Annotated in this window: 47 protein-coding genes, 1 pseudogene and 2 riboswitches; of the genes and pseudogenes, 34 read left to right on the top strand and 14 right to left on the bottom strand. The window is 70.5% G+C overall.

The features are described 5' to 3' along the window. Positions 1–364: 364 nt before the first annotated feature. The 4 genes from K8V84_RS12065 to K8V84_RS12050 form a co-directional block, all read right to left on the bottom strand. Complete coding sequence (locus tag K8V84_RS12065; protein ID WP_304074202.1) at positions 365–832, bottom strand: nitroreductase/quinone reductase family protein; 468 nt, start codon at positions 830–832, stop codon at positions 365–367. Positions 833–973: 141 nt separating this feature from the next. Beyond that, the gene (locus K8V84_RS12060; RefSeq protein WP_304074201.1) at positions 974–2,164 is read right to left on the bottom strand and encodes an acyl-CoA dehydrogenase family protein; all 1,191 of its coding nucleotides are present in this window, start codon (positions 2,162–2,164) and stop codon (positions 974–976) included. A gap of 27 nt (positions 2,165–2,191) precedes the next feature. Then, positions 2,192–3,460: a CoA transferase gene (locus K8V84_RS12055; protein ID WP_304074211.1), complete on the bottom strand. Its 1,269-nt coding sequence runs from the start codon at positions 3,458–3,460 to the stop codon at positions 2,192–2,194. Between the two features lie 78 nt (positions 3,461–3,538). Next, positions 3,539–3,922 (bottom strand): DUF3870 domain-containing protein, encoded by a 384-nt coding sequence (locus tag K8V84_RS12050; RefSeq protein WP_304074200.1) that lies wholly within the window; start codon positions 3,920–3,922, stop codon positions 3,539–3,541. 216 nt (positions 3,923–4,138) lie between these two features. Next, positions 4,139–4,253: riboswitch (SAM riboswitch) on the top strand. Positions 4,254–4,317: 64 nt separating this feature from the next. Between K8V84_RS12050 and K8V84_RS12045 the strand changes: the two genes are divergently transcribed. From K8V84_RS12045 to K8V84_RS12030, 4 genes are all read left to right on the top strand, one after another. Beyond that, entirely contained in the window at positions 4,318–5,709 is a 1,392-nt protein-coding gene (locus tag K8V84_RS12045) for an aminotransferase class V-fold PLP-dependent enzyme (RefSeq protein ID WP_304074198.1), read from the top strand. Positions 5,710–5,843: 134 nt separating this feature from the next. Beyond that, positions 5,844–6,644 carry an SAM-dependent methyltransferase gene (locus tag K8V84_RS12040; protein WP_304074196.1) on the top strand — a complete coding sequence of 267 codons (801 nt, stop codon included), beginning with the start codon at positions 5,844–5,846 and terminating at the stop codon, positions 6,642–6,644. Positions 6,645–6,945: 301 nt separating this feature from the next. Next, complete coding sequence (locus K8V84_RS12035) at positions 6,946–7,662, top strand: SAM-dependent methyltransferase (RefSeq protein ID WP_304074195.1); 717 nt, start codon at positions 6,946–6,948, stop codon at positions 7,660–7,662. Continuing rightward, positions 7,653–8,195 carry a DinB family protein gene (locus K8V84_RS12030; protein WP_304074194.1) on the top strand — a complete coding sequence of 181 codons (543 nt, stop codon included), beginning with the start codon at positions 7,653–7,655 and terminating at the stop codon, positions 8,193–8,195. The genes K8V84_RS12035 and K8V84_RS12030 overlap by 10 nt, the downstream gene beginning before the upstream one ends. A gap of 48 nt (positions 8,196–8,243) precedes the next feature. Here the strand turns inward: K8V84_RS12030 and K8V84_RS12025 are convergent, their stop codons facing one another. Both K8V84_RS12025 and K8V84_RS12020 read right to left on the bottom strand, forming a co-directional pair. Beyond that, complete coding sequence (locus K8V84_RS12025; protein WP_304074192.1) at positions 8,244–10,454, bottom strand: primosomal protein N'; 2,211 nt, start codon at positions 10,452–10,454, stop codon at positions 8,244–8,246. 169 nt (positions 10,455–10,623) lie between these two features. Then, positions 10,624–11,848, bottom strand: a pseudogene (locus K8V84_RS12020) (RNA-guided endonuclease InsQ/TnpB family protein). A gap of 99 nt (positions 11,849–11,947) precedes the next feature. On the opposite strand from K8V84_RS12020, the gene fmt reads away from it, so the two are divergent. The 10 genes from fmt to K8V84_RS11970 all read left to right on the top strand — a co-directional run bounded on the left by fmt (position 11,948) and on the right by K8V84_RS11970 (position 22,061). Further along, the gene (fmt, locus tag K8V84_RS12015; RefSeq protein WP_304074190.1) at positions 11,948–12,883 is read left to right on the top strand and encodes a methionyl-tRNA formyltransferase; all 936 of its coding nucleotides are present in this window, start codon (positions 11,948–11,950) and stop codon (positions 12,881–12,883) included. A gap of 76 nt (positions 12,884–12,959) precedes the next feature. Next, complete coding sequence (locus tag K8V84_RS12010; protein ID WP_304074188.1) at positions 12,960–14,423, top strand: RsmB/NOP family class I SAM-dependent RNA methyltransferase; 1,464 nt, start codon at positions 12,960–12,962, stop codon at positions 14,421–14,423. A gap of 158 nt (positions 14,424–14,581) precedes the next feature. Continuing rightward, positions 14,582–15,250 carry a ribulose-phosphate 3-epimerase gene (gene rpe / locus K8V84_RS12005; RefSeq protein ID WP_304074186.1) on the top strand — a complete coding sequence of 223 codons (669 nt, stop codon included), beginning with the start codon at positions 14,582–14,584 and terminating at the stop codon, positions 15,248–15,250. Positions 15,251–15,530: 280 nt separating this feature from the next. Next, a complete protein-coding gene (locus K8V84_RS12000; RefSeq protein WP_304074209.1) occupies positions 15,531–16,532 on the top strand; it encodes a phosphatase PAP2 family protein in 1,002 nt (333 codons plus the stop codon). A 67-nt stretch (positions 16,533–16,599) separates the two neighbouring features. Next, positions 16,600–16,730, top strand: a riboswitch (FMN riboswitch). A gap of 116 nt (positions 16,731–16,846) precedes the next feature. Further along, on the top strand, positions 16,847–17,485 hold the full coding sequence (locus K8V84_RS11995) for a riboflavin synthase (protein WP_304074185.1): 639 nt from the start codon (positions 16,847–16,849) through the stop codon (positions 17,483–17,485). A 66-nt stretch (positions 17,486–17,551) separates the two neighbouring features. Continuing rightward, on the top strand, positions 17,552–18,856 hold the full coding sequence (locus K8V84_RS11990) for a bifunctional 3,4-dihydroxy-2-butanone-4-phosphate synthase/GTP cyclohydrolase II (RefSeq protein WP_304074183.1): 1,305 nt from the start codon (positions 17,552–17,554) through the stop codon (positions 18,854–18,856). 75 nt (positions 18,857–18,931) lie between these two features. Continuing rightward, on the top strand, positions 18,932–19,405 hold the full coding sequence (gene ribH / locus K8V84_RS11985) for a 6,7-dimethyl-8-ribityllumazine synthase (RefSeq protein ID WP_304074181.1): 474 nt from the start codon (positions 18,932–18,934) through the stop codon (positions 19,403–19,405). A gap of 94 nt (positions 19,406–19,499) precedes the next feature. Beyond that, positions 19,500–19,973: a PH domain-containing protein gene (locus K8V84_RS11980; RefSeq protein ID WP_304074179.1), complete on the top strand. Its 474-nt coding sequence runs from the start codon at positions 19,500–19,502 to the stop codon at positions 19,971–19,973. A 175-nt stretch (positions 19,974–20,148) separates the two neighbouring features. Then, positions 20,149–21,315: an XdhC family protein gene (locus tag K8V84_RS11975; protein ID WP_304074177.1), complete on the top strand. Its 1,167-nt coding sequence runs from the start codon at positions 20,149–20,151 to the stop codon at positions 21,313–21,315. A gap of 125 nt (positions 21,316–21,440) precedes the next feature. Then, a complete protein-coding gene (locus K8V84_RS11970; protein WP_304074176.1) occupies positions 21,441–22,061 on the top strand; it encodes a nucleotidyltransferase family protein in 621 nt (206 codons plus the stop codon). A gap of 42 nt (positions 22,062–22,103) precedes the next feature. On the opposite strand, the gene K8V84_RS11965 is transcribed toward K8V84_RS11970, so the two are convergent. From K8V84_RS11965 to K8V84_RS11950, 4 genes are all read right to left on the bottom strand, one after another. Then, positions 22,104–23,027: an aldose 1-epimerase family protein gene (locus K8V84_RS11965; protein WP_304074174.1), complete on the bottom strand. Its 924-nt coding sequence runs from the start codon at positions 23,025–23,027 to the stop codon at positions 22,104–22,106. Positions 23,028–23,110: 83 nt separating this feature from the next. Beyond that, entirely contained in the window at positions 23,111–25,825 is a 2,715-nt protein-coding gene (locus K8V84_RS11960) for a protein kinase (protein ID WP_304074172.1), read from the bottom strand. A gap of 218 nt (positions 25,826–26,043) precedes the next feature. Further along, a complete protein-coding gene (locus K8V84_RS11955) occupies positions 26,044–26,352 on the bottom strand; it encodes a DUF2470 domain-containing protein (RefSeq protein ID WP_304074171.1) in 309 nt (102 codons plus the stop codon). A gap of 244 nt (positions 26,353–26,596) precedes the next feature. Next, complete coding sequence (locus K8V84_RS11950; protein ID WP_304074169.1) at positions 26,597–27,139, bottom strand: YceI family protein; 543 nt, start codon at positions 27,137–27,139, stop codon at positions 26,597–26,599. Positions 27,140–27,297: 158 nt separating this feature from the next. Here K8V84_RS11950 and K8V84_RS11945 point away from each other — a divergent pair, with 158 nt between their 5' ends. The 11 genes from K8V84_RS11945 to K8V84_RS11895 all read left to right on the top strand — a co-directional run bounded on the left by K8V84_RS11945 (position 27,298) and on the right by K8V84_RS11895 (position 36,797). After that, positions 27,298–27,774, top strand: coding sequence for a MarR family winged helix-turn-helix transcriptional regulator (locus K8V84_RS11945; RefSeq protein WP_304074167.1), 477 nt, complete (start codon positions 27,298–27,300; stop codon positions 27,772–27,774). Positions 27,775–28,000: 226 nt separating this feature from the next. Continuing rightward, the gene (locus K8V84_RS11940) at positions 28,001–28,708 is read left to right on the top strand and encodes an SseB family protein (protein ID WP_304074165.1); all 708 of its coding nucleotides are present in this window, start codon (positions 28,001–28,003) and stop codon (positions 28,706–28,708) included. A gap of 100 nt (positions 28,709–28,808) precedes the next feature. Next, the gene (locus tag K8V84_RS11935; protein WP_304074163.1) at positions 28,809–29,738 is read left to right on the top strand and encodes an A24 family peptidase; all 930 of its coding nucleotides are present in this window, start codon (positions 28,809–28,811) and stop codon (positions 29,736–29,738) included. A 51-nt stretch (positions 29,739–29,789) separates the two neighbouring features. Further along, positions 29,790–30,971, top strand: coding sequence for a chorismate synthase (gene aroC / locus K8V84_RS11930; protein ID WP_304074161.1), 1,182 nt, complete (start codon positions 29,790–29,792; stop codon positions 30,969–30,971). A gap of 177 nt (positions 30,972–31,148) precedes the next feature. Then, positions 31,149–31,649: a shikimate kinase gene (locus K8V84_RS11925; RefSeq protein ID WP_304074207.1), complete on the top strand. Its 501-nt coding sequence runs from the start codon at positions 31,149–31,151 to the stop codon at positions 31,647–31,649. After that, positions 31,646–32,746 (top strand): 3-dehydroquinate synthase, encoded by a 1,101-nt coding sequence (gene aroB, locus K8V84_RS11920; protein WP_304074159.1) that lies wholly within the window; start codon positions 31,646–31,648, stop codon positions 32,744–32,746. Before K8V84_RS11925 ends, aroB begins: the two co-directional genes overlap by 4 nt. A gap of 138 nt (positions 32,747–32,884) precedes the next feature. Next, complete coding sequence (efp, locus tag K8V84_RS11915) at positions 32,885–33,448, top strand: elongation factor P (RefSeq protein ID WP_304074158.1); 564 nt, start codon at positions 32,885–32,887, stop codon at positions 33,446–33,448. Then, complete coding sequence (nusB, locus tag K8V84_RS11910; RefSeq protein ID WP_304074156.1) at positions 33,448–33,861, top strand: transcription antitermination factor NusB; 414 nt, start codon at positions 33,448–33,450, stop codon at positions 33,859–33,861. Before efp ends, nusB begins: the two co-directional genes overlap by 1 nt. A gap of 68 nt (positions 33,862–33,929) precedes the next feature. Continuing rightward, complete coding sequence (locus K8V84_RS11905; protein ID WP_304074154.1) at positions 33,930–34,727, top strand: methyltransferase domain-containing protein; 798 nt, start codon at positions 33,930–33,932, stop codon at positions 34,725–34,727. A 119-nt stretch (positions 34,728–34,846) separates the two neighbouring features. After that, positions 34,847–36,133, top strand: a complete 1,287-nt coding sequence (locus K8V84_RS11900) for a DNA polymerase IV (protein WP_304074152.1) — start codon at positions 34,847–34,849, stop codon at positions 36,131–36,133. A 244-nt stretch (positions 36,134–36,377) separates the two neighbouring features. After that, positions 36,378–36,797 carry a DUF3040 domain-containing protein gene (locus K8V84_RS11895; protein ID WP_304074150.1) on the top strand — a complete coding sequence of 140 codons (420 nt, stop codon included), beginning with the start codon at positions 36,378–36,380 and terminating at the stop codon, positions 36,795–36,797. Between the two features lie 151 nt (positions 36,798–36,948). On the opposite strand, the gene K8V84_RS11890 is transcribed toward K8V84_RS11895, so the two are convergent. Genes K8V84_RS11890 through K8V84_RS11880 form a run of 3 tightly spaced genes read right to left on the bottom strand, consistent with a single transcriptional unit; the run spans position 36,949 to position 41,567 of the window. After that, positions 36,949–39,285: a transglutaminaseTgpA domain-containing protein gene (locus K8V84_RS11890; protein WP_304074205.1), complete on the bottom strand. Its 2,337-nt coding sequence runs from the start codon at positions 39,283–39,285 to the stop codon at positions 36,949–36,951. A gap of 8 nt (positions 39,286–39,293) precedes the next feature. Beyond that, a complete protein-coding gene (locus K8V84_RS11885) occupies positions 39,294–40,535 on the bottom strand; it encodes a DUF58 domain-containing protein (protein WP_304074148.1) in 1,242 nt (413 codons plus the stop codon). Positions 40,536–40,574: 39 nt separating this feature from the next. After that, positions 40,575–41,567 (bottom strand): MoxR family ATPase, encoded by a 993-nt coding sequence (locus tag K8V84_RS11880; RefSeq protein WP_304074147.1) that lies wholly within the window; start codon positions 41,565–41,567, stop codon positions 40,575–40,577. A gap of 476 nt (positions 41,568–42,043) precedes the next feature. Here K8V84_RS11880 and mraZ point away from each other — a divergent pair, with 476 nt between their 5' ends. The 4 genes from mraZ (at position 42,044) to K8V84_RS11860 (ending at position 46,203) form a co-directional block, all read left to right on the top strand. Further along, positions 42,044–42,475, top strand: coding sequence for a division/cell wall cluster transcriptional repressor MraZ (gene mraZ, locus K8V84_RS11875; protein WP_304074146.1), 432 nt, complete (start codon positions 42,044–42,046; stop codon positions 42,473–42,475). Between the two features lie 276 nt (positions 42,476–42,751). Then, the gene (gene rsmH, locus K8V84_RS11870) at positions 42,752–43,780 is read left to right on the top strand and encodes a 16S rRNA (cytosine(1402)-N(4))-methyltransferase RsmH (RefSeq protein WP_304074204.1); all 1,029 of its coding nucleotides are present in this window, start codon (positions 42,752–42,754) and stop codon (positions 43,778–43,780) included. Positions 43,781–43,789: 9 nt separating this feature from the next. Further along, positions 43,790–44,233, top strand: coding sequence for a hypothetical protein (locus tag K8V84_RS11865; RefSeq protein ID WP_304074144.1), 444 nt, complete (start codon positions 43,790–43,792; stop codon positions 44,231–44,233). Further along, a complete protein-coding gene (locus tag K8V84_RS11860) occupies positions 44,230–46,203 on the top strand; it encodes a penicillin-binding protein 2 (protein WP_304074143.1) in 1,974 nt (657 codons plus the stop codon). Before K8V84_RS11865 ends, K8V84_RS11860 begins: the two co-directional genes overlap by 4 nt. A gap of 66 nt (positions 46,204–46,269) precedes the next feature. Here the strand turns inward: K8V84_RS11860 and mmuM are convergent, their stop codons facing one another. Continuing rightward, positions 46,270–47,169 carry a homocysteine S-methyltransferase gene (gene mmuM / locus K8V84_RS11855; RefSeq protein WP_304074141.1) on the bottom strand — a complete coding sequence of 300 codons (900 nt, stop codon included), beginning with the start codon at positions 47,167–47,169 and terminating at the stop codon, positions 46,270–46,272. 141 nt (positions 47,170–47,310) lie between these two features. Between mmuM and K8V84_RS11850 the strand changes: the two genes are divergently transcribed. The 5 genes from K8V84_RS11850 to K8V84_RS11830 all read left to right on the top strand — a co-directional run. Next, the gene (locus K8V84_RS11850; protein ID WP_304074140.1) at positions 47,311–48,975 is read left to right on the top strand and encodes a UDP-N-acetylmuramoyl-L-alanyl-D-glutamate--2,6-diaminopimelate ligase; all 1,665 of its coding nucleotides are present in this window, start codon (positions 47,311–47,313) and stop codon (positions 48,973–48,975) included. A 388-nt stretch (positions 48,976–49,363) separates the two neighbouring features. Then, the gene (gene murF, locus K8V84_RS11845) at positions 49,364–50,806 is read left to right on the top strand and encodes a UDP-N-acetylmuramoyl-tripeptide--D-alanyl-D-alanine ligase (protein WP_304074139.1); all 1,443 of its coding nucleotides are present in this window, start codon (positions 49,364–49,366) and stop codon (positions 50,804–50,806) included. Further along, positions 50,803–51,876, top strand: a complete 1,074-nt coding sequence (gene mraY, locus K8V84_RS11840; protein WP_304074137.1) for a phospho-N-acetylmuramoyl-pentapeptide-transferase — start codon at positions 50,803–50,805, stop codon at positions 51,874–51,876. The genes murF and mraY overlap by 4 nt, the downstream gene beginning before the upstream one ends. Before the next feature lie 4 nt (positions 51,877–51,880). Beyond that, positions 51,881–53,347 (top strand): UDP-N-acetylmuramoyl-L-alanine--D-glutamate ligase, encoded by a 1,467-nt coding sequence (gene murD, locus K8V84_RS11835; RefSeq protein WP_304074136.1) that lies wholly within the window; start codon positions 51,881–51,883, stop codon positions 53,345–53,347. A 177-nt stretch (positions 53,348–53,524) separates the two neighbouring features. Beyond that, positions 53,525–54,637, top strand: a 1,113-nt coding sequence (locus K8V84_RS11830; RefSeq protein ID WP_304074134.1) for a putative peptidoglycan glycosyltransferase FtsW, incomplete at its 3' end; no start/stop codon positions are given.

Genomic DNA, 54,637 nt, shown 5'->3' with positions numbered 1-54,637 from the left:
GCCGTTAGGCACCTCGACCACTCTTCCCCCTTCCCCGATAGCCGCCCAACCGCCGCCCGCACCGCACGGGTCAAGGCCACCCACCCCAGCGACACAGCAACACACCATCGCCTTGACGCGTGCGGTGCGGGCGGCAACGATCACGCGGCGGGGAAGGAGGAAGAACCCACCCCCACCCCGCCCAACCACCAGCAGGTTCTCTAACCCAGGCGCCCCACCCACAGACCCAATACTTTCGGCGCTGCGTGGAACACGAAGTCCGGGAAACACCGCGGCCCCGGACCCCTCGACGGGGTGACCGGGGCCGATCGTGCTCGGGTCGTTCATGCTCGGATTATTCGTGCCTGGGTCGTTCGTGTCCGGGTCAGATCCGGATGGTCGTGGACCGTACGACGCGGAAGACCGGGTGACGGTCCGCCTCGGCCACGAACGCCTCGACCGGGGCTTCCGGAGGCGCCTCGAAGTACGGGCCCACGATCGCCGAACGCGGGTGCTCCAGGTACTCCTTGAGCGCCGCTCCGGCCTCCTCGGAGTCCACCTCGAGCACGCTCACCAGTTCGATCCAGCCGCCTTGGCGCAGGGTCGCGAACCCGTCCTTGCGGATGTTGTGCACCCAGTTCACCTCGCCGTACGGGGAGACCAGGTACCGGCCGCGCTCACTGTCCAGCACACTCACCGGGGTGGTGCGCAAGAACCCGGACTTGCGGCCCCGGGTGGTGAGCAGGTGCATCTCCGGCGGGCAGACCCCGTACTTGACGAAGTTGCTGACGACCGCGTCCGAGACGCGGCGCAGCTTGGTCGCCTCGAACCGCTTCGTCGGTTCGTTCACCATCTTGGGCAACTCCCTCACTCGGCTGCTCCCCATTGTGGTGGCTGGGAGCACTCGTTGGCACCCGGGATTACGGCGAGATCCGGCACACGCCCCTCACCTGCGACGCGATGCCGCACCGGATTTCCCGGGCCGTCTCGGCCGCTAGCGGAACGCGGAGATTCCCGTGACGGACTGGCCGATGCTCAGCGCGTGGATGTCCTCGGTGCCCTCGTAGGTGGCCACGGTCTCCAGGTTCACCATGTGCCGCATCACCGGGTACTCCAGCGTGATGCCGTTGGCGCCGTGCAGTCCGCGCGCGGTCGCCGCCACCCGCTGGGCCGCGGCCACGTTCGCGAACTTGCCGAAGCTGACGTGGTTGTGGTGGCACTCGCCCTGGTCCTTGAGGCGACCGATGCGCAGGGCGGTCATGCCGGCGTGGTTGACGTCCACGACCATGTCGGCGAGCTTGCGCTGGGTGAGTTGGAAGCCGCCGATGGGCTTGCCGAACTGCTCACGGGTGAGCGAGTAGTCGCGGGCCGCCGCGTAGCAGGCGCGGGCGGCGCCGGCCGCGCCCCACACGATGCCGTAGCGGGCCTCGTTGAGACAGGAGAGCGGGGATCCCAGTCCCTTGGACCCGGGCAGGATCGCGTCGGCGGGCAGACGTACGTCCTCCAGGACCAGTTCCGAGGTGATGGACGCGCGCAGCGACAGCTTCTTGTGGATGACGTTGGTGCCGAACCCGGAGGCGTCGGTGGGCACGACGAACCCGCGGACACCCTCGTCGGTGGCGGCCCACACCACGGCGACGTCGGCCACCGAACCGTTGGTGATCCACATCTTGGTGCCGTTGAGCACCCAGTCGGAGCCGTCCCGGCGGGCGCGGGTGCGCATCGAGCCCGGGTCGGAACCGGAGTCGGGCTCGGTCAGACCGAAGCAACCGATGGCCTCGCCCGCGGCCATGCGCGGCAGCCACTCGTTCTTGTGCTCCTCGGACCCGAACTTGTGGATCGCGGCCATGGCGAGGGAGCCCTGCACGGACACGAAGCTGCGCAGCCCGGAGTCCACGGCCTCCAGCTCGCGGCAGGCCAGACCGTAGGCGACGGCACTGGAACCACCGCAGCCATAGCCCTCCAGGTGCATGCCGAGTACCCCGAGGTCGCCGAAGGCCTTGGCCAGGCCGCGGGGGTCGGGCAGGGTGCCGGCCTCGAACCAGTCGGCGACGTTGGGCAGCAGTTCCGCGGCGGCGAACTCCCGCACGGCGTCGCGGATGTCGCGTTCGGTGTCGGACAGTTCGGCGTCCACCGCCAGGAAATCGAGCGGGTCGGGGGCGGCGGCCTTGCGGGAGTCGCTCATGGTGGGTGTCCCTTCGTGGTGCGTGGTTTACGAAGTCCGTGGGTTCTCGGGGTGTGGAGTCGAGGCCGGTGGTCGGTCGACGTCGGTCTGTTGAACGGCGCCGCGCTCGAGCAATCCCTCGATCCGGTCGGAGGTCAGCCCCAACTCGGTGAGGATCTCTCGCGAGTGCTGGCCGAGCAGAGGGGGAGCGGACATGGGGACGGGGGTGTCCGCCATCCGGAAGCCCGCCCGGACCTGCTCGAGGAGCCCGGCGGTGGGGTGTTGAACGGCGCGCAGAACGTCGTCGCCCGAGGCGTCGGCGGTACGCAGCGCGTCCAGGACACCGCGCACTCGACCCACCGGGACCCCGGCGTCGACCAGGACGTCCATCCAGTGGTCGGCGGGGCGGGAGGTCAGTGTCGCGGTGAGTTCGCCGACCAGTTCCTCGCGGTGCGCCACCCGTTCGGGGTTGGTGGCGTAGCGGGGGTCCTCGGCCAGGTCGGGGCGGTCGATGGCCGCGCACAATCGCCGGTACAGGGCGTCGTTGCCCGCGGCCACGACGATCTCCGCGTCGGCGGTGGGGAAGACCTGGTAGGGGACGATGGTGGTGTGCGCGTTGCCCACCCGGGCCGGTTCCGTCCCCGTGATCAGGGCCTGTTGGGTGAGGTTGACCAGGCTCGACAGGGTGGAGTTGACCAGCGACACGCTGATGTCCTCACCGCGGCCGGTGGCCCTGGCCCGCATGAGCGCGCCGAGGATGCCCACGGCGGCGTTGAGGCCGGTGAGCACGTCGGTCAGCGCCACACCCACCTTGCTGGCCGGTCCGTCCGCCGGGCCGGTGGTCGCCATCAGCCCGCTCTCGGCCTGCACGACGATGTCGAATCCGGGTCGGTCCTGCGGCCGGTGTTCGGGACCGAACCCGCTCACCGAGCAGTACACGACCGCCGGGTTGCGTTTGCCGATCTCCTCGTAGCCCAGCCCCAACCGGTCGATCACCCCGGGTCTGAAGTTCTGGATCACCACGTCGGAGCCGGCGCACAGTTCCTGGACCGCGGCGAGCCCGTCGGGGTCCTTGAGATCCACGGCCAGGCTGCGCTTGTTCCGGTTCACCGACAGGAAGTAGGCGGCCTCTCCGGGGGAGTGCGCGGCGCGGTGTTCCTCGGTGGGCTCCGCGTAGGGCGGTCCCCAGGAACGGGTGTCGTCGCCCCGCCCGGGCTGTTCGACCTTGATCACCTCGGCGCCCATGTCCGCCAACAGCATGGTGGCGTAGGGGCCGGCCAGGACCCGGGACAGGTCGGCGATCCGCACGCCGGCCAGGGGGAGCGGGGCACCCCCCGTCCGGGGCCCCTCGGGGGCTCGCGCCTCTGTGGATTCGTGACTGGAAGGGTTCAAGGGTCACTCCTCGCCGTCGGGGGCACCGGGCAGCTGGTCGCCGTCGCGCATTTGGTAGTAGGTCTCCAGGCAGCGGCGCAGCGCGGTGGTGAGCGCGGCGCCCGACTGGCCCGCGTAGCGCGTCTGCACCCGCCGGACGATCTCCGCGATGTCCTCGGTCACCGAGGCGCCCTCCACCAGGGCACGGAAGAAGTCCTTGGCCAGGTCGGTGAGCAGGGTGGTGTCCGCGGAGACGATCCGGTCGTCGGCGGTGTCCACGGCGAGCACGACACCGAGTCGCTGGTACTGGGAATGGCTCGCCACCGAATCGGGAAGACGGGCGTAGCCGGAGATGAGGACAACCCGGGGGTTGCGGAAGAGCTGCTGAACGCGGTCGTCGCCGGGCAACGGACACACCTCTCGTCTGCGGGCACGCGAAAACTCCTACCGACTGGAGTCTCGCGTCTGAAGGGCGACCGGGGGAAACCGGCCACCCGCGACGTGAGGGCAGTTCGAGACCAGTATGTCGTCACCGTCGCGCCGACTGTCAAGCGGGGTCGTGTCCCAGACCACACTGGTCCCATGGGTGCGTCGCGCACGACCCGTGTGTTACATTTCGGCACAGGTCACGAGTACCAGCGTCAAGCCCCGGCTCGCTGGTCGGCAACCCTCCTTCCGCGGTGGGGTGCCCCGGGTGAGGACCAGGTCCCGACACGACCGTGTCGGACAAGCGCGGACCCAGGAAGGCGCGGCCGTCGAGCGGCCTACCCCGTGGGTCCCACGACCCATCGAAGAGGTGCCGCATGACCACCGTCGTTCCGTTCGACTCCACCCGCCGTCCCCGTCCCCGCCAGGCGGTTCGGGACGCGCGTGCGCGCCGGGCGTCGCGCCCCGCCGACACCGTCCCGGACTGCTCGATCGTCACCCCCGACGGCGGGGTCCCGCTGGTCACCGGAGAGTACGTCGACTACGCCAACTTCGACTACGCGGCCAGCGCGCCCTGCCTGACCGCGGTCGCCGACGCCCTCTCCGCCGCCCTGCCGTACTACGCCAGCGTGCATCGGGGGGCGGGCCACCACTCCCGGATCAGTACCGAGGCCTACGAACAGGCCCGTCGCGGTGTCGCCGGTTTCCTGGGCGCACGCCCCGAGACCGACGCCGTGGTGTTCGTGCGCGGCACGACCGACGCGCTCAACCTGCTGGCCCGCTGCGTACCCGACGGTTGCACCGTGGTGGTGTTCGAGTCCGAGCACCACGCGAGCCTGTTGCCTTGGGAGCACCCGGCCGCCCGTGCCGCGAAGGTGGTGCGCCTGCCGCTGCCGGCCACCCCCGACGCCGCCGTCGAGGCCGCCCGCACCGCCCTGCGCCGGGCCCCCGAGGGCCCGAAGCTGCTGTGCGTGACCGCGGCCTCCAACGTCACGGGTGAGATCTGGCCGGTCGAGGACCTGGTCGAGGCCGCCCACGCGGAGGACGCCCGTGTGGTGGTCGACGCCGCCCAGTACGTGCCGCACCTGCCGTTCAGTCTCACCGACACCGGCGCCGACTACGTGGCGCTGTCCGGCCACAAGCTGTACGCGCCCTTCGGTTCGGGTGTGCTGGCCGGCCGCGCCGACTGGCTGGGAGAGGCCGCGCCCTACCTTTCCGGTGGTGGCGCGACACGGAAGGTCACCGACCACGACGTGCTCTGGAACGACCTGCCGGCCCGGCACGAGGCGGGCAGCCCCAACGTCCTGGGCGCCGTGGCGTTGGCCGCGGCCTGCGCCACCTTCACCGAGGACACCCTGTACCTGCAGCACATCCGTGAGTCCGCCCTCCTGGAGCGCCTGCGCGCCGGGTTCTGCGAGATCGACGGCGTGCACGAGCTGACCCTGTGGGGGCCCGAACAGGCGCGGGTGGGCATCGTGTCGTTCGTGGTGGACGGGCTGCCCGCGGACCTGCTGGCGGCCGCCCTGTCCGCGGAGTACGGCATCGGGGTGCGCGACGGCCTGTTCTGCGCGCACCCGCTCACCGCCCACCTGCTGCCCCGGGGGCACACGCAGGCGGTCCGCGCCAGCCTGGGCGTGGGCACCACAGAGGAGCACGTCGACCGGTTGGTCGGCGCGGTGGCGGACCTGGTGGCCCATGGGCCGCGTTGGGAGTACGTCGACCTCGACGGCCGGTCGGTGCCCGCTTCGGACCCGCGCGACGCGCTCTGAGCGGCGCATGCCCGGAACGGCACCGTCGTCTATGATCAGTGCCGAAAAACCGGTGGGAACGGGATGTTCGTCGCACGGCCGTCGAACTTCCGTTCCCTGCCGTGAACCCCCTGCGCATCGAGGTGGATGACCGCATGACCGACGATTCGACCGCCCAGGCCCCCGGGTCGAAGATCGATACGACCCGGACCCACTCGGCCCGGATCTGGAACTACTGGATGGGTGGAAAGGACAACTATCCGGTCGACCGTCTGGCGGGAGACGCGGTGGCCGAATCCTTCCCGGAGATTCGGGACCTGGCCCGCACCAGCCGGGAGTTCCTCGTCCGCGCGGTGACCCACCTGACCCGGGACGCGGGCATCCGCCAGTACCTCGACATCGGTACCGGGATGCCCACCGCCAACAACACGCACGAGGTCGCCCAGTCGATCGCACCGGAGACCCGGGTGGTCTACGTCGACAACGACCCCCTCGTACTGACGCACGCCCGCGCCCTTTTGGTCGGCACCCCGGAGGGCGTCACCGACTACGTCGACGCCGACCTGCGCGACCCCGACGCGATCCTGGCCAAGGCCGCCGACACGTTGGACTTCGACAAGCCCATCGGGCTCATGCTGATGGGGATCCTGGGCCACGTCCCCGACGAGGACGTCCAGCCGATCGTGCGCAGACTGCTGGACGCCCTGCCCTCGGGCAGTTACCTGGTCAGCTACGACGGCACCGACACCAGCGAGGCCTACAACCAGGCCATCGAGGAGGGCAACAAGCACGGCGACGTGCCGTACCTGCTGCGCAGCCCCGAGGCCATCGCCGAGCGCTTCGAGGGCCTGGAGCTGCTGGAGCCCGGTGTGGTGCCCTGCCCGCTGTGGCGTCCTCCGATCGAGGGAGCCCGTCGCGGTCTGGACCAGTACGGCGGGGTGGCGCGCAAGCCCTGACGCCCGGTCTCGGGCCCGTGCCCGAAGCCCCGAAGCCGTACCGCGGGCCGCCCCGGAACCTCCGGGGCGGCCCGCGGTGTTCGTGGATGAGCGTTCGGGACCTTGGGCTCACAAAAACTTGCGACGCAGGTCGTGACAAACGGTGTAATAGGGCCCATTTCACGTAGGGGTGTGCGGGGCATCACGTTCACAAGCGGTACTATCTGGCCCTGACGGCAGGGTGCGCCGGCGCGGACCCGATCGGTCCACCGACAACGGACGCCCTGCCTCCCACGAGCGAACCGGCTGGGGGAGCGTGAACGTGACGGACGTCCGAGGACCTGAGGCAGGTCCCCTCACGGCCGTGTTCCGACGGAGGGAATCCTTTCGAAAGCCCGGGCGAGGACCACGCGTCGTCGACCTCGGCGACAGGGATCGTGTCCGTGCCCCCCATGATCCGGCCGTGGCCGAACACGTCCGCCTGCACCAGGCCTTCCTCGGTCGGGTCGTCGACTACCTGGTCGCCGACGCGGGCGTACGCCAGTTCGTCGACTGGGGCTGTCCCGTTCCCGGAACCGCGGAACGCGTGCGCCGCGCCGACCCCGAGGCCACCGTCGTGCACATCGCCCCCGAGGGAGCCGCGGGGATCCTGGCCTCCCCGGACGGCTCGGCCGTGCTGTCCGGCGACGGAGCGTGTTCCGAAACGCTCCTGCGCCGTCTCCACACCAGCGGGCTCGTCGATCTCGACGAGCCCGTCGCCGTATTGATGACCCGCCCCTTCGGAGAGGACTCCCCGCCCACCGGCCTGGACACCCTGCACCGACTCATGCGCGGCGGCGGCTACCTCGCCCTCACCTCCACGGCGCCCCGAGCCGACGTCGAACCCGCCTTCGACCCCTTCCTCCTCCTCGAACCCGGCGTGGCCGACCTCACCTGGTGGCCCTACCCTGACGAGGACGTCGCCGCCCAGGGCAGCGGAGTTCTGGCAGGATTGGGCCGCGCGCCGAGAAGAGGAGGGGGAACGACCCGATGGCGGTGAACTGGAGTGGCGAGATCCTCGCCCAGATGCAGTTCTACTGGGACTTCTCGCTGTGGCCACGCCTGGAGGGGCTCACCGACGAGGAGTTCTACTGGGAGCCGGCGCCGGACTGTTGGACGGTACGTCGGCGCGAGGACGGCCGATACGCGCCCGACGGCGCCTACCCCGAACCCGTCCCGCCGCCGGTCACCACGATCGCCTGGCGGCTCGGCCACATCATCGTGGACGTGCTGGAGACCCGGATCAACTGGCACTTCGGCGACCGCACCGCGATCCGTGACGCCATCGACTGGCCCTCCACCGCCGCCGAGGCGCGCCAGCGCCTGCGCACCGCATACCTCACCTGGTCCGAACACGTGGGCCGGCTCGACGACGACGCCCTGGCCGCACCCGTGGGCGGGGCCGAGGTCGCCCAGTGGTCGGAGTTCCCGATGGTGGTGCTGGTCCTGCACCTGAACCGGGAGTTCATCCACCACGGAGCCGAAGTGGCGCTCCTTCGGGACCTGTACCGTGCCGGCGAGGGCCTTGGCTAGCGCTTCGGCGCGCCCGAACCGAACCCCGGTGGCTCACGTGAGGGAACACTAGATCACGCGGAGGGGGTCCACGCGGACCTGGGCCAGATGCTCGTCTCGGCGGGCGCTGCGGGCCACCGCCGCCGCCTTCAACGCACGTGCCAGCTCACCGATCCCGTTGCGCGGTACTCGCAGCAGCGCGCGTTCGGTCACGTGGGTGCCGTCATCGGCCGTCTCCGACCCGACCGGCACCGGCCCCAACAGCTCGGCTCCCGCGGGCAGGACGATCTGGTCCAGCAGTTCGCGTACATGCTCGGGTCCGCCGGTGATGGAGGCCATCGACACCGCGGGCGGAAAACCCAGCTCGCGGCGGTCGGCCAGCTCTCGTTCGGCGAACCCCGCCGGGTCCCAGCGCACCAGTGACTGCACCAACGGCAGTGAGACGTCCGCGGAGACCACCACGGTGCCGCCGGGGCGCACCAGCGCGGCGGCGTTCAACCACCGACGCAGCGTCTCCTCCGAAGCCCGCAGATCGGCCCGGTTGAGCAGCGCCCACCCGTCCAGCAGCACCGCCGCCGCGTAACCGCCGCCCTTGGCCACGGGTTCGGCCCCCGGGGTGGCCACCACCAGGGCCGGCTTGCCCGAAACCTCGGGCAGCACGTCCTCGCGTCCGGAGGTGCGCACGGTCAGCGCGGGGAAGGCCCGCCCCAGCTCCTCGGCGGTACGTCGGGCACCCACCACCACCGCGCGCATCCGGGTCACGCCGCACTCGGGGCAGGCCCACTGGCCGGCCACCCGGCCGCACCAGCCGCACGAGGGCAGGGCGTGCGATCCGCGCACCGCGAGCGGGCCACGGCAGCCGTCACAGCGCGCGGGTTCACGACAGCCGGCGCACGCCAGGCTGTTGAGATAGCCCCGGCGCGGTACCTGGAAGAGCACCGGACCCACCCGGGCGGCCTCCCGGGCCGAACGCAGTGCCACGCTCGGCATGCGAGCCGAACGCGCCGCCTGGTCCCGGGCCAGCTCACGGTCGTCCCCGGCCGCTCGAATCAGTGGGGCGCGCCGGCGCAGCGTCGCGCGGTCGGCGATCAACGGGTGCGCCCACCCCGACTCCAGCAGCAGTTGGGCGTCGGTGGTGCGGGTGTGCCCGCCGATGAGCGCGCCGGCCCCCGCCTTGTGGGCGCGCATCGCCAGGACCGTGCGCGAGTGCGGATAGGGCGCGTGCGGGTCCACGTGCACGTCGTCGCCGTCGTCCCACAGCACCACCAGGCCCAGATCGCGCACGGGGGCGAAGACGGCGGCGCGGGTCCCCACCACCACCCGGACCTCACCGCGCAGGAGCGCCAGCCACCGTCGGTATCGCTCGGCCGGGCCCAGGTCGGCGGTGAGGGCCACGTGCCGTCCCTCGCCCAGCCGGCGGGCGAGCGCCTCGTCCACCCGGGCCACGTCACGGCCGTCCGGGAGGACGATCACGCTGCCGCGTTCGGCGGCCAGGGCGGCTTCGGCCGCCACCGCGATCGCGTCGGTCCAGTCGGTGCCGGGCAGGGCGTTCCAGATGGCACGTGCGGGAAGTCCCTCGCGCAGCGCGCGCACGTACGCCGGACCCTCCGTGTAGGCGTCCCAGGGGCCGGGGTCGACCTCCAGGACGGCGGTCTCCACGGTCTCCTGCACGGCGGAGGCGTCGCCGGGGATCGCCGCGTCGGGCCCGATCCCGGACGGCGGGGGCCCCTCCGCGGTCTCCGGTGTCCCCGCTTCGGCCTCCCCGACCCCCTCCAGGTCTTCGGCCCTCTCCCGGGCGCGCCGATCGGCCTCCTTCTCCACCCGTGCGTGTCGGGGCGGTACCGCCAACCGCAGCACGTCGCTCAGGGTGCCCGCGTACCGATCGGCCACGGCTCGGGACAGCGCGAGGACCTCCGCGGTGAGCACCGGTTCGGGGGAGACCACCGTCTCCAGGTAGGCCAACCGCCCGGCGAACTCCGAACTCTCCACCCGCTCCGCCAGGAACCCGGCGAGCAATCGGCCGTTGAAGCGCACCTTCACCCGGCAGCCGGGCACGGCCGACTCGTCCATGTCGGCCGGCACGCGGTAGTCGAAGTAGCGGTCCAGGTGCGGCAACGGAGTGTCCACGACGACACGCGCGATCGGAAGCCGGTCGGCGGGCCTGCGCTTGGCCGGCCGACGACTCTTGGCGGAGGCGGCCTTGGCCTTCGCCGTTTCCTTCGGCTCCCCCGCAGGCAGGTCGAAGAGGGCCGCTTCGGGCTGGTCGGGCTGCGCTGTCATCTCCTTTGGTCTATCAGATGACCACGACGGGCCAGGGGCGCGAGAAGCCCGACACAGGCGCGTTCTCGGTGGGGAGTGCGGTAGAACAGTGACGTGTGGTCGCAGTCGAGGAGGAATGGTCGAACTTGACTTCCTCCCCCTCCTGGCAGGAGGGGGATTCCGGAACCACCTAACGGTGGTTCGGGGCTCGCGCCCCGTCACGGGTCACCCCGTGGCCTTCCTGCTTCACCACCGACAGCCCCGTTCGGGAGGACTCCCGTTGAGGTCTTACACCGGCTCCACAGGCAGAAACGGCCAGCCCGGCCGCCTTGAGGTTGATCGCCGCGTTCACGTCGCGGTCATGGGTGATACCGCACGCGCATGTCCAGGTGCGGATGCTCAACGGCATTTTCTCCTGGACGCTTCCGCACGCCGAGCACAGCTTGGAGGAGGGGAAGAACCGGTCCACTGTGACCGGCTCACGCCCGTACCATTCAGCCTTGTATTCCAGCATGGCCCGCATCTGAGTCCACGCCGCGTCCGAGATGGCGCGGGCGAGCTTGCGGTTCTTGACCATGTTGCGCACGGTCAGGTCCTCGATCACGACCACTTGGTTTTCGCGGACGAGACGAGTGGTGAGCTTATGGAGGAAGTCGCGACGCCGGTCGGTGATGCGGGCGTGCACCCGAGCCACCTTCCGCCGGGCCTTCTCCCGGTTGTTGCCGCCCTTGGTCTTGCGGGACGGCTCCCGCTGAGCCTTTGCGAGCCTGCTGCGATCGCGCCGCTCATGTCTGGGGTTGGCAACCTTCTCACCCGTGGAGAGGGTGAGAAGGGAGGTGATGCCCGCATCCACACCGACCGCGTCATTCGGTGCCGGGTCGGAGCCGACCACGTCCTCACACGAAAGCGATACGAACCAGCGACCCGCCGCGTCACGCATCACGGTCACCGTAGACGGCGTCGACCCCTCTGGCAGGGGACGCGACCACACGATGTCCAACGGATCGGCCATCTTCGCCAGCGTCAGGTAGCCGTTGCGGTAACGGAATGCGCTGTGGGTGTACTCCGCGGTGGCTCGGGACGTCTTGCGCGACTTGAAACGCGGATACTTGGCGCGGCCCGCGAAGAAGTTCGAGAACGCGCCTTGGAGATGCCGCAACGTCTGCTGAAGAGGAACAGAGGGAACCTCGGACAGGAAGTCGAGATCGTCGGTCTTCTTCCACCCTGTGAGCATCTTCGAGGTCGCGTTGTAGTCGACCCGTTCCTGGCGCTGATACCACGCCTCGGTGCGGGTGGTGAGAGCCTTGTTATAGACGAGGCGAACACACCCGCAACGTGCGCGACAGCTCGGCCGTCTGCGCGTCTGTGGGGTAGAAGCGGTATTTGAACGCCCGCTTCACGGTCTTCCTCACCATGGCTAACATTCCATCGGCTTGCTTGTAAATATGTGTACGGAAAGGAGAGGGCGTTCCCTCCCCGCCCTGAAGGACGGGGTCTTCACGCCCAACAACCTGATGAAGCTGGTCTTTGCCGGTACACCCGAGGTGGCGGTGCCCTCTCTGCGGGCCCTGATCGACTCCGAACACGAGGTCGCCGCCGTCGTCACCCGGCCCGACGCCCGCTCCGGGCGTGGCCGCAAGGTGTCGGCCGGCCCCGTCGCCGAGCTCGCCGAGAGCGAAGGCATCGAGGTCCTCAAGCCCGCCAAGGCCGGTGACCCCGACTTCCTGGCCCGCCTGGGCGAGATCGCCCCCGACTGCTGCCCGGTGGTCGCCTACGGTGCCCTGCTGCCCCAGTCCGCCCTGGACATCCCCGTGCACGGCTGGGTGAACCTGCACTTCTCCCTGCTACCCGCCTGGCGCGGCGCGGCCCCCGTCCAGCACGCCGTCCTGCACGGTGACGACGTCACCGGAGCCTCCACGTTCCGCATCGTCAAGGAACTCGACGCCGGGCCGGTCTTCGGCACCGTCGCCGAGACCGTGCGCCCCACCGACACCAGTGGCGATCTCCTCGACCGCCTGGCCGAGTCCGGTGCCGGTCTGCTGGCGCGCACCGTCGACGGCATCGCCTCCGGGGAACTCGTCCCCGTCGAGCAGCCCGAGGCCGACGTCTCCTACGCCGGCAAGCTCACCCCCCTGGACGCCGAACTCGACTTCACCTGGACCGCCCTGCGTCTGGACCGGGTCGCCCGCGCCTGCACCCCGGCCCCCGGCGCCTGGACCACCTTCCGCGGCACCCGTCTGAAGGTGGGACCGGTCCGGCCCGTCACCGACGCCGACCGCCCCGACCTGGACCCCGGCCACCTGTACGTGGACAAGAAGCGGGTCCTGGCGGGTACCAGCACCCACCCGGTCGAACTCGGCGAGGTCCAGCCCCAGGGCAAGAAGGCCATGGCCGCGGTGGACTGGGCTCGTGGCGTGCGTCCCACCGAAGACGACCGGATGGGCCGCTGACCTGTCGTAGTCTCGATGCCGGCGGGCGTGGGCGCTCGCCGCCACACGTCCCCGGCTTGTTGAGGCAGAGCACACGTTGAGCGAGCAGTCCCGTTCCCAGAACCGTCGTCCGAGCCGGGGCGGCGCACCCCGCCAGGGCGGTCAGCGGTCCGGGCCGCCCCAGCCGCGTGACCCCGCCCGCAGGGTGGCCTACGACGTGCTGCGCGCGGTCGAACAGCGCGACGCCTACGCGAACCTGTTGTTGCCGGCCCTGCTGAACGAGCGTGGCGTCCACGGCCGCGACGCCGCGCTGGCCACCGAACTCACCTACGGGACCCTGCGCCACCAGGGCACCTACGACGCGATCCTGCAGACCTGCGTGGACCGCACCCTGGCCTCGGTGGACACCGAGGTGTTGCCGCTGCTGCGGATGGGTTCCCACCAGCTGTTGTCCACCAACATCCCGCCGCACGCGGCGGTGGGGGAGTCGGTGGCGCTGGCCCGCAAGGTGGTCGGCCATCACCGCTCCCGTTTCGTCAACGCGATCCTGCGCAAGGTGAGCGCCCGCGACCTGGACGCCTGGCTCCCGATCGTGGCCCCCGAACGCGATCGTGACCCGAGCGGCTATCTGTCGGTGGTGCACAGCCACCCGCGCTGGGTGGTCAAGGAACTGGCCCGGGCCCTGGGGGAGCGGGCCAAGGACGCCGGTCTGCCCCGCACCGAGGAGCTGCTCGAGGCGCACAACGAACGCCCCAAGGTGACCCTGGTCGCCAAGCCGGGCCGGTCCAAGGTCTCCGACCTGCAGGAGTCCGGCGCGGAGCCGGGCCGTTACTCGCCCTTCGCGGCCTACCTGCCCGAGGGCGACCCGGGCGCCATCCGGGAGGTGCGCCAGAACCGGGCCGCCGTCCAGGACGAGGCCAGCCAGTTGGTGGCGTTGGCCCTGACCCGGGTCGACGTCCACGGGGACGACGCCCGTTGGCTGGACGTGTGCGCCGGCCCCGGTGGCAAGGCGGGCCTGCTCGCCTCCCTGGCGGGGCAGCGCGACGCCCGCCTGGTCGCCTCCGAGGTACAGCCCACCCGGGCCGGGCTGGTGGCCGGCGCCGTGCGTCGGGCCCCGCGCGACGCCGGTCGTGCGATCGCCGCAGACGGCACCCGACCCGCCTGGCGACCGGGCGTCTTCGACCGAGTGCTGGTGGACGTACCCTGCACCGGCCTGGGCGCCCTGCGGCGCCGACCCGAGTCGCGTTGGCGTCGAGGTCCCGAGAACGTCACCGAGCTGGCCCCGCTCCAGCGTGGGCTGCTCACCAACGCCGTGACGGCCGTGCGCCCGGGCGGGGTGGTGGCGTACGTGACGTGCTCCCCGCACCTGGACGAGACCGACGGCATCGTCCAAGGCGTGCTCGCCGAGCGGGACGACCTGGAGCTGTTGCGCGCCCCCGACCACCTCGACGAGGTCCCCGACCTGGCCGCCGGGCCGGGGGGAAGGTACGCGCAGTTCTGGCCGCACGTCCACGGTACCGACGCCATGTTCCTGGCCCTGCTGCGCCGCAAGACGCAGTAGCGCCGTCGTTTCGCCCGGTGTCCTCAGCGCCGGGCGAAACGGACATATATGGATCTACTGTGTAAAGGTGAGGGTTCGCTCGCCCGGAGTGAACCCGACCGACCAGGGTCGACCCGGGGCCGGGGCCGACCACCGCACAAGGCCTATACACTGCTGACGTGGCAATTCAGATCTCTCCCAGCATCCTGAACGCGGACTTCGCGCATCTGGCCGACGAGGCCGCCGCCGTGTCGACCGCGGACTGGCTGCACGTCGACGTCATGGACGGACACTTCGTCCCCAACCTGACGCTGGGTCTGCCCATCGTGGAATCCCTGATCAAGGCGACCCCCACCCCGCTGGACTGCCACCTGATGATCGAGGACCCCGACCGCTGGGCGCCCGCCTACGCCGAGGCCGGGGCCGGCAGCGTCACCATCCACGCCAAGGCCGCCGGCGCACCGGTGCGCACGCTGCGGGAGATCCGCAAGCAGGGCGCCCGCGCCGGTCTGGCCCTCAACCCCGCCGAGCCGGTGGAGCCCTACGCCGACCTCATCGGCGAGATGGATATGCTGTTGTTGATGACCGTCGAACCCGGGTTCGGCGGACAGAAGTTCCTTGACCTGGTTCTGCCCAAGATCCGCCGAGCTCGTGAGATCCTGGACAGCAGGGAGGCCTCCGTTTGGCTGCAGGTCGACGGAGGGGTCTCCGACGAGACCATCGAACGCGCCGCCGAGGCCGGAGCCGACGTCTTCGTCGCCGGATCGGCCGTCTACGGGGCACAGGATCCCGCGAGCGCAGTCGAGTCCCTACGTGCCCAGGCCCGCAAGGCGAGCGGTCGGGACTAGAACCGAAAAGACCATCTCCGAAGGGGCGCGGCCGCCCGCACCCACCACCCCGGTGCGGCCGCGCCCCGCCTCATTCCCATCCGGGGATCCCGCCCCGAGGACCCGGTCTGGCCATGGAGCCCCGAAGGCGCCTATGCTTCCGGCGGTAGTCGTAGAACTTTCGCTTGGTCGCGACTCCGTCTTCCCCTGCACCACCGCGCGTGACCGGGGGAGCGGCGCGGCGTGAGCGCGTTGCCAGGCGCGGACCCGTGGAGTACGCGTGCAAGCCCAACACCTGGCAATGGACACCCTCTGGGAGGCGGAGAGCGCCGCCATCCGCTGGTTGCAGGGAGCCGGTGATCCTCTCTCGTATCCACTCGCCCTGATCACCCACCTGGGCTCCCAGGGCGTCATCGTCGTACTGATGGCCACCGTCTTTTGGTGCGTGGACGCCCGTCTGGGCGCCCGACTGCTCGTCGCGGTCATCGCCTCGGGCGCCGTCAACGGCCTGTTCAAGTCGGTCTCCTACACACCCCGCCCCTACTGGTTCGATGCCCGGATCACCGGCTACAGCCACCATGGAAGCTTCGGCATGCCGTCCGGGCACAGTCAGGCGGCCATGGTCGCCTGGGGCTACCTGGGGATCAGGGCGGGCCGGCGCGCCCTGATGTGGGCGGCCGCGGTGATCATCCCGCTGGTGGGGTTCTCCCGGATCTACCTGGGCGCCCACTTCTTCAGCGACGTCGTGGTCGGGCTGTCCGTCGGCGCGCTCATCCTGTGGCTGATGCTGCGCTATGAGGACCGAGTGCTCCTCTGGTGGCGTTCGCTGGACACCACGCGTTGGGTCTCCTATCTGCTGCTGATCACCCTGGTGCCGTGCGTACTGGGGGCGATCTGGCAGTTCGGGGTGCGGGGGGACTGGGTCCTGCCGGCCACCGAGTGGATCGGCGCCACCCCCGCGGACCCGCCCGGACGCTCCCTGGCCGGTCTGTACACGGCCTGCGGGGGCCTGCTCGGCGGAGTGCTCGGTCTCACCCTGCTCCACCGATGGGGCCGGTACAGCGCCGAGGGCACCATCACCGCGCGAGTGTCGCGGTTCGCGCTCGGCATCTCCGTGGTCGTGCTCATCGTGGTCCTGGACGAGATCCTCTTCGGCGACCCGACCGGGCCGTCGGGCGCCCTGTTCTCCTTCGTGGTCTACGCCGCCCTGGCGTTCTGGGCCACCTACGGCGCGCCGCGGATGTTCGTCACCAGTGGACTCGCCGCCAAAGCGCAAGAGGCCGAACGCGTCGACCGTGAGTGACACCCCTCACAGCGGCTAGGCGTCCCGAGCGGCCAGGGGTTAGGATCGGGATCGCTGTAGTTATCGAACGCGTGCTCCGGGGTCGGTGAAAGTCCGAACCGGCGGTGATAGTCCGCGACCCGGTCGAGTCCATCGACCGGTTGAACCGGTGGAATTCCGGTACCGACGGTTAAAGTCCGGATGGGAGGCAGTGCGCGTTGGGACGGTCTCGAGCGTCGCCGGCCATCGGCGTACCCACTCGGACCCGGTCTCGTCGTGGACCCGTTTCCACACCCTTTTCCCCGGAGCCTGCCGCAGGCGAAGGGACGTAGGGCGTGTTCACCGGAATCGTGGAAGAACTCGGCGAGATCATCTCCGTCGAACCCGCCGGAAACTCCGGCGAGGCCGTGCTGCTCACAGTGCGCGGTCCCCTGGCGAGCTCCGACGCCGGGCACGGCGACTCCATCGCGGTCAACGGCGTGTGCCTGACCGTCGTCGAGCTCGGTGAGGACACCTTCACCGCCGACGTCATGAAGGAGTCGCTGGACCGGTCGGGCCTGGGGTCCCTCGTCCCCGGGTCACCCGTCAACCTGGAGCGCGCCGCGCGCAGCGACGGCCGCCTGGGCGGGCACATCGTCCAGGGACACGTGGACGGTACCGCGGTCCTGCTCTCCCGAGCCCCGGGCGACAAGTGGGACGTGCTCCGCTTCGCCCTGGCCCCGGAGCTGTCCTCTTACGTGGTGGAGAAGGGCTCCATCACCGTGGACGGCACCAGCCTCACGGTCTCCGCGGTCAGCGAGCCCGGAGCGACCGAGGAGTTCTTCGAGGTCAGCCTCATTCCGGCCACCCTGGAGGCCACCACTCTGGGCGGCCTGGCCGTCGGCGCCGTCGTCAACATCGAGGTCGACGTCATCGCCAAGTACGTGGAGCGCATCACCGCCGTCGCACGTGTCCGTGAGAGCGCCCGCACCTGAGGGCATCCGCGCCCTAGAGCGCCCACCACCCACCACTCACCATCGACGTACCTTCAGGGAGCGGGAATGACCGTCACCGACACCACCCCGTCCGCCGACAACGCCGACTCGGAGGACACCGCGGGCACCGTGGCCCTCGACCCGATCGAGGAGGCCATCACCGAGTTCGCCGCCGGACGCGCGATCGTGGTCGTGGACGACGAGGATCGGGAGAACGAGGGCGACATCATCTTCGCCGCCGAACTCGCCACCCCGGAACTCCTGGCCTTCATGATCCGCCACACCTCCGGCGTGGTGTGCGTGCCCATGGAGGGTGAGGAGCTGGACCGCCTCGACCTGCCGTTGATGACCGCGCGCAACGAGGAGAGCCTGCGCACCGCCTACACGGTCACCGTCGACGCCCGCGAGGGCGTGACCACCGGAATCTCCGCCGCCGACCGCGCGCGTACGATCCGTCTGCTGGCCTCCGCCGAGAGCACCTCCACCGACTTCGTGCGCCCAGGCCACATCCTGCCGCTGCGCGCCCGCCCGGGCGGTGTCCTGGCCCGTCGTGGCCACACCGAGGCCTCCGTCGACTTCGCCCGCCTGGCCGGGCTTCGGCCCGCCGGTGTCCTGGCCGAGGTGGTCAACGACGACGGCACCATGGCCCGCCTGCCGGGACTGCGTCGGTTCGCCGACGAGCACGGCCTGAAGCTGGTGTCCGTGGAGCAGTTGGCCGCTCACCGCACCGCCCTGGGGGAGACCCTCACCGCCGAGCAGGCCGCCCCGGCGCTGGTCACGCGCCAGGTGGAGACCCGCATGCCCAACCGGCACGGTGAGTGGCGGGCGGTCGGCTACAAGGGCACCACCGACGGCGCCGAGCACGTCGCCCTGGTCCACGGCGACCTGACCGACGGCGTCGACGTCCTGGCCCGCCTGCACTCGGAGTGCCTGACCGGGGACGCCTTCGGTTCGCAGCGCTGCGACTGCGGCGCCCAACTGGACGCCGCCATGGCCGAGATCGCCGAGGCGGGCCGCGGGGTCGTGGTCTACCTGGGTGGACACGAGGGACGTGGGATCGGTCTGCTGCACAAGCTGCGCGCCTACAGCCTCCAGGACCAGGGTGTGGACACCGTCGACGCGAACCTGCGGCTGGGGCTGCCCGCCGACGCGCGCGAGTTCGGCGCGGGAGCACAGATCCTCAGCGACCTCGGGGTGTCCTCGGTGCGGTTGCTGAGCAACAACCCGGTCAAGGCCGAGGCGCTGGAACGGTACGGGGTGCGGGTGGGCGAGCGCGTGGCCATGCCCACGTTCGTCACCGACGACAATCTCGCCTACCTGCTGACCAAGCGGGACCGGATGGGTCACGACCTGGCCGGTGTCGCCCGGTAGCGGGACCCACCCCCCGTTCGGGCCCGTCGCCGGGCGGGCCCACAGTATGTTCGTCATCACGTGGAAAGGCCGGTCATGAGCGGTACAGGACGTCCCGAACAAGAGCGGATCGAGGCCGGCGGGCTTTCGGTGGGCATCGTCGCCACCAGGTGGAACGCCCCGATCATCGAACCGATGCTCGCCAACGCCCTGGAGGTCGTCAAGGAGTCCGGAGTCTCCGACCCGGTGGTGATCCACGTGGCCGGGGCGGTGGAGATCCCCGTTGTGGCGCAGGAACTGGCCCGAAAGCACGACGCGGTGATCGCGCTGGGCGCGGTCATCCGTGGGGGTACCCCGCACTTCGACTACGTGTGTCGGTCGGTCACCCACGGATTGACGGAGGTGGCGCTGCGCGAATCCACCCCCGTGGGCAACGGCGTGCTCACATGTGACACCCTGGAACAGGCGCGTGACCGTGCCGGCCTGCCGGGAAGCGCCGAGAACAAGGGCGCAGAGGCTGCGCTGGCCGCCCTGGACACGGCGGTGGCCCTGCGCGGGCTGCGCCGCTGAACCACCCCCTCCTCGTCGGTGCGCGCCGTGGTCGTATCCCAGCAGGACCGTGTGGACACGGATGGAGCAGTCGGTGCGGACGAAGGAACAACCTGTGGACGAGGCGTCGGAGCGGCCCGAGCCGCCGAGGACCTGGCGTCCCCGGGCGGTGCGCTGGGTCGCCTATGGCATGGGCGTGCTGATCGTGGGGACCATGTTGGTGCTCGCGCTGGTCCTGCCCGGCGACTGGCGTCCGCTGGATCGGGCCATGATCGTCGGACTGGGGTTGGCCATCGCCGCGGGGCTGCACATGTTGGGCCGTCCGCGGCTGGTCGCCACCGAGGACAACGTGATCGTCATCAACGGAATCCGTACCCATTACCTGGCGTGGCCCGAGGTGCTGGACATCCGCATGCCGGTGGGGGAACCCTGGCCGTGCGTGGACCTGTCCGACGGCACCTCGCTGCCGGTGATGGGGATCCAGAGCACCGACGGTGACCTGTCCCGGCGCAACCTGGAGGAGTTCCGTTCGATGCTGGGCCGGGGCGAGGCCGCCGAGCCCGAGCGGCCCGAACGGCCCGAGCGGTAGCCGCCGCCGGTCACCGACCGCCGTGGCCGGGCCTCTTCGTAGAAGCAACCGAATCGAGCCCTCGTTTCCTGGAGGAACGGGGGCTCTTCGGTGTTGCGTTGGGCACATAGGTTGGTACCGAGTCCGGCGGATCTCGGGATCGACCCGTCGGGAGGAAGCCTGGAAGAGGTGCCGTGTGCGTGATATCCGAGCGACCGTGTCCGACCTGTACGCCTCAGGTGAGACGTTCGCGATGGCCACGGTGATCGACACCTACAAGAGCGCGCCCCGGGACGCCGGGGCGGCCATGCTGGTGAGCGCCTCCGGTGAGGTGACCGGCAGCGTGTCCGGGGGGTGCGTGGAGGGTGCCGTCTACGAGGAGTCCCTGGAGGCCATCCGTACCGGGGACCCGGCGCGCCGCACCTACGGTGTGAGCGACGACGACGCCTTCAGCGTGGGGCTGACCTGCGGCGGAACCCTGCACATGTTCGTGGAGGCGATCAGTCGGGACACCTACCCCCAGCTGGGCGCCGTGCTGGCCGCCATCGACGAGCATCGTCCGGTGGCGGTGGCCACCATCGTGTCCGACCCCTCTGGAACCGGGAGGGTGGGCCGCCGCCGAGTGGTGTGGCCGGACAGCGCCGAGGGCGACCTGGGCCCGGGTGGGGAGCGCCTGGCCGACGCCTTGGACGACGACGTGCGCGGCATGCTGGCCCAGGGCGGCACCGGACTGCTGCACTACGGAGTGGACGGTCAGCGTCGCGGCGACGAACTGGAGGTGTTCGTCCGGTCGTTCGCCCCGGCCCCGCGCATGCTGGTGTTCGGCGCGATCGACTTCGCGGCGGCCGTCGCCGACCTGGGCACCTACCTGGGCTACCGGGTGACGGTGTGCGACGCCCGGCCGGTGTTCGCCACCGCCAGGCGCTTCCCCACCGCCGAGGAGGTGGTGGTCAAGTGGCCGCACGTGTTCCTGGACGAGATCGCCGAGGAGATCGACCGGCGCACCGCGATCTGCGTCCTGACCCACGACCCCAAGTTCGACGTGCCGGTGCTCAAGCGGGCACTGAGCACCGAGGCCGGGTACATCGGCGCGATGGGATCACGCCGCACCCACGAGGACCGGGCGGACCGACTGCGCGAGGCCGGTGTCCCGGAGGAGGCGTTGGAGCGGCTGCACTCGCCGATCGGCCTGGACCTGGGAGCGCGCACCCCCGAGGAGACCGCGGTGTCCATCGCCGCCGAACTGGTACAGAGCCGGTGGGGCGGCAGCGGGCGCGCGCTGCGCGAGACCACCGGACGCATCCACCGGGACATCCCCGTGTCCCCGCTAATTCCGGCCGGATTCGGTCACCCTCAGAGGTGAACCGAAACGCCTCGGATCGCGAACGCGCAGATCAGCGCGGTGATCGCGACGCGGGGTAGCGAAAATCCTCCACCGGCTCGTGAAGGCGGCCCATGCGCGGCTTCGACGCGTGGCATCATCGCGTCATGGCTACAGGGGAACCGGAGGGCAGAGGGGTCGAACACAGGGGGAACGTCGCGGGGCTGCTGTTGGCGGCCGGTTCGGGAAGCAGACTCGGCCGCCCCAAGGCACTGGTCGAACTGGGTGGCGAACGCCTGGTCGACCGCGGGGTGCGCACCCTGACCGAGGGCGGTTGCGCCTGCGTCATGGTGGTCCTGGGCGCCGCCGACACCACGGTCGACGGCGCCGTGACCGTGCACAACCCCGACTGGTCCACCGGAATGGGTTCGTCGGTACGGACCGGCATAGACGCCCTCCCCGACACCGTCGACGCCGTCCTGGTCGCCCTGGCCGACCAACCCCTGATCACCCCCGAGGCGGTCCGCCGTCTGGTGGAGGCCTTCGAACAGGGTGCGCGCGCGGCCGTGGCCACCTACAACGGCAACCCCCGCAACCCGGTGCTGCTGGGCCGTGAGCACTGGTCCACGGTCTACTCCATGGCCGAACGCGACGTGGGGGCCCGTCCCTTCCTGCGCGCCTACTCGCACGTGGTGACGACGGTGCCGTGCGACGACGTGGCCAGCCCCGAGGACATCGACACCGCCGAGGACCTGGCCCGGCTCAGCGAAGTGCTCGACCGCGCCTGAGCGGCCGGCCAGGAGTTCCGGGCCCGACCGGGCGGATTCGGCTCAGCCCACGCGCGGTTCGGCGAGGATGCCGAAGTCGTTCTCCACGGCCTGTCCCGGGGACAGGACCAACAGGTCGGTTCCGCTGTTGAAGGCGTTGGGCGGGCAGGTCATGGGTTCGGCCGCCAGGTGGGCGCGGTGCGCGTCGCCGCCCAGGGTGTCGGCGCTGAACAGTTGCAGCCATTCGTAGCCGGCGCCCGCCCACAGCGCCACCCGGTGTTCGGGGCCGCCGAGCCGCACCCAGGCGCGCCCGCGCTCGTCCCGACGTAGGTCGGTGAAGGCCGTGTCCAGCACAGTGTCGCCCAGATCGCGGCCGGGTGGGAGCAGGTCGAACCCGCCCGACACCGGAACGGGCGCGCCCACGGGGATGAGGTTCTCGTCGGTGGGCTGGCTGCTCTCCGCGTCGGAGGACACGGTGAGCGCGCCGCGCGCCGACAGCTCGTCCAGGGGCCTGCCCAGGGTGAGATAGGGGTGGAATCCCACACCGTAGGGAGCGTCTGCCTCCCCGGTGTTGACCGCCTTCACGCTCACGGTCAGACCCTCGGCGGAGAGCCGGTAACGGGCGGTCAGCTCCAGTGGGAAGGGATAGCCGGGCGCGCCCTCGAAGGCCAGGCGCAGGGTCACCTCGTCCTCGCTCGCGTCGACCGGGCTCCAGTCCTGGTCGTGTACCAGGCCGTGGATCGCCGAACCGGTCTCGGGGTTGTCGACCTCAAGGCGGTACTCGGTGCCCTGGAAGGCGTACCGGCCCCCGGCGACACGGTTGGGCCAGGGGGCCAACAACTGGCCCTGGAACGCCTGTGGTCCCTCCACCCCGGTGTAGGGCCACACCAGGTCGTGGTCGCGCCAGGTGAGGGCCTGCAAGCCCGCACCGACCCGGTCCACTCGCGCCCGGTAGTCACCCGAGCGCAGTTCGAACACCTCGCCCACCTGTCCGCCTTCCTCGTCGTGGTCCGGCCGGCGCCGAACCCGGTGATCTTAGCGTGACGGGTGCGGACCGGCCGAAACACGGGTCAGCCGAGGAGGCCGTCCAGCGGGATGAGGACACCCGACCCGAGGGCGAGCAGACCGGTGGACATCAGCACGACCAGCATCAGGATCGAACCGCCCACGGCCAGACGGAAGGCGGCCAGTCGGCGACGCGCCTTCACCTTCTCCTTCGCGGAGGTGCGCCCCAGGTACAGCAGGGCCATGGCCAGCAGGACGGGGAACCACCAGGAGGCGCCCATCCCACCGGGCAACAGACCGGTCAGGGCGGCGGCCCCGTCGCTCAGCGGGTTGGCGCTGAAGTCCAACAACCCGGTGTAGGCGTCCACGACCGCGGTGCTCTCGGGGAAGAAACCCTCCTCCGGGCGCAGCGCCCGCCCCAACCCGTCGACGAGTCCGAGCAGGGCGGCCGGGTAGGCGAACCGTCGACAGCGTCCGGCCCGCATGGCCCGCTGGATCTGCCCCATGGTCCGTTCGACCCGGCGGGAGTCGCGTTCTTGCCGACGTGCCCGCCTGCGCTGTTCCTTGGGGGTGACGGCGTCCTGAGGGCGGGTGGGGTCGTGCGCAACGACCGGGTTGTCGGGGCGGGTGGCCGCCTCGGCCCGACGTTGGTTGACCGAGGCCGCCTTCTCCTTGGTGCTGTCCCACTTCTCGCGAGCCGAACCGGCCAGGGAGGCCCAACGGTCCTGGCGGCGGGCGCGGCCGTCGGCACGCTCGCGCTCGGCGACGACCGCGCCGATCCGGTCCGCCTCCGACAACAGGAGCAGGGCGGTGAGCATCGCAGAACGCGAGACCAGCCGGTCGCCGCCGTCACGGAGCGCGGAGCGGCGCAGGTCCGACCACCAGGGAGCGTTCGGCGCGGAGCTGCGCTGCTGCGGGTGCCATGAACGGCGGCGCAGCAGCGACCGGTGCGCGGACGCCGTCTCGGGGACCAGGACCAGCTCGACGGCGCGTGCCCAGGTGGTGTCGATCTCGTGCGCGGCGGGTCGGCGTGGCGAATCGGAGTCCGAACCGACCAGGCCGTCGACGGTCTCGTGGACGCGGCGCATCAGCAGTGGAACCTCGTGTTGGACGCGCTCCAGCAGCGCGCAGCGGCCCGAGCCGCCCGAACGGCAGGTGGGATGCGGGCACCAGTGCTGGGAGCCGAGCCCCACCACACCCGACTCCACGGCCTCGCGCACCACCGAGTGTCGGCTGGCGTCCCCGGTGGCCAGGGACAGCAGTCCGTCGGCGCTGATCTCGTGGCCTCGGAACCTGGGCGGCATGCCGGGTACGTAGCGGGCGGCCAGGGCACTGATGGCCACGTGCGCCAGGTCGGGTCGCTCGTCCAGGCCGGTGAGGTAGGACCGGTCGAAGGTGTAGTCGTTGACCTCGCGGTCCAGCCAGGTGCGCAGTTCCGACCAGTGGCTGCGCAGCCACAGCGCGCCGGTGTCGGAGCGGTCCAGCAGATCGAAGGCCAGGCTGGGCGGATCCTCGTGAGTGGCACCGGCCAAGGAGATCGGGCGCAGCCGGCGTGCCGTGCGAATCGGGGGCCGCTCGCCGGCCAGCCACGCGGCGACCTCGTCGTGTCCCCAACGGGCCGACGGCGCGGGGGCGAGCAGCCCCCTGGCCAGCAGCCTCCAGCGTTCGTCGGTGATCGCCGAGATGTCGACCTCGGTGTTGCGGGCGGTCAGCCAGTTGCCGCCGCGCTCGGGGCGGCGGCCGGTGACCAACTCGTGCACCATCACACCCAGAGACCACCAGGCGGCGGGCGCCTCACGCCGGCCCTCGATGACCTCGGGGGCGGCGTAGTCCTCGGTGATGGCCTGCCCGCCGTAGACACGGCTCATGGTGGCTCGCACGGCGCCGCCGAAGTCGGTGAGGGCGACCACCGGCGGGTCCGGATCGCGCACCAGAAGGTTCTCCGGCTTGACGTCGGTGTGGTTGTGCTGGAGTTCGGCCTGCCAGTGGTGCAGGCAGTCGGCGACGGAGCGCACGACGGCCTCGGCGCGCGCGTCGTCCAAGGGTGCTTCGTTGATGATCTCGCGCAGGGTGCCGTGGGCGAAGTACTCCTGGGCCTCCCACGCCAGGTCCTCGCCCCAGGAGCTGGTGGCGGTGCCGTACCCCTGGATGGCGGGCGTGTGGGGGGAGGCGGTGCCGCGTGCGCGCAGCCGGTCCAGGAGTTCGCGGTTGATGTCGTGGCCGGGCCGGTACACCTTCAGGGCGAGTCGGCGCCCCGGGGAGTCGGTGGGTTCGGCCAGGTAGACGACGGCCTCACCGCCGGCCCCGAGCCGGTCCAGGACCTGGTAGCGGCGGCGCAGTTCGGCGGGCACGGCGTAGTCGAGGTCACCGGCGGGGCCGATGACCACGCGCGAGGCCAGGCGGGCCACCCAGTCCAGCAGGGGGCCGAAGAGCACACGCCACCAAGGGGTGCGGCCGGTGCCACCGGCACCGGTTCGGGATCGGGAATCGATGGGGGCGGGTCGTCGGACCCGGGTGGCGTCGGCCCCGGCGGGGGACGCGGTGGGGGAGTGACCCGCGGCCTCGGGCGACACGACCCGGGTGGGGTCGGCTCCGCCCGGCGAGACCACACGGGTGGGGGCCTCGTCGGGTTCCGGCTCCGGGGGGCGGGTCGCTCCCGGCCGGAACACACGTGTGACCCAGCGGGTGGCCCCCACCGCCGGGTTGACGCGGGTGGTGGGCGGGACGGGGTCGATCCGTCGGGTCGGTGCGTTGTCGTCACCGGGGTCGGGCGTGACCATCGAGGCCGGATCCATCCTTCGAGCGGCGTGGCTGTACGGGCGTCCGGGGGAGGGAACGTCCCTTCCAGACTAGGTCGTACGCGCGCCCGGGCGGAGGGGTGTTCCCACCCCTTGCCGGCGGGGCGTGCACGCCCCTTCCCCCGTTTGCCGATAGGACTCCTCCGGGGCCGTTCCGGTTCCCGATCCGGTCCCGGGAATCACTCGCGAAGGGGCCCGGGTCAGTGCTCACCGCGCGGGGAGAGACCGAGCCTTCGGCAGGACTCCCGGTACATGCGCACGACCTCCCAGCGGATCTGCGCGCGTTCGGTGAGCGGCTCGCCCCAGGGGACGCGCACCGTGCGCTCGGCCCCTTCCACGGTGATCACGTAGTCGCCGCCCTCGGAGTCCAGGTCCACCATGCGGGCCGCGGTGGCGTCGGGTTCTCCCCCCAGGCCACGGCAGATGACGAGGGTGTCCTCGGGATGGTCGTCGTTCATGTGGCGGGTGACGGCGGTGACGACCTCGGCGGAGAAGGGGTTGGAGGGCACGGTCGGGGCTCCTGTCGACGGTGGACACACGAAAAGGACGGAGGAGGGCCGGGTCGTGCCCTCCTCCGTCGACGATATCCGAGGCCTCCCAGGGTTATGACGTAGTGTCGTCAACCCTGGGGCGGTGGCCGCTTCCCCGTGCGGTCACGCCCGGACATCGCTCCCGGGACCGCGGGGGTCTCGGGGGTCCCGGCCGGACGGCGGACGTCTGATGCCGGGCCGGGACGTGCCCCGTCGAAACCGATCAGGCCTCGCGAGTGAACTCGGCGTCGAGCTCGATCGTGATCTTGTCGCCGACGACCACGCCGCCACCGTCCATCGGCATCTCGATGTCCACGCCGAACTTCTTGCGGCTGATGGTGGTGGAGGCGGAGAAACCCGCACGGTCCAGGCCGTAGGGGTCGAGGGTGGAGCCGTTGAACTCCAGGTCCAGCTCGATCGGGTGGGTGTTGTTCTTGATGCTGAGCTCACCCTTGAGGACGAAGTCCTCGCCCTTGGCCTCGATGCCGGTGGAGCGGAACTCGAAGTCCGGGTTCTCGTCGACACCGAAGAAGTCGGCGGAACGGATGTGGGCGTCACGGTCGGTGTTGTCGGTGTTGATCGAGCCCGCGTCGATGGTGGCCTCGACGGACGCCTTGGTGGGGTCCTCCGGCACGGTCAGCGTGGCGTCGAACTTCTCGAAGCGACCGCGGACCTTGCTGACCATCATGTGGCGGACCGAGAACCCGACGATGCTGTGGGCGGTGTCGATCTTCCAGGTGCCGGGCTTGAGTTCCTGAGTGGCCATGGTGCTTCTCCCTGTCTGTGGACGACCCGGTTCGGGGGTCGACGTTCCTGCGATCAAGTGCTTTACTCGGTAGCAAAGTTCTTAGAAGTATCTTCCTTGGAAGTAGTTTAAGGGATCGATCGCGGGTTGGCAAGCCCCCTCCCATAGAATCGGTGAACATGGACAAGACCTGGCTCGACGCCGACGAACAGCGGGTCTGGCGCGGGTTCCTGCGGATGAACTCCTCGATCTACGAAGAGCTCGAACGTGACCTGCGCGACCGCGACGGGCTCACGCTCACCGAGTACGGGATCCTCGCCCACCTGTCGGAGATGCCGGACCGGCGCATGCGCATGCGCGACCTCGCCGACACCGTCATCGTGTCCAAGAGCCGGCTGTCCCACCAGATCGCCCGCCTGGAACGCGACGGACATGTTCGCCGCGAGGCCTGCGCAGACGACCGGCGCGGCCTGTGGGCGGTGCTCACCGAAACGGGCGCCGAGGCCCTGCGCGAGGCCGCTCCCGGGCACGCGGCCCGCGTGCGTTCCCTGGTCTTCGATCGGCTCACCCCCGAACAGGTCGACGGTCTGCGTGAGATCGTCCGTGCCCTCGGAGGGATCCCCGACACCACTCCCGACGGAATCCCGGGTCGATAGCGGGGCCGACGGATGCCCGGTCGCCCTCCCGACCACTTCGGGCCTACTTCGGCGAACCACTGGCCCGCACCGCCCTCTCCTGTGAAGCTGGACCGGGGTCGGCGCGTGAGTCGAAGGGCCGGCCCCGCACGGTGGCCGTCCACGGCCGGAGGAGGGGAGAGGTCACATCGTTCTGTCCGAGAAGCGTTCCCATGGCGGACACGCATCCCAGGTAGAGTCGGAGCCCGTGAGCAGACCATCCATCATCGGCGCCCAGAACTTCCGCGACGACGACGGCAGCGCCGATCCGGTAGTCGAGGCCCGGCTGCGCGACCACGCCGCGGGCAAGATCGGCGACCGCCAAGTCCTGGCCGCGCTCAGTGACTCCCGGGTACTCATTCCGGTCGTGGCCGTGGCCACCGAGACCGAAGAGGGAGTGGGCGGCCTCACCAAGGACAAGAACAGCGAGGTCGCCATCCCCATCATGACCGGCAAGGACGGTCGCCGGGGAGTGCTCGCCTTCACCTCCGTGGACGCGGTCCGGCGCTGGCGACCCGACGCCCGGCCCGTTCCGTTCACCGCCCAGGACGCCTGCCAGGCCACCTTGGAGGAGAACGCCGACGCGCTGGTCCTGGACGTGTCCGGCCCGGTGCCCCACACCGTCCAGGGCCGCTTCCTCACCATGCTCGCCGAACAGGGCACCGTCCCCGAGCCCAAGGACGACCCGCAGGTGCTGGCCCTGATCTACCGGGTGACGCACGCGGAGTTCGGTATCGAACGCGTACGCATCCACTCCTCCGAGCGCGGTGACATCGGCATCCGCCTCGAACTGGACGAACGTGACGACGAGTCGCTGCGCAGGGTCGCCGAACGGCTGTCCACCGAACTCGAACACGTGCTGCCGGGCGGGATCGAGCTCAGCGCCGTGGTGCGCGCCCAACGCGACGAGAAGTAGGCGGCGTGAGCGGGGACGGGCCGTGTCCGTCCCCTCCCGCGTCGTCCACAGGCTCGCCGAGGCACTGTGATCCGGGCGTTCGGGAGGGTAGTTTCCGATCATGTCCACCCCCCTGGCACTGAGCCTCACTCCGACGCTCTTGTCGATCCCCACCGCCCTCTTCCTGGGCCTGGTCGGTCTGCTCGTCGGGCGCGCCACCGGTCGACTGGTGCACCTCTTCGGGCCGGCCCACCCCCATACCGAACCGATCCGTCCCGCACCCGTGGGACCCCCGGGTCAGGACGGTGCCACACCGGGGGCCCTCACCGAAGAGGGCGCGCTGGAAGGGCAGGACACCGGTCCGCCGCCACCGCGCTGTCCGCACTGCCACACCGAACTGTTGTTCGTGCGCGGTCTGCCGGCCGTGGCCGCCCGCGACTTCCGACGCCTCGGACGCTGCCCATGGTGCGAACGGGACGTTGACAGGCACGTCCCGGCCGCCATCGCCACCGCCGTCCTGTTCGCTCTGGTCGGTGCGGTCTTCCCCGACCACCTGCGGGACTGGTCCCTGTTCGGCCTCGCGGCGGTCCTGTGGTTCGCCGCCCTGGGCACCCTGTTGTCCGCCATCGACCTGCGGGTGATGCGCCTGCCGGACGCCGTCGTCGCCCCCGCCTACCCCATGGCCGGGCTGCTGCTGGCCGCCTCCGTGCTGTTGCCGCCCAGCGGCCCGGACCTGCATCGCGGTGCCCAGGCCCTGGTCGGCATGGCGCTCATCACGGTCCTGTACTGGAGTCTGTGGCGGGTCCACCCCCGCGGACTCGGCTTCGGCGACGTCAAACTGTCCGGACTGACCGGTCTCTACAGCGGTTGGGCCGCGGGGCCGGTCGGTGCGCTGGTCGGCGCGTTCTGGGCCTTCGCGGCCTTCGCCGTGGTCGGCCTGGTCCTGTTGCTGCTGCGCAGAGCCGGTCGCTCCGACCCCCTGCCGCTCGGACCGTTCATGATCGCCGCCACCCTCGCCACCGTCGTCGCGGGTCGACCGCTCATCCCCTAACCCGTATCCCGGGTGCCACCTCGGTGCACGATCCGTGGGAGGATCGTGCACATGTTGCGTTGGCTGACCGCGGGGGAGTCCCACGGACCGGCACTCGTCGCGATTTTGGAGGGCCTCCCGGCCGGCGTGTCCGTCACCTCTGACGACATCGCCGCCGCGCTGCTCCGACGCCGCGCCGGGTACGGTCGAGGCGCCCGGATGAAGTTCGAGAAAGACCAGGTCTCCGTCATCGGAGGCATCCGACACGGCCGTACCCAGGGGGGACCGGTCGCCATCGAGGTCGGGAACACCGAGTGGCCCAAGTGGGAGAAGGTGATGTCGCCGGATCCGGTTCCCACCGAGGAACTGGACAGCCTGGCGCGTAACGCCCCGCTGACCCGGCCCCGGCCCGGCCATGCCGACCTCGTGGGCATGCAGAAGTACGGGCACACCGAGTCCCGCCCCATCCTCGAACGGGCCAGCGCCCGCGAGACCGCGGCGCGCGTGGCCATCGGCGAGGTCGCCCGACGGTTCTGCCGTCAGGCGCTGGGCGTGGAGATCATCAGCCACGTCGTGTCCATGGGTCCGGTGGCGGTGCCCGAGGACGCTCCCGAGCCGCGCCCGGAGGACCTTGCCGCGATCGACGCCGACCCGCTGCGCTGCTTCGACGCCGACACCAGCGCCCGCATGGTCGAGGAGGTCGACGACACCAAGAAGTCCGGCGACACCCTCGGCGGCGTGGTCGAGGTGCTCGCCTACGACCTGCCGCCCGGCCTGGGCAGCCACGTGCACTGGGACCGTCGCCTGGACGCGCGCCTGGCCGGCGCCCTCATGGGCATCCAGGCCATCAAGGGTGTCGAGGTCGGCGACGGCTTCCGTACCGCGGCCCGCCGTGGCTCGCTCGCCCACGACGAGATCGAGCCCGGCCCGGACGGTGTGCGTCGTCGCACCAACCGCGCCGGTGGTGTCGAGGGCGGCATGACCACCGGCGACCCGCTGCGGGTGCGCGCCGCGATGAAGCCCATCGCCACCGTGCCCAAGGCACTGGACACCATCGACACCGAGACGGGCGAGCCCACACGGGCCCACCACCAGCGCAGCGACGTCACCGCGGTCCCGGCCGCCGGCGTGGTCGCCGAGGCGATGGTGGCCCTGGTCATCGCGGAGGCGGCCATCGAGAAGTTCGGCGGTGACTCGGTCCCCGAGACCGCCCGCAACCTCCAGAGCTACCTGGACTCGTTGACGATCCGCTAGAGGACCGACCCGGCCCGGCCCTCCCTCGGAGGGCGGGCCGGCCCCTCGACACCGTTCGTACGCGCCCCCGAGGGCTTTCTGCTAGACAGGAAGACGAACGGCAGCGACCTTCCTTCCCGCGCTCGCGGGAAGACGTGACCCCCGATAGGTAGGCAGAGCGTGGCAAGAGCGATCGCGGTGCTCATCGGTTCGCCCGGTTCGGGCAAGTCCACCGTCGGAGAGGCGTTGGCCGGGCGCCTGGACGCGGACTTGTTGTGCACCGACACCGAGATCGAGAAGCGCGCGGGCAAGCCCATCGGCGACATCTTCATCGAGGACGGTGAGGAGCACTTCCGTGCCTTGGAGCGCGAGGTCGTCGCGGAGGGGCTGCGGGCCTGGGAGGGCGTCATCGCGGTCGGTGGCGGCGCCATCCTGGACGAGGACACCCGGAAGGACCTGGCCGAACACCACGTGGTCTACCTGCAGGTCGACTTCGGTGAGGCCGCCAAACGCGTGGGCATGGACGTGGCCCGCCCCCTGCTGTCCGGCAACCCCCGCACGAAGCTGCGCAAGCTCCTCAACGAGCGTCTGCCCATCTACGAGGGCCTGGCCTCGGTGACGGTGCCGACCACGGATCACCACCCCGAGGAGATCGTGGACACCATCGTCTCCTCTTTGCCGGGGAGGGTCGACCAGTGAGTGCGACCCGCATCGGTGTGGGCGACCCCACCGGACGCTACGACGTGCTGGTCGGAGAGGACCTCCTCGGCGAGCTGCCCGGACTGGTGGAGGGCGCCGCGCAGGTCGCCGTCATCCATCCGGAGGGCCTCACCGACATCGCCCAGGGCGTGGTCACCGCGCTGGAGGCCGGTGGATACACCGTCCGTCCGATGCCCGTGCCGGACGGTGAGGCCGCCAAGACCGCCGCCGTCGCCGCCGACCTGTGGTCCAGGCTGGGATCGTTCAACTTCACCCGCAGTGACGCCGTGGTCGGCGTGGGCGGGGGTGCCGCCACCGACCTGGCCGGTTTCGTCGCCGCGAGCTGGCTGCGCGGGGTGCGTTCGGTGTTGGTGCCCACCACGCTGCTGGGCATGGTCGACGCCGCCGTGGGCGGCAAGACCGGCATCAACACCCCCGAGGGCAAGAACCTCGTCGGCGCCTTCCACCCGCCGGCCGGCGTCCTGTGCGACCTCACCACCTTGGAGAGCCTGCCCAAGGCCGACTACATCGGCGGCCTCGCGGAGATCATCAAGGCCGGGTTCATCGACGACCCCGTCATCTGCGAGCTGATCGAGGACGACCCCGAGGGCGCGACCTCTCCCGGTGGCGAGCACACTCGAGAGCTCATCGAGCGCGCCATCCGGTTCAAGGGCGACGTGGTCTCCGGCGACCTCAAGGAGAGCGGGCGTCGGGAGGTCCTCAACTACGGCCACACCCTCGGGCACGCCATCGAACGCGCCGAGAACTACACGTTCCGACACGGCTACGCCGTCGCGATCGGCATGGTCTTCGCCGCCGAACTGGCCCGTCTGGACGGGCGCGTCGACGAGGCGCTGGTCCGACGCCACCGCGACGTCCTGACCTCGGTGGGGCTGCCCACCTCCTACGCGGCCCGGTCCTGGGAGGCGCTGCGCGCCACCATGAGCGTGGACAAGAAGGCCCGTGGCAACACCCTGCGGTTCGTGGTCCTGGACGACCTGGCGACCCCGGCGATCCTCGCCGGCCCCGCCCCCGAGCTGCTCGACGAGGCCTACCGCTTGATCTCGGGCGACACCGGCGCGCCGCGTTGCCACTAGACTGCGAGAGGAAGGCGGGGAGCGTCAGTGGGCCGCCGAGCCCCACGGTGACGGACTCCACGCCTTGTCATACCGATCATCGACCGGGCCGCCAAGTCCGGTCTCCGACGTGTCAAACCCCTTGGAGAGACGACCGAAGTGGCCACGACGAACGACATCAAGAACGGCTCCATCCTGCGACTCGACGGCGGCGTCCTCTGGAACGTCATCGAGTTCCAGCACGTCAAGCCGGGCAAGGGCGGCGCGTTCGTCCGTACCAAGCTGAAGAACGTCCTCACGGGCAAGATCGTCGACAAGACCTTCAACGCCGGTACCAAGGTCGAGTTCGCCAACGTCGACCGCAGCGACATGGAGTACCTGTACCACGACGGTGAGTCCTTCATCTTCATGGACAACCAGACCTTCGACCAGATCCCGGTACCCGAGGCCATCGTCGGTGACGCCAAGGGCTTCCTGCTGGAGAACACCAAGGTCACGGTCGCCACCCACGACGGAAACCCGCTGTACATCGAGATGCCCGCCGCCGTCGAGCTGGAGATCACCCAGACCGACCCGGGCGTTCAGGGCGACCGCTCCACCGGCGGCACCAAGCCCGCCACCGTGCAGACCGGAGCCACCATCCAGGTGCCCCTGTTCGTCACCACGGGCGAGCGGGTCAAGGTCGACACCCGCACCGGTGACTACCTCGGGCGTGTCAACTGATGAGTGGGGCACGGCGTAAGGCACGTCGGCGCGCGGTGGAGGTCCTCTACGAGGCCGAAGTGCGCGGCACGACGGTCGAAGACGTCATCAAGCGTCGCTTGGCCCAGCCCGAGCCGCCGATCAACGAATTCACCGAGCGACTCGCCCGCTCCGTCGACGAACGACGCGGGCGTATCGACGAGCTCCTCGACGAGTACGCCATCGGGTGGACCCTGGAGCGTATGCCGGTGGTCGACCGCAACATCCTGCGGATGGGCGCTTTCGAGCTGCTGTGGGCGGAGGACATCCCCGACGGCGTGGCGATCGCCGAGGCGGTCGGGGTGGCCAAGGAGCTGTCCACCGACGATTCGCCCAACTTCATCAGCGGACTTCTGTCTAGGCTGATGGAGAACAAGTCCACGCTCTCGCTCTGAGGCGCCCTACCGGCGTCGACGCCTGCCGGTGCTTCGGGTGAGGGGCCACGAGCTGAATGAGGGAACAGGTGACTGACAGCAGCGGCACGTCCGCGACCGCCACCGGTGGTTTCGGAGTGAGCGGTTTGACCGGCCCGGCGCGCGCGGCCAACGCCGCACGGACCGCGGTGGTGTGGGACGCGCTGTCCCGGCTGCTGACCCACCTGTCCGAGGACGGTCCCCTGGAGATCGTCGACGCGGGCGGGGGAACCGGGGGAGCAGCCGTTCCGCTCGCCGAACTGGGGCACAGGGTCACCGTCGTCGAACCCAGCCCGGACTCGCTCGCCGCCTTGGAGCGCCGTGCGGCCGAGAGCGGTGTGACGGTGCGCGGGGTCCAGGGGGAGACCCGGGACCTGGCGTCCCTGTTCCCCGCGGGCAGCGCCGACCTGGTGTTGGTGCACAACGTGCTGGAATACGTCGACGAACCGGCCGCCGCGCTGGCCGACGTCGCGGGGATCACCCGGCCCGGTGGTGCGGTGAGCCTGCTGGCGACCAACGCGGTCGCCGGGGCCCTGCACCGTGCCCTGGCCGGGCAGATCAGCGAGGCCCACCACCTGCTGTCGGACGCCGACGGCCGGTGGGGCGATGCCGACCCGATGCCGCGACGCTTCACCCGACAGCAACTGTTGGAACTCATCACCCGAACCGGTCTGACCGGCGAGAGCATCCGCGGCGTACGGGTGTTCGCCGACGTCCTTCCCGGGCACGCCTGGGAGGGGGACGCGCAGGCCGGACAGCACCTGGTGGAGCTGGAGAAGGCCGCCGCGGACCACCCGGAGCTGCTCGGCATCGCCACCCAGCTGCACGTCATCGCGCACCGGGCCTGAGCAGCCCCTCGCGTACACGGAACCGTCGCCCCGCTCGGCCGGATCACACCCGACCGGGCGGGGCGACGAAGTCCCAGGGCCCGGGAGGGTCGGTCCGGGGCAAGACATAACCTGGAGACATGAGCCGACGTCAACTGGAGCGTGGGGCCGCGTTGCGGGGAGTGGTGACCCGTGACGGCATCGTGCCCCTCGACCCGGGTTTCCCCGTGGACGGCTCCGGGCCGGATTCCGACTGCGACATCCTGCACCTGGACATGGACGCGTTCTTCGCCAGCGTCGAACAGTTGCGCCGTCCCCAGGCGCGTGGCCGACCGGTGATCGTGGGCGGTACCGGGCCGCGCAGCGTCGTCGCCTCCGCCGACTACATCGCCCGCCGCCACGGTGTGCACTCGGCCATGCCCATGACCCAGGCGATGCGCCTGTGCCCGGAGGCACTGGTCTTCCCACCCGACGGCAAGGCGTACCGGCAGGTCTCCGAAGCCGTCATGGACATCCTGCGTTCGGTCACGCCGCTCGTGCAGCCGCTGTCATTGGACGAGGCCTTCCTGGACGTCTCCGGTGCCCGTCGACGGCTGGGCGGCCCCGCCCGCATCGCGGCGATGATCCGGGAGCGGGTCCGTCGCGAGCAACGCCTGACCTGTTCGGTGGGGGTCGCGGCCACCCGTTTCGTGGCCAAGCTCGGCTCCACCCACTGCAAGCCCGACGGAATGTTGGTGGTGCCCACCGACACCGTCCACGGTTTCCTGGACCCGTTGCCTGTGGGCGCCCTGCCCGGAGTGGGAGACAAGACCGAACGCGTGCTGAGCCGGTTGGGGCTGCGCACCGTCGGAGCCCTGGCCCGCACCGATCCCGAACTGTTGCGGATGGAGCTGGGGGACAAGGCCGGCACCCGCCTGGCGGAGCTGGCCCGTGGCCGCGACCCAAGCCCGGTGGTGCCGGACACACCGGACAAGAGCCTCGGCGCGGAGGAGACCTTCGCGGAGGACGTCGACGACCCCGAGACGATCGATCGCGAACTGCTGCGCCTGTCCGAGAAGGTGGCGCGCCGGTTGCGCGCCTCGGGCCAGGTGGGGCGCACGGTGAGCCTGAAGCTCCGTCGGGCCGACTTCTCCACCGTCACCCGCTCGCGCACCCTCCCCGAGGCCACCGACGTGGCTCGGGAGATCAGCACGGTGGCGCGTGAACTCCACTCCTCCTCGGGGCTCAAGGGGGTCCCGCTGCGGTTGGTGGGTGTGCGGGTGGAGGGGGTGATCGCCGAGGGACAGAACCACAGACAGCTGGCACTGGGGGAGGAGGACACCGGTTGGCGGGACGTTGAACGGGTTATGGACCGTGTGACAGCACGTTTCGGGCCGGGCGCGATACAGTCGGCAGTGTTGGCCAAACGTGACGAAAACGACGTATGATACGGCAACTTCCGGGGCCCTCTGAGCGTTGTAAGAGTAGAACCGGAGTGCAGGGTAAGAAGAGAGGCATGGAAGCCGGTGTTTCCTCAAGAGGGCGAGGGTATCGTGGCTGTGGTGGGCCAGGTACACACGCAGCTTTTCTTTCCATCAGGCGCTAGCGCCCCGTATTCTGGGCATACCACCGAGCAAGAGACAGTTCATCAGTACCCGTCACCCCAACCGGGGACTGCCGTAGGGAGGCGCCGTGCCGCTCTCTGAACACGAGCAGCGTATGCTCGACCAGATCGAGCGGGCGCTGTATGCCGAGGACCCGAAGTTCGCCAACACCGTTCGGCAGACGAACCCCTCGGTGCATTACAAGCGCTGGATCATCAGGGCCGGGGCCGGTTTCATCACCGGTATCGTGCTGCTGCTCTTGGGACTGCTGCTGAGCAACCCCGACACCTCCATGGTGTTGCCGGTGACCATCAGTGTCCTCGGGTTCGTCTTGATGTTGGCCTCCTTCCTCATGGGGGCCAACGCATGGCGTAAGGCGTCCGGCGGCGGTACCGAGATGGCCGCCGAGGAGCCCACGCCCAAGCGCCGCAAAGGCGATAAGCGGCCCGGGATGATGAACCGGTTCGAGGAACGTTGGCGCCGTCGCCAAGAGGGCGACGACCAGTAGAGGTCCGGTGACCGATCGGCGGGATCCGTTCCGCCGCGGGGTCCGGCTGTTCCACGAACACACGAGGTTTCACGAAGGTGGGGCCCGTGGATGACCGACACCGGTCACCCACGGGCCCCACCTTCGTATGGGACTCCAAGCCGTACGGGCCTCAGAGCAGGCCGGGGAGCGGATCCGCCTCGATCCGGGGCCGGCTCCAGGGCGCCAGGGAACGTGGCAACAGCACCGCACGCCACCGCCGGCCGGTCGTGACCGACCCGGTCAGCGCGGCCACGACGGTGTCCAGATCACCCTGGAGCCCCTGAGCGGGCCGTGGTTCGGGGGCGTACCGAGCACCCTCCTCGGCCAGGGCCAGTCGCCACAGGGCACCCCCGGCCTCCTCCCCGATCCCCTTCTCCCCCACGGTGGCCAGCCGCGCGGCGGTGCTCCGCGGACTCTCGGTCAGATCCCAGGTCACCCCCAGGTCCGAACAGGTGTCGCGCAACTCCCGCCAGGCGGTGTGCGCCGCCGCCGTCCCGCCGGCGGCCACCGCGGACCGGCGTGCCCGGCGCACGAGCGCGCGGACCAGCGCGGGCAGGGCCGCGGACAACAACGCCACCAGGCCGACCAGGAGCCCGGGCAGCCACCCGGGTGGACCCTGGCCGCCGCTCACCGAGCCGGTCTCGTCCAACCCGTCGGCGGCTCCGTCCGACTCCTCGTCCGGCGACCCGCTCGCCTCCGGGGTGGGGGAGGGATCCTCCTCCGGGGACTCGTCGGCCTCGGGCTCGTCATCGGTGTTCGGTTCGGGGGCGATGTTGTCCGGAAGTTCGTCCACCCCGGTGCTGTAGTCCGGCCGGGAGGCGGTGCCCTGTCCGCCGTCGGGGTCGGCGGGTGTGGGTTCGAACCGCACCCAGCCGGCCCCCTCGAAGTACAGCTCGGGCCAGGCGTGGGCGTCGCTCGCCGCCACCGTCCACCGGTCCTCGCCGCTGGGTCTGCCCGCGGTGTAGCCCACCGCGACCCGGGCGGGGATCCCGGCCTGCCGGGCCATGACCGCCATCGCGCCGGCGTACTGCTCGCAGTAGCCGATCCGATCCTCGAAGAGGAAGTGGGTGAGCGGGTCGGTGCCCTCGGGCACCGGCGGCGGGGTCAGGTCGTAGGTGAATTCGCCGTCGGTGAAGAACTCCTGCAGGGCCAGGGCGCTCTCGTAGTCGGAGTCGGCGCCCTCGACGAGGGCGCCGGTGAGCTCTTGGACCCGCTCGTCCAGGCCCTCCGGCAGGTGCAGCCGGTCGTCGGTCAGGGAGCGCGGCGGCCCGGCGGCGTCCAGTTCACGTGCCCCGGGTCGGTTCTCCGAGGAGGTCACCACGAAGTTGTAGCCACTGGGCGGGGTCTCGGTGGTGAACACCATCAGGGTGCTCTCGTCCACGTACCAGTCCCCGGCGATCTCCACCGAGCGCGCCGGGTAGGGCAGCGGCAGGAAGTCCATGGGAGGGGTATCGGAGTCCAGGGAGATCCGTGTGGTGACGAGCTCGTCCTCGTCGGGTTCGGTCAAGCGGCCCGGGGGAGTGGGCAGTGTGCCGTCGATCCCGCTGTCCCGACCCGCGTGCACGGGCGTCATCGTCCAGTTCTCGCCGTCGAACTCGTCGAGGACGAAGGTGCGCAGGTACTCGGGTTCCTCGTCTTCGGTCCGGTAGGTGAGCACGGTGCGGTCGGAGTTGGATCCCAGGTCCCGGCGCAGGGAGACCATCGGGTGGGTGGTGGTCACCGAGTCGTTCGCCACGACCCCGCCCTCGGCCAGCGTGTAGAGGGCGTCGGTGCGCAGCGAGGGCAGGACCTGAGGCAGCAACAGGGCGAGGGAGACCGCCACCACCGAGACGAGGGCGGCCAGAGCCACGCGACCGGCCACGCCGTCGGGGGCCGTACCGGGCCCGCGCCTGGCGCGGACGCGCGTCCCCCACTCGCGGGAACGGACCCACATGTCCACCGCCAAAAGGGCGAGGAAGCCGATCGCGGTGATCGCGGCCGGCCCCCAGGTCATCCCGGCGTCGTCCACGAACAGCGGCACCACCAGCAGCGAGAGCAGCAGACCACCGACCATGCCGGGGCAACGGGCCGTTACGGCGAGGAAGTCCGCGGTCATCGTGAACACCATGAACACCAGGGCGATGATCACGTTGAGCCCGGGCGTGGGCGAGACCGGTGGGGTGTTGGTGTCGATGGTGTGCAGGCCCTGTACGAACAGGGCCCCGGTGTGGTCGAGCGTGTCCAACGTGGGCAGGAAGCCCAGAGCGGTGGTCTCGGGAGCGAAGAGCGGCGCGTACAGCAGCAGCACCGCGAACAGCTGGAGGAAGGGCACGGCGAATGCCCCGCCCACCAGTGATCGGTACGCCGTGGAGACGAGCGCGACCACCGTCATGAGCACGGCGGCCGGGACCCACCAGGCGTCGCCGCGGACCAGGCCGCTCAGCAGGGGGAGTGAGGCCAACATCGTGACCAGGGTGGCCAGGGGCATCAGCGCTCTCAACGCGGACCCTCCCAGGGGTTCGGTGTTCCCGCGGCGGCGGGGGCGGCGAGGCCGTGCCACAGGTCGGGAAGTTCGGTGGGCTCGGCGACGGGGAGTACCCGCCAACCGTTGGCGGTCAGCAGGTCGCCCACTCGTCGCGCGGCCTCGGGGTCGGGCCAGGCGGCGTTGACGCACAGCACCGCCACCCGGGTCGCGGAACCGCCCGCTCGGGACAGGGCGGTGGCGTCCTCGACGTCCAAAGCACCCAGGACCGCGACGACCAGACCGGCCGAGACACCGCGCGCTTCCTCCAGTTCGGCGATGCCACCGCCGAGCCGGGGGGTGTCGGAGGGCTCCACCACGGCCAGTCCGTCCAGCACACCGGTGGCGTGCTCGGTGATCAGACGGCCCTGATCGGTGTGCAGGCGCAGTTCGTGTCCGTGTTCGAGCACGTGCAGGGCCACCGACGCGGCCACGCTCACCGCCGTCTCCAGGGAGTCGCGCGGGCCGTCGCCGGCGTGGGCGTCGACGCGGGTGTCGAGCAGCAGGGTGCTGTGTTCACGCCGGTGCTGTTCGTCCTGGCGCACCATCAGTTCGCCGTGCTTGGCGGTGGAACGCCAGTGCACTCGGCGCAGATCGTCGCCGTGTCGGTAGGTGCGGGGGATCGGGTCCTGCTCACCGACACCGGTCACCGATCGCCGGGGGGCGTCCTCCCCGGGGGCGCCGTCGGTGCGGCCCCGCTCGGGCAGGGGCACGAAGCGGGGCGTGACCAACAAAGGGGTGGGCGAGCCCAGGGAACGGGTCACGCGAACACAACCCAGCGCGTCGAGCACACTCACCCGTAAGGGCCCCACCGGGTAGCGACCGCGAACTTCCGGACGTACCAGGTAGGTGATGTCGCAGACGGAGCGCGGCCCCAGGAAACCGACGGTGAAGCGTGGTTCGTGGCCCAGCCGGACCGGCAGCGTGTCCTCCAGACGGACCCAGCCCACGGGCCAGGTGGGTGAACCGTTGCCGATGCGGACCAGGACCTGGGCGTCACCGCCCGCGGGGACCCGGCGCGGGCGCAGGTCACGGCTGTCGACGATGCGCGCGGAAGCTCCGATGAGCGTGAGCGCGCCGATCGTCGGCACCAGGAGCAGGAGCAGCCCGACGCCGACGATCTCGCGTTGACCGATGACGAGACCACACACGAGTGCGACCGCTCCGAAGAACAGCATCAGGCCGCCACGGGCGGTGAGGGTGCGTTGCGGGCGCATCGTCCGTCTCTTGGTGGGATCGGGCGCTGCCGAAAGGGGTCAGCGGGGTCCGGGCACGGGAAGTCGAGCGACCAGCTTGGCCACGATCTGTTCGGGGCTGAGGCGTTCCATGTGGGCCTCGGGACCGGGCAGGAGCCGGTGGGCCAGCACGGGAACGGCCAGCGTCTGCACGTCGTCGGGCACCACGTAGTGGCGGCCCTCCAAAGCGGCGTGGGCGCGGGCGGCGCGCACCAGGTGCAGGGTCGCGCGCGGGGAGGCGCCGAGCTTGAGTTCGGGCGCGGTGCGGGTGGAGTTGACCAGGTCGACGATGTAGCGGCGCATGCCGGGGGCGACGTGGACCTGCCGGACCCGTTCGACCAGGTCCCGGATCTCGGCGGCGTCGGTGACGGGGGCCAGGTCCTCCAACGGGGAGTTCGACCCGTGGGAGTCGATCATGTCGAGTTCGGCCTGCGGTGAGGGGTATCCGACCGAGACGCGGGCCATGAACCGGTCCCGTTGCGCCTCGGGCAGGGCGTAGGTGCCCTCCATGTCCGCGGGGTTCTGGGTGGCCACCACCATGAAGGGGCGCTCCAGGGCGCGGGTCCGGCCGTCCACGCTGACCTGTCGTTCGGCCATGCACTCCAGCAGGGCCGACTGGGTCTTGGGCGAGGCACGGTTGATCTCGTCGCCGAGAACGATGTTGGCGAACACCGGACCCGGGTTGAACTCGAACTCGCCGCGGTCCTGGTGGTAGACGCTGACGCCCGTGATGTCGCTGGGCAGTAGGTCCGGAGTGAACTGGACGCGTTGGACCGAACAGTCCACCGCCCGTCCCAGGGCCTTGGCCAGCATGGTCTTGCCGACGCCGGGGACGTCTTCGATGAGCAGGTGGCCCTCGGCGAGCAGAACGGTCAGCGTGATGCGCAGAACGTCGGGTTTGCCCTCGATGACCGTCTCGATCGCGTCGCGGACGCGGTCGGCCACGATCGCGACGGCGCCCACGTCCTCCCGGACGTCACCCCCGTGACCGTCGTGCTGTGTGCCGAGTGACACGAGACCCCTCTCGCTCCGTATGCCTCGGTGTATCGATCCGAGGCTAGGCCCAATCAGGTCCTATGCAAACCAAAGTGCCGAAATCGGCTGCGGAATGGGGGAACTGCGTTGCAATGTTCCACATGGTCCGGAAATCGCACTTCTGATCGTGGGCGGGTGCGGGGTTCGGGAAGCGGGACGGGTGCGCGGAACCGGTCATGGTGCGACCCGAGGGTGGACGACGGAACGTCGCGGTGCTCAACGGTCCCGTTTCCGGGGGCGTCGCCGTGGTGGTGGGAATAGGCCCGGGGGTGGCGCCGCGACGCTCGGACCCCCTCCACCGCTCCACTCGAACGCCACCGCTGTGACCTGCGGATTCAGCGATCTTTCAAGCGTCGCGCGCCGATTCGAACTGTTGACGGTGGGGAAGAGTGGAGTAAGGTGGAGCAGCGTGGAGAGGGTGAGTTCTCCACTCAGGGGGGTGAGGGGGTGAGCGTGTGTTCCTCGGCACCCACACACCTCGCCTCGACCAGAAGGGACGGCTGTTCCTTCCAGCGAAGTACCGCGACGAACTGTCGGGGGGTGTGGTGATCACGAAGGGCCAGGAGCGCTGCCTCTATGTCTTTCCGACGGACGAGTTCGCTCGTCTGACCGCAGCCCTGCGCTCCGCACCGGTCACCGCCAAGGCGGTTCGCGACTACAGCCGGGTCCTCTTCGCCAGCGCGTCGGATCAGGCCTGCGACAAGCAGGGCAGGGTCACCGTCCCGCCGAAGCTGCGCGAGTACGCGGGGCTGGACCGAGAGTGCGTCGTCATCGGCGCCAACACGCGTTTGGAGATCTGGGACTCCCGGGCGTGGTCGGAGTACGAGGCCGAACAGGAACAGGAGTTCGCGCAACTCTCAGAGGAGGTGCTGCCCGGGGTGCTGTGAGCGGGGCGGCCCTTTCTCCGCCGCGCGGACGGCACTACGTCCATGCAATGCCGGGACCGGCAGTGGTCTTCCGGACACGACCGACACGAGCTGGCGCGACTTCCCCGGTGCCAGGTCGTGAACGCTCGACCCACCGAAGGGTGGACAATAGCGGCCGTGTCCGGAAGGCCCGCCGGTGACTTCCGGCCGGGCCACGCGAAGGACACCGTGACACGCCCCCGGGGCGTGTTCACGGACTCAGGGGGAGACCGCGACAGCGTGGAGGAACAGCACCGCATGGGGGAGACCCGGAAGCACGACCGTCCCGACGGGGACGGCGCGTCACAGGACCACGACGACCTCGGCGAATCCGCGCAGGCCCATGTGCCGGTGATGCTGGACCGGATCGTCGAACTGCTCGCCCCGGCGCTCACCCGCCCCGACGCCGTGCTCGTCGACGGCACACTCGGTCTGGGCGGACACTCGGAGGCACTGCTCAAGGCCCGCCCGAACCTGCGCCTGGTCGGCGTGGACCGTGACACCACCGCCTTGGAGCGCAGCGCCGAGCGACTCAAGCCCTACGACGACCGCACCCACTTCGTGCACGCGGTCTACTCGGAGATCCCGCGGGCCCTGGACGAGGCCGGCTACGACCGGGCCGACGCCGTCCTGCTCGACCTGGGGGTGTCCTCGCCCCAGCTGGACGAGAGCGACCGCGGGTTCGCCTACGCCCAGGACGCCCCCTTGGACATGCGCATGGACCGTACCCAGGGACTCACCGCCGAAGAGGTCGTCAACGACTACCCCGTCGGCGAACTCATCCGTGTCCTGCGCACCTACGGCGAGGAGCGCTTCGCGCCGCGCGTGGCCAAGGCCATCGAACGCCGTCGCGCGCAGGGTCGCATCACCTCCACCAGGGAACTGGCGGACCTGGTCCGAGAGTCCATCCCCGCCGCCACCAGGCGTACCGGAGGCCACCCCGCCAAACGCGCCTTCCAGGGGTTGCGCATCGAGGTCAACGCCGAACTGTCCATCCTCAAGGAGACCCTGCCCGCCGCCCTGTCCCGGCTGGCCATGGGCGGACGCATCGCGGTGCTGTCCTACCACTCCCTCGAGGACCGGATGACCAAGAAGGCCTTCGCCGCACTGGCCACCGACACCACGCCTCCCGACCTTCCGGTCCCGCTCCCGGACCGGCAGCCGGAACTGAAGCTCCTCACCAGAGGCGCCGAACTCCCCACGGACGAAGAGAACGAACGCAATCCGCGCGCGCAGTCCGCCCGTCTCCGGGCGGCCGAGCGTGTGCGCGAACCGTCGCGGCAGTAGGGAGAACAGATGGGCACGAAGACGGACACCCGCCGCACCACCAAGGACCGTGGACGCACCGGGACCACCACCCGTACCGCCGCGCCCCGACGTTCGGTGCGTACCAAGGCGCCGACCGCCACGGCACGTACGACGGGGGGAGCCTCGGCGAGTCGCGCACCGAAGATCCCCTTCGTGCTGCTCATCCTCTGTCTGTTGGGCGGGGCTCTGGTCAGCCTGCTGTTGCTGCGCAGCCTCGTGGCGCAGGAGGCCTACACCATCACCAGCCTGCAGTCGGAGAACCGCGAGATGTCCTACGAGGAACAGCGGCTCGAAGAGTCCGTCGCCCACCTGGAGACCTCCGACCGCATCGCGCAAGAGGCGGAGAAGATGGGGATGGAGCCGGGCGAGGCCCCGCTCTTCCTGGACTTGGACAACGGTGAGATCACCGGGGACGCTGGGAGCGATGATTGAGCACCCCTCGGGACCGACGCCCACGTGACCCCCGCCGACCCGGAGCGACCAGCCGCTCCGGGTCGCGGCCGAACAAGGGCCCACAGAGGAGACCGAACCGGCCCGCCCAGGGTGGGCGTGCCCGGGCCGGTGGCGGATCCGGCGGTACGGGCCGTCCGGTACGGCGGGGGGAACGTCCCCGCCGTCGGTCGAGTCCGCCGCCGCCCCCGCCGCTGCTGCGTCGTACCTTCCGAGCGGGCGATCCGCGTAAGCGGATCAAGGCCGGTGGGGTCATCATCGTGGTGATCCTGGTGCTGTTCGCCGGGCGCCTCACCCAGATCCAGGGGATCGAGGCCGAGACCTACGCCGAGGCCGCGGCGAACCTGCGCATGCAGACCATCGACATCCCCACCCTGCGCGGGCAGATCACCGACTCCGAAGGCAACCCCTTCGCCCTGTCGGTGGAGGTCCGCAACGTCTTCGTCGACCCCGAGGAGATCGAGGAGGACGAACGGGATCGGCTCATCGACGAACTGGTGAGCCGTTTCGACCTGGAAGAGCAGGACGTGACGGCCAAGGTCGACGCCAAGCCGAGCCGATACCAGATCGTGGCGAAGGACATCTCTCCCGGCGACTGGCAGGAGTTCCAGGATCTGGGCCTGAGCGGAGTGGGCGCCGACGTCGACTACAACCGGGTCTACCCCGACGAGACCGGCGCCGCCGACCTGGTCGGTTTCGTCGGTGCGGAGGGGCACGGCCTCGAAGGCCTGGAGGGCTACCTGGACTCCACTCTCGCCGGTGAGGCCGGCAAGCGACAGGTCGAGGTCGGCCAGGACGGCACCCAGATCCCGATGGCCGGCGGTCTGGTGCGCGAACCCGAGGCGGGTCAGGACGTACGACTGACCCTGGACCGCGACCTGCAGTGGTACGCCCAGCAGGCGCTGGCGAACCGGGTCGAGGAACTGGAGGCCGAGGCGGGCAGCGTCGTGGTCTCCAACAAGGAGGGGGAGATCCTGGCCATGGCCGACTTTCCCACCTATGACCAGACCGACATCGCCTCCTCCGAACCCGAGGACCGGAGCAACGGGTCGGTGTCCTCCACCTTCGAACCCGGCAGCACCAACAAGGTCATCACCCTGGCGGCCGCGCTGGAGGAGGGGAAGACCACCCCCGAGACGGTCTACACCGTGCCCTACGCGCTCCAGTACTACGACCAGACCTTCCGCAACTCCAGCAACAACGGCACCCAACGCCTGACCACCAACGGGATCATGGCCCAGTCCAGCAACGTGGGCACGATCAAGATCGCCGACCAGGTGGGGGCCTCGGTCCTGCACCGCTACATGACCGACTTCGGTCTGGGGCAACCCACGGGCCTGGCCCTGCCGGGCGAGGAGTCCGGTGTGCTCACCGACCCCGACGACTGGTGGGGCACCCAACTGCCGTCGGTGTCCATCGGGCACGGGCTGTCGGTCAACGCCGTGCAGATGGCCTCGGTCTACGCCACCGTCGCCAACGGGGGAGTGCGGGTCGAACCGACGCTCGTCTCGGGAACGGTCGACCCGGAGGGCGAGTTCACCGCGGCCGAGGAACCCGCCCGTCAGCGGGTGATCAGCGAGGAGACCGCCGAACAGCTCCAGCTGATGCTGGAGGCGGTCACCGGCGACGAGGGGACCGCTCCGCAGGCCCGCATCGACGGTTACCGGGTGGCCGGCAAGACCGGTACCGCCAACCGGATCGACCCGGAGACGGGCCGCTACGACGAGGGCGGCTACACGGCCACCTTCGCCGGGTTCGCCCCCGCGGACGACCCGGAACTGGTGGTCCAGGTGGTACTGCACAACCCGCAGGGCACCTACTACGGCGGTGAGGCGGCGGGCCCGGTGTTCAACGACATCATGTCCTTCGCCCTGAAGTCCTTCAAGGTCCCACCGACCGACGAGGAGGCCCCGGCCATCCGTCTGGTGGAGGACGAGGACGCCGACGGCTGACACCCGCACAGGAGTAGGGCGGGCACACGGTGCCCGCCCTGCGGCCCGGCTTCGGGTGATGGCCCCTTAAGCCGACCGAAGGGCGTCCACCGCCCGGCGGATGGCACGGATGTGGGCGGGGCCGGTGCGGCAGCAGCCACCGACCATCACGGCGCCGTCCGCGCACCAGCCGGCCGCCGCCGCGCCGAAGCCCTCGACGTCCGTGGAACCGGCCCACGTCCCGCGTTCGGAGTCCCACACCTCGCCCGAGTTCGGGTAGGCCACCGCGGGCAGTCCCACCGAGGCCACCTCCCGCACCAAGGGGGGCACGTTCGACGGTGGAACGCAGTTCACGCCCACGGCCACCACACGCCCCTGCCGATGCAACGGCGCCAACCCCTCCGCCACCTCGCGCAGCGGGGTGCCATCGGAGATCCGAGTCTCGTCGGAGCACGAGAAGGAGAACCACGCACGGACCCCCGGCGTCTCCGCGACCAGGCGGGCCAGAGCCCGCGCCTCGGCGGCCGACGGCAGCGTCTCGCAGGCCACCAGGTCCGCACCGGAGCCGGTGAGCACCCGCCACCGCTCCCGGTGCCACCGGTACAACCCCTCCTCGTCCAGGTCGTAGTCGCCGGTGTACTCCGACCCGTCCGCCAGGGCCGCGCCATAGGGGCCCACGCCCGCCGCCACCAGACCCGAGCCGAACGCGTCCCGTTCGGTCACCGCCAGTTCCACCGACCGGGCCGAGAACTCCAAGGCCTCGGTGCGGGAGTACCCCCGGGCGGTGAATCCGTCGACGCTCGCCTGGTAGCCGGCGGCGATCGCCACGTCCGCTCCGGCCTCGAAGTAGTCGCGGTGCACCCGCGCGATCAGTTCCGGCTCCCGCGCCAACAACCGGGCCGACCACAGACCACCGCCCAGGTCACGGCCGTAGGCCTCCAACCGCGTCGCGAGCCCTCCGTCCAACACCAGTGCACGGTCCGCCATCCTCACCACCCTTGTCGACACACCTGTCCCAACCTGGGCGAAACGCCACACCATCCCTTGACAGGGAAACGTGGACCGGCCCAGCGTGGAAATTACCGACCGGCCCTCCACAGCCGTTAATCTCCAGACGTGCCACCGGTAATGCGACCTGAACACTCCAAACTCCGTCCACTGTCCGACCTGGCGACGAAGCTCGGTCCGGACACCACCCTGCTGCGCCCGGACCTGGACCCGGACCGGCCCGCGGACATGCCTCCACGTGAGATCCACGTCCGCGGCATCACCCACGACTCTCGACAGGTCGGCCAAGGCGACCTGTACGTCGCCCTGCCCGGAACCCGCGTCCACGGCGCGCGGTTCTCTCAGCAGGCGGCCGACGCCGAGGCCGCCGCGATCCTGACCGACACCGACGGCGCCGACGAGGCGGCCGCCACCGGCCTGCCCGTACTCGTGGTCCCCGGCGCGCGAGCCGCGCTCGGCACGGCCGCCGCCTGGGTCTTCGACGAGCCCGCTCGGGATCTGGTCCTGGTCGGGACCACGGGCACCAGCGGCAAGACCACGATCAGCTACCTGATCGAGTCCGGGATGCGTCAGGCCGGGATGAGCACCGGCCTGATCGGCACCGTGGAGATGCGGGTGGGCGACGAACGCGTCGCCTCCTCCCTGACCACACCGGAGGCCACCGACCTGCACGGACTCTTCGCCGTCATGGCCGAACGCGGCGTCACCGCCGCCGCCATGGAGGTCTCCAGCCACGCCCTGGCACTGGGCCGGGTCGGCGGCGCCCGCTTCGACGTGGCGATCTTCACCAACCTGTCCCAGGACCACCTGGACTTCCACTCGGACCTGCGCGACTACTTCGAGACCAAGGCGCTCCTGTTCACCCCCGAGTACTGCGACATCGCGGTGGTCAACGTCGACGACCGCTTCGGTCGGGCGCTGGTGGACATGGTGCAGCCACGCGGAGACGTCCCCGTCACCACCTTCGCCGTGGAGGGCTTCTCCGACGCCGACCCCGAGAGCGCCATGGAAGCGGACTGGAACGCCGTGGACGTCCACCTGGGCGCCACCGGCAGCACCTTCCGCGTGGTCGGACCCGGCGGTATGGAGGCCAAGGCGTCCGTGGCGCTACCCGGCCCCTTCAACGTCTCCAACGCCATGGCCGCCATCGTCGGTCTGGTCGAGGCGGGCCTTCCGATGGAGACCGCCATCGCCGGCGTCGCCGCGGCACCGGGCGTCCCGGGCCGCATGGAGCAGGTGGAGGCCCGGGACGCGGCGCAACCGCAGGACTTCACCGCGCTGGTCGACTACTCGCACAAGCCCGGCGCCATCGAAGCCGTCCTGGGCGCCCTGCGCGCCACCACGGAGGGACAGATCACCATGGTGGTCGGCTGCGGTGGCGATCGTGACCGGGCCAAACGTCCGCTCATGGGCGAGGCCGCCGCGCGTTTGGCCGATCACCTGATCATCACCAACGACAACCCGCGAACCGAGGACCCGGTGACGATCGCCACGGCGATGCTCGAAGGGGTCGCCAAGGTTCCCGAGGATCGGCGGGCCCGCATCACCGTGGAGTTCGACCGGGCCGAGGCGATCGGCCTGGGTGTGGCCCGCACCGGCCCCGGCGACGTCGTCGTTGTCGCCGGAAAGGGCCACGAGACCGGTCAGTACGTCAAGGGGGAGGTCCTGCCCTTCGACGACCGGGAGGTGCTGCGCGGGGCCATCGAGGACGCGTTGCGCATCCGGGCCGGCCGGCGGCTCGGCGACGCCCTCCGGGACGTTCACCGCGCACCCGACCAGGGCTGACGCTCCGACACACCGAAGACGCGCCGAAACCGGTGCCGTCCACTCACCGGGACACGGCCACAGGCCGTGTCCCGGTCACATAGACCGCCCTGAGGTGTACGTATCACTCTCGGTATGGCCTCTGGCGGTCACGAAGTGGAGCATATTGGCGCCCACAGGGCCCTGCCGGGACCCCGGACGCCCCAACATGTTCTAAGGTAGGTCCGGCAATCGCAGCCCGAAGTGCCGCCCCACGTGGCGCCCATGACCCGGCATCGTCGGGTCGTCAGTGGCCCGGTGCGGCACCGCGCGCACGGTATCCGCGGTGCCATCCCCTGACCCGAAACCCGAGGCCGGGTGGCCAATGCCCTTGGGGCGCTGTGGGCCGGGCCTGACCTGAGGAGTGGATTTGATCGCGCTCACGCTCGATCGGATCGCTGAGATCACCCAAACCGCCATCGGCGGATCAGCACGCCCAGACGCCGTCGTCGACGGCCCCGTCGTCATCGATTCCCGACAGGTGGAGTCCGGGGCGCTCTTCGTCGCGCTCAACGGCGAGAGGGTCGACGGACACGACTTCGCCGAGTCCGCGGTGGCGGCCGGGGCGGTCGCCGTCCTGGTCTCGCGCCCGGTCCCCGCACCGCACCTGCTGGTGGACGGCGGAGACGACGAGGTCGTAGCGGCCCTGGCGCGTCTGGCCAGGTATGCGGCCGGTGAACTCGGCGACCCGAAGCGCGAGGACGCCACGACGCAGATCGTCGGCGTCACAGGCTCCTCCGGCAAGACCACGACCAAGGACCTCATCGCCCAGGTCGTCGGTCGTATGGGCGCCACGGTGGCCCCGGCCGGCTCCTTCAACAACGAGATCGGCCACCCGCTCACCGTGCTGCGCGCCGACACCGACACCCGCCACCTGATCCTGGAGGTCGCCGCGCGCGGCATCGGGCACATCGCCCACCTGTGCCGCGTCGCCCCGCCCCGGATCGGCGTGGTGCTCAACGTCGGCAGCGCGCACATGGGCGAGTTCGGTGGCCGCGACGCCATCGCCAAGGCCAAGGGCGAACTCGTCGAGTCGCTCCCGGCCGGCTCCGAGCGGCGCGGCGCGGGCGGTGTGGCCGTCCTCAACGCCGACGACCCGCTGGTCCGCGCCATGGCCTCTCGCACCGGGGCGCGCGTCGTCCTCTACGGCACCGCCGAGGACGCCCACGTGCGCGCCACCGACGTCACCACCCAGGACAACGGGTCCCCGGCGTTCACGCTGCACCTGAACGGTCGCACGGCCCCGGTCCGGCTGGGGCTGGTCGGCGCCCACCAGGTGAGCAACGCCTTGGCCACCGCCGCCGTCGCCGACGAGCTCGGCATGGACATCGAAGACATCGCCGCCGCCCTCGGCGCGGCCACCCCGGTCAGCCGTTGGCGGATGGAGGTCACCGAACACGACGGTGTCACCCTCGTCAACGACGCCTACAACGCCAACCCCGAATCGATGCGGGCCGCGCTGACCACCCTGGCCTCCCTGGCCAGGGAACGCCGCGCCATCGCCGTGCTCGCCCACATGGCCGAGCTCGGTGAGGAGGGCGACGCCGAACACGAGAGGATCGGGGCCCTTGTCGCCGAGATCGGCGTGGCCCACCTGATCGTGGTCGGGGAGGCAGCCGAGGGCATCGCCGTCGGTGCCGAACGCGCCGCCCACAGGTGGAGCGGTGAGAGCATCCGAGTTCCCGACGCCGAGGCGGCAGCCGAAGCGGTGCGCGAGCGGATGCGCACAGGAGACGTCGTCATTGTGAAGGGATCGCGCGTGGCTGCGCTCGAAAGGGTTATCGACCTCATCACCAAGGGTGATGACCAATGATCGGGATCACCATCGCGGCGGCGCTCGCGCTGATCGTCTCCATGCTGCTGATGCCGCCGCTCATCAAGCTCCTGTACCGGTTCAAGTTCGGGCAGGAGGTCCGCGACGACGGACCCGAGGGTCACAAGACCAAGCAGGGCACGCCCACCATGGGCGGCATCGTCATCATCCTCGGTGCGGTGATCGGCTACTTCGGCTCCCACCTGGTGCTGTGGATCGTCCAGCCCGCCGCCTCCGGGCCGACGGCCTCCGGCCTGCTGGTGATGTTCCTGTTCGTCGGGATGGGCTGTGTCGGCTTCCTCGACGACTTCATCAAGATCTACAAGCGCCGCAGCCTGGGTCTGCGCAGTGGCGCCAAGATGGTCGGTCAGGCCGTCATCGGTGTGGGCTTCGCCTACGGCGTGACCCAGTTCCCCAACGGGTACGGCTACACCCCGGCCGCCCCCCAGCTGTCCTTCCTGCGCGACTTCGGACCGCCGCTGATGATCGGCGTGTTCGTCATCTGGGCGCTGTTCCTCATCGTCGGGTTCTCCAACGCGGTGAACCTCACCGATGGTCTGGACGGCCTGGCCACCGGCGCGGTCATCCTGTCGCTGGCCGCCTACGTCATCATCGGCAACTGGCAGCTGCGTCAGTCCTGTGTGGAGGCTCTCACCTCCAGCTGCTACACCGTCCGTGACCCCTTGGACCTGGCCGTCGTGGCCTCCGCCGTCCTCGGCTCCTGCATCGCCTTCCTGTGGTTCAACGCGCCCCCGGCGAAGATCTTCATGGGCGACACCGGTTCGCTGGCCCTGGGCGGTCTCATCGTGGGTCTGGCCATCACCACCCGCACCCAGCTCCTGCTGCTGATCATCGGTGGCCTGTTCGTCATCATCACCCTGTCCGTGATGATCCAGATCACGTCGTTCCGCCTCACCGGCAAACGCGTGTTCCGGATGGCGCCGCTGCAGCACCACTTCGAGCTCAAGGGGTGGGCGGAACCGACCATCGTGATCCGTTTCTGGATCATCCAGGGTCTGTTCATGGCGGTGGCGATCGGCCTGTTCTACCTCGAATGGATGCCAAGCTAGAGGCATGCCGCACCACCGATCTTCCACCTCCCCGACCACCGCGCCCGCCGAAGGCGAGAACCCCTTCGCGGGCGCGTTGGTCTGTGTCGCCGGTCTCGGAGTCTCCGGTCCCCCCGTCGCCAGGGCGCTCCTGGCGCAAGGGGCCCGGGTGGTCGTCGTCGACGGCCGTGACGACGAGACCACCCGCGCCGTGGCCGCCGAACTCACCGAGGCGGGCGCGGAGGTCCTCCTCGGCGACACGCCCCTGCCCGAGGGCTGCGACCTGGTCGTCACCTCACCCGGCTGGCGCCCCGACTCGCCGCTGTTGCTCCGTGCCGCCGAGGCCGGAGTGGAGGTCATCGGCGACGTGGAACTGGCCTGGCGGATCAAGCCCGCCGACCAGGTGTGGCTGGCCATCACCGGCACCAACGGCAAGACCACCACAGTGCGCATGCTCGAATCGATCCTGCGCGCGGACGGCCGCGACGCGCTCGCCGTCGGCAACGTCGGTACCCCCGTCATCGACGCGGTCCGTCCGGACGCCGAGGGCCACGTGTACAACGTCCTTGCCGTGGAACTGTCCAGCTTCCAGCTGCACTGGTCCGAGAGTCTGCGCCCGCACGCCGCCACCGTCCTCAACATCGCCGCCGACCACCTGGACTGGCACGGCGGACTCGACCCCTACGCCCGCGCCAAGGGCAAGGTGTTCGCCCACGGCACCGTGCGCGTGGTCAACACCGCCGACGAATGGTCGGTGCGCCTGGCCGAGGAGGACGGCGACCCCCACGCCCCGCTGGTGGGTCTGCGCCTGGACACCCCTCGCGCCGGGGAACTGGGCGTGGTCGAGGACCTGCTGGTGGACCGGGCCTTCGTGGCCGAACCCCACAGCAGCGCCGAGGAACTGGCGACCCTGGCCGACGTCCGCCCGGCCGCCCCGCACAACGTCGCCAACGCCCTGGCGGCGGCGGCCCTGGCCCGCTCGATCGGTGCGGCCGCCGACTCGATCCGCGTCGGCCTGAACGCTTTCGTCCCCGAACCCCACCGGATCGCCCACGTGGCGAAGGTGGCGGGGGTGGACTACGTCGACGACTCCAAGGCCACCAACCCGCACGCCGCCGCGGCCTCCCTGAACTCCTACGAGTCCGTGGTGTGGGTGGCCGGCGGGTTGCTCAAGGGGGCCGACGTGGACGACCTGGTGGCCGAGGCCGCCGCCCGGCTGCGCGGCGTGGTGCTGATCGGTGCCGACCGGGCGCGCATCCGGGAGGCCCTGGAGGAGCACGCTCCGGACGTGCCGGTGGTGGAGGTCGAGGGGCCCGCCGCAGACGCCCCACCAGAGCACACCGTCATGGACGTCGTGGTCGCCGAGGCCGCCGCGTTGGCCCGAGAGGGCGACACGGTGCTGCTCGCCCCGGCCGCCGCGTCCATGGACATGTTCACCAACTATCCCGAGCGGGGCCGCTTCTTCTCCGAGGCCGTTCACCGCCGCGCCTGAGGCGCCGATTTCGCACCCAGGGTCACCGGTCGACGACACTTCGTGTTCCGGTGGCCCTGTTGTGTGCCGTACCACCCGTGAAGCCCGCCAAAGATGGCCAACACGCGGAAAATGTCCACTGGTCCCGACCCGCCGGTACGCCACTATTGAGGCGCCGATGGTGCGGAGGGTGTGTGGATGGCGGCGACGACAGCGGTTCCCGGGGCGACTCGGACCCGGGGGCGTACGGCCTCCGGTGGGCGCGAGCGCGCGCTTTGGCGTGAGTGGGCCAGGTCCCTGGACCGGCCTCTCACGTCCTATTACCTGATCCTCAGTACCGGGATGATGCTCATCGCCCTGGGGCTGGTGATGGTCCTGTCCTCGACGATGGTCAACTCCATCACCGAGACCGGCTCGGCCTTCTCCGTCTTCCATCGCCAGTTGGCGTCGGCGGCGATCGGCCTTCCACTCATGCTGTTGGCCTCCCAGCTGCCGCTGTGGGTCTTTCGGATGGTCGGCTACCCGGCGATGATCCTGTCGGTGGCGCTGCTGCTGCTCACCGCCTTCCAGGGCACCGAGGTCAACGGCGCGATGCGGTGGCTGGAGATCGGCGGTCTGGTCATCCAGCCCTCCGAACCCGCCAAGCTCGCCTTCGCCCTGTGGGGAGCCAACATCCTGGCCCGCAAGGAGGAGCTCAAGGAGCTCACCGAGTGGCGACAACTGCTGATTCCGTTGGTGCCCGGCTGCGGTCTGCTCACCCTGCTGGTCCTGATCGGATCGGACCTGTCCACCACCCTGGTGCTGCTGCTGGTCTTCCTCGCCCTGTTGTGGGTCGTGGGCGCGCCGGGCAGGCTGTTCGTCGCCATGTTCGGACTGGTCCTGGGTCTGGCCGGGATCGTCATCGCGATCGAACCGTTCCGGATGACCCGCATCACCGCATTCCTCGACCCGGGGGCCGATCCCACCGGAGCGGGGTTTCAGTCCCTGCACGGCCTGTACGCGCTGGGCACCGGAGGCATCTTCGGCGTCGGCATCGGCGCCAGTCGTGAGAAGTGGGGATTCCTGCCCTTCGCCGAGTCCGATTTCATCTTCGCCATCATCGGCGAGGAGTTCGGTCTCATCGGCACCCTGCTCGTGCTCTGCCTGCTCGGCATGCTCGGCTACGCCGGGCTGCGGGTCGCCTTCCGTGTCAAGGACCCCTTCTCGCGCCTGGGCGCCTTCGCCATCTCGACCTGGATCATCGGCCAGTCCATGATCAACATCGCCGCCGTCATCGGCCTGGTCCCGGTCACCGGAATCCCGCTGCCCCTG

The sequence above is a fragment of the Nocardiopsis listeri genome, from assembly GCF_020741345.1.
Taxonomy (GTDB): domain Bacteria; phylum Actinomycetota; class Actinomycetes; order Streptosporangiales; family Streptosporangiaceae; genus Nocardiopsis; species Nocardiopsis listeri_A.
Note: the sequence above shows the minus strand (reverse complement) of the source record. Positions and strands in the feature narration are given on the sequence as shown.

What these genes read in the sequence shown, in the direction of transcription:
- K8V84_RS12065 (WP_304074202.1), bottom strand. Translation starts at nt 832, where the DNA reads ATGGTGAACGAACCGACGAAGCGGTTCGAGGCGACCAAGCTGCGCCGC.
- K8V84_RS12060 (WP_304074201.1), bottom strand. Translation starts at nt 2,164, where the DNA reads ATGAGCGACTCCCGCAAGGCCGCCGCCCCCGACCCGCTCGATTTCCTG.
- K8V84_RS12045 (WP_304074198.1), top strand. Translation starts at nt 4,318, where the DNA reads ATGACCACCGTCGTTCCGTTCGACTCCACCCGCCGTCCCCGTCCCCGC.
- K8V84_RS12040 (WP_304074196.1), top strand. Translation starts at nt 5,844, where the DNA reads ATGACCGACGATTCGACCGCCCAGGCCCCCGGGTCGAAGATCGATACG.
- K8V84_RS12030 (WP_304074194.1), top strand. Translation starts at nt 7,653, where the DNA reads ATGGCGGTGAACTGGAGTGGCGAGATCCTCGCCCAGATGCAGTTCTAC.
- K8V84_RS12025 (WP_304074192.1), bottom strand. Translation starts at nt 10,454, where the DNA reads ATGACAGCGCAGCCCGACCAGCCCGAAGCGGCCCTCTTCGACCTGCCT.
- fmt (WP_304074190.1), top strand. Translation starts at nt 11,948, where the DNA reads ATGAAGCTGGTCTTTGCCGGTACACCCGAGGTGGCGGTGCCCTCTCTG.
- K8V84_RS12000 (WP_304074209.1), top strand. Translation starts at nt 15,531, where the DNA reads ATGGACACCCTCTGGGAGGCGGAGAGCGCCGCCATCCGCTGGTTGCAG.
- K8V84_RS11990 (WP_304074183.1), top strand. Translation starts at nt 17,552, where the DNA reads ATGACCGTCACCGACACCACCCCGTCCGCCGACAACGCCGACTCGGAG.
- ribH (WP_304074181.1), top strand. Translation starts at nt 18,932, where the DNA reads ATGAGCGGTACAGGACGTCCCGAACAAGAGCGGATCGAGGCCGGCGGG.
- K8V84_RS11970 (WP_304074176.1), top strand. Translation starts at nt 21,441, where the DNA reads ATGGCTACAGGGGAACCGGAGGGCAGAGGGGTCGAACACAGGGGGAAC.
- K8V84_RS11960 (WP_304074172.1), bottom strand. Translation starts at nt 25,825, where the DNA reads ATGGTCACGCCCGACCCCGGTGACGACAACGCACCGACCCGACGGATC.
- K8V84_RS11950 (WP_304074169.1), bottom strand. Translation starts at nt 27,139, where the DNA reads ATGGCCACTCAGGAACTCAAGCCCGGCACCTGGAAGATCGACACCGCC.
- K8V84_RS11945 (WP_304074167.1), top strand. Translation starts at nt 27,298, where the DNA reads ATGGACAAGACCTGGCTCGACGCCGACGAACAGCGGGTCTGGCGCGGG.
- K8V84_RS11935 (WP_304074163.1), top strand. Translation starts at nt 28,809, where the DNA reads ATGTCCACCCCCCTGGCACTGAGCCTCACTCCGACGCTCTTGTCGATC.
- aroC (WP_304074161.1), top strand. Translation starts at nt 29,790, where the DNA reads ATGTTGCGTTGGCTGACCGCGGGGGAGTCCCACGGACCGGCACTCGTC.
- nusB (WP_304074156.1), top strand. Translation starts at nt 33,448, where the DNA reads ATGAGTGGGGCACGGCGTAAGGCACGTCGGCGCGCGGTGGAGGTCCTC.
- K8V84_RS11900 (WP_304074152.1), top strand. Translation starts at nt 34,847, where the DNA reads ATGAGCCGACGTCAACTGGAGCGTGGGGCCGCGTTGCGGGGAGTGGTG.
- K8V84_RS11890 (WP_304074205.1), bottom strand. Translation starts at nt 39,285, where the DNA reads ATGCCCCTGGCCACCCTGGTCACGATGTTGGCCTCACTCCCCCTGCTG.
- K8V84_RS11885 (WP_304074148.1), bottom strand. Translation starts at nt 40,535, where the DNA reads ATGCGCCCGCAACGCACCCTCACCGCCCGTGGCGGCCTGATGCTGTTC.
- rsmH (WP_304074204.1), top strand. Translation starts at nt 42,752, where the DNA reads ATGGGGGAGACCCGGAAGCACGACCGTCCCGACGGGGACGGCGCGTCA.
- K8V84_RS11865 (WP_304074144.1), top strand. Translation starts at nt 43,790, where the DNA reads ATGGGCACGAAGACGGACACCCGCCGCACCACCAAGGACCGTGGACGC.
- mmuM (WP_304074141.1), bottom strand. Translation starts at nt 47,169, where the DNA reads ATGGCGGACCGTGCACTGGTGTTGGACGGAGGGCTCGCGACGCGGTTG.
- K8V84_RS11850 (WP_304074140.1), top strand. Translation starts at nt 47,311, where the DNA reads ATGCGACCTGAACACTCCAAACTCCGTCCACTGTCCGACCTGGCGACG.
- mraY (WP_304074137.1), top strand. Translation starts at nt 50,803, where the DNA reads ATGATCGGGATCACCATCGCGGCGGCGCTCGCGCTGATCGTCTCCATG.
- murD (WP_304074136.1), top strand. Translation starts at nt 51,881, where the DNA reads ATGCCGCACCACCGATCTTCCACCTCCCCGACCACCGCGCCCGCCGAA.